52 protein-coding genes and 1 pseudogene (1 of these 53 running past the window's edge) are annotated in these 57671 nt (G+C 61.8%); 25 read left to right on the top strand and 28 right to left on the bottom strand.

Going from position 1 to position 57671, the window contains the following annotated elements:
* The 7 genes from M5B99_RS22150 to cysM all read right to left on the bottom strand — a co-directional run.
* Positions 1-4896: part of a hemagglutinin repeat-containing protein coding region (locus M5B99_RS22150; RefSeq protein ID WP_248805994.1), annotated on the bottom strand (this coding region is incomplete at its 3' end). The annotated region extends 9637 nt beyond the left edge of the window; the window shows 4896 of its 14533 annotated nt.
* A 36-nt stretch (positions 4897-4932) separates the two neighbouring features.
* Positions 4933-6648: a ShlB/FhaC/HecB family hemolysin secretion/activation protein gene (locus M5B99_RS22145; RefSeq protein WP_248805996.1), complete on the bottom strand. Its 1716-nt coding sequence runs from the start codon at positions 6646-6648 to the stop codon at positions 4933-4935.
* Between the two features lie 240 nt (positions 6649-6888).
* Entirely contained in the window at positions 6889-7434 is a 546-nt protein-coding gene (locus M5B99_RS22140) for a DUF2058 domain-containing protein (protein WP_248805993.1), read from the bottom strand.
* Positions 7435-7459: 25 nt separating this feature from the next.
* The gene (mazG, locus tag M5B99_RS22135) at positions 7460-8293 is read right to left on the bottom strand and encodes a nucleoside triphosphate pyrophosphohydrolase (RefSeq protein ID WP_248805992.1); all 834 of its coding nucleotides are present in this window, start codon (positions 8291-8293) and stop codon (positions 7460-7462) included.
* 105 nt (positions 8294-8398) lie between these two features.
* Positions 8399-10642, bottom strand: coding sequence for a GTP diphosphokinase (gene relA / locus M5B99_RS22130; RefSeq protein ID WP_248805991.1), 2244 nt, complete (start codon positions 10640-10642; stop codon positions 8399-8401).
* Positions 10643-10761: 119 nt separating this feature from the next.
* A complete protein-coding gene (gene rlmD, locus M5B99_RS22125) occupies positions 10762-12114 on the bottom strand; it encodes a 23S rRNA (uracil(1939)-C(5))-methyltransferase RlmD (protein ID WP_248805990.1) in 1353 nt (450 codons plus the stop codon).
* Positions 12114-13016 carry a cysteine synthase CysM gene (gene cysM / locus M5B99_RS22120; protein ID WP_248805989.1) on the bottom strand — a complete coding sequence of 301 codons (903 nt, stop codon included), beginning with the start codon at positions 13014-13016 and terminating at the stop codon, positions 12114-12116. Before cysM ends, rlmD begins: the two co-directional genes overlap by 1 nt.
* Before the next feature lie 321 nt (positions 13017-13337).
* On the opposite strand from cysM, the gene M5B99_RS22115 reads away from it, so the two are divergent.
* From M5B99_RS22115 to M5B99_RS22100, 4 genes are all read left to right on the top strand, one after another.
* Positions 13338-16091, top strand: coding sequence for a response regulator (locus M5B99_RS22115; RefSeq protein ID WP_248805988.1), 2754 nt, complete (start codon positions 13338-13340; stop codon positions 16089-16091).
* A gap of 68 nt (positions 16092-16159) precedes the next feature.
* Complete coding sequence (locus M5B99_RS22110; protein WP_248805987.1) at positions 16160-17149, top strand: 2-hydroxyacid dehydrogenase; 990 nt, start codon at positions 16160-16162, stop codon at positions 17147-17149.
* A 116-nt stretch (positions 17150-17265) separates the two neighbouring features.
* The gene (locus M5B99_RS22105; RefSeq protein WP_248805986.1) at positions 17266-17700 is read left to right on the top strand and encodes a hypothetical protein; all 435 of its coding nucleotides are present in this window, start codon (positions 17266-17268) and stop codon (positions 17698-17700) included.
* The gene (locus M5B99_RS22100) at positions 17700-18104 is read left to right on the top strand and encodes an META domain-containing protein (protein WP_248805985.1); all 405 of its coding nucleotides are present in this window, start codon (positions 17700-17702) and stop codon (positions 18102-18104) included. The genes M5B99_RS22105 and M5B99_RS22100 overlap by 1 nt, the downstream gene beginning before the upstream one ends.
* Before the next feature lie 3 nt (positions 18105-18107).
* Here the strand turns inward: M5B99_RS22100 and M5B99_RS22095 are convergent, their stop codons facing one another.
* On the bottom strand, positions 18108-18569 hold the full coding sequence (locus tag M5B99_RS22095; RefSeq protein WP_248805984.1) for a TlpA family protein disulfide reductase: 462 nt from the start codon (positions 18567-18569) through the stop codon (positions 18108-18110).
* Between the two features lie 115 nt (positions 18570-18684).
* Between M5B99_RS22095 and arsC the strand changes: the two genes are divergently transcribed.
* Genes arsC through M5B99_RS22080 form a run of 3 tightly spaced genes read left to right on the top strand, consistent with a single transcriptional unit; the run spans position 18685 to position 20049 of the window.
* Complete coding sequence (gene arsC / locus M5B99_RS22090) at positions 18685-19038, top strand: arsenate reductase (glutaredoxin) (protein ID WP_248805983.1); 354 nt, start codon at positions 18685-18687, stop codon at positions 19036-19038.
* Entirely contained in the window at positions 19035-19640 is a 606-nt protein-coding gene (gene wrbA / locus M5B99_RS22085) for an NAD(P)H:quinone oxidoreductase (RefSeq protein ID WP_248805982.1), read from the top strand. The genes arsC and wrbA overlap by 4 nt, the downstream gene beginning before the upstream one ends.
* Positions 19633-20049 carry a DUF2069 domain-containing protein gene (locus M5B99_RS22080; RefSeq protein WP_248805981.1) on the top strand — a complete coding sequence of 139 codons (417 nt, stop codon included), beginning with the start codon at positions 19633-19635 and terminating at the stop codon, positions 20047-20049. Before wrbA ends, M5B99_RS22080 begins: the two co-directional genes overlap by 8 nt.
* Before the next feature lie 204 nt (positions 20050-20253).
* Here the strand turns inward: M5B99_RS22080 and M5B99_RS22075 are convergent, their stop codons facing one another.
* Both M5B99_RS22075 and ttcA read right to left on the bottom strand, forming a co-directional pair.
* A complete protein-coding gene (locus M5B99_RS22075; protein WP_248805980.1) occupies positions 20254-20925 on the bottom strand; it encodes a DNA-3-methyladenine glycosylase I in 672 nt (223 codons plus the stop codon).
* The gene (gene ttcA / locus M5B99_RS22070) at positions 20926-21750 is read right to left on the bottom strand and encodes a tRNA 2-thiocytidine(32) synthetase TtcA (protein WP_248805979.1); all 825 of its coding nucleotides are present in this window, start codon (positions 21748-21750) and stop codon (positions 20926-20928) included.
* Between the two features lie 464 nt (positions 21751-22214).
* Between ttcA and M5B99_RS22065 the strand changes: the two genes are divergently transcribed.
* A complete protein-coding gene (locus tag M5B99_RS22065; protein WP_100944199.1) occupies positions 22215-22817 on the top strand; it encodes a Yip1 family protein in 603 nt (200 codons plus the stop codon).
* Positions 22818-22952: 135 nt separating this feature from the next.
* Positions 22953-23447, top strand: coding sequence for a SprT family zinc-dependent metalloprotease (locus tag M5B99_RS22060; RefSeq protein WP_248805978.1), 495 nt, complete (start codon positions 22953-22955; stop codon positions 23445-23447).
* Positions 23448-23610: 163 nt separating this feature from the next.
* On the opposite strand, the gene M5B99_RS22055 is transcribed toward M5B99_RS22060, so the two are convergent.
* Both M5B99_RS22055 and M5B99_RS22050 read right to left on the bottom strand, forming a co-directional pair.
* Entirely contained in the window at positions 23611-24792 is a 1182-nt protein-coding gene (locus M5B99_RS22055; RefSeq protein WP_248805977.1) for a CaiB/BaiF CoA transferase family protein, read from the bottom strand.
* 142 nt (positions 24793-24934) lie between these two features.
* Complete coding sequence (locus M5B99_RS22050; RefSeq protein WP_248805976.1) at positions 24935-26266, bottom strand: dicarboxylate/amino acid:cation symporter; 1332 nt, start codon at positions 26264-26266, stop codon at positions 24935-24937.
* A 334-nt stretch (positions 26267-26600) separates the two neighbouring features.
* On the opposite strand from M5B99_RS22050, the gene M5B99_RS22045 reads away from it, so the two are divergent.
* A complete protein-coding gene (locus M5B99_RS22045) occupies positions 26601-27599 on the top strand; it encodes an AraC family transcriptional regulator (RefSeq protein ID WP_248805975.1) in 999 nt (332 codons plus the stop codon).
* Between the two features lie 15 nt (positions 27600-27614).
* On the opposite strand, the gene M5B99_RS22040 is transcribed toward M5B99_RS22045, so the two are convergent.
* Together M5B99_RS22040 and M5B99_RS22035 are read right to left on the bottom strand one after the other, a co-directional pair.
* Positions 27615-28961: an ATP-binding protein gene (locus M5B99_RS22040; RefSeq protein WP_248805974.1), complete on the bottom strand. Its 1347-nt coding sequence runs from the start codon at positions 28959-28961 to the stop codon at positions 27615-27617.
* Positions 28958-29635, bottom strand: a complete 678-nt coding sequence (locus M5B99_RS22035; protein WP_100944205.1) for a response regulator — start codon at positions 29633-29635, stop codon at positions 28958-28960. The genes M5B99_RS22040 and M5B99_RS22035 overlap by 4 nt, the downstream gene beginning before the upstream one ends.
* Positions 29636-29853: 218 nt before the next feature.
* On the opposite strand from M5B99_RS22035, the gene M5B99_RS22030 reads away from it, so the two are divergent.
* The gene (locus M5B99_RS22030) at positions 29854-30579 is read left to right on the top strand and encodes a 4'-phosphopantetheinyl transferase family protein (RefSeq protein WP_248805973.1); all 726 of its coding nucleotides are present in this window, start codon (positions 29854-29856) and stop codon (positions 30577-30579) included.
* Positions 30580-30588: 9 nt separating this feature from the next.
* Here M5B99_RS22030 and M5B99_RS22025 read toward each other — a convergent pair whose 3' ends face one another.
* Together M5B99_RS22025 and M5B99_RS22020 are read right to left on the bottom strand one after the other, a co-directional pair.
* Positions 30589-32199 (bottom strand): ATP-binding protein, encoded by a 1611-nt coding sequence (locus M5B99_RS22025; RefSeq protein WP_248805972.1) that lies wholly within the window; start codon positions 32197-32199, stop codon positions 30589-30591.
* Positions 32196-32918: a response regulator gene (locus tag M5B99_RS22020; RefSeq protein ID WP_248805971.1), complete on the bottom strand. Its 723-nt coding sequence runs from the start codon at positions 32916-32918 to the stop codon at positions 32196-32198. The genes M5B99_RS22025 and M5B99_RS22020 overlap by 4 nt, the downstream gene beginning before the upstream one ends.
* Before the next feature lie 145 nt (positions 32919-33063).
* Between M5B99_RS22020 and M5B99_RS22015 the strand changes: the two genes are divergently transcribed.
* Together M5B99_RS22015 and M5B99_RS22010 are read left to right on the top strand one after the other, a co-directional pair.
* Positions 33064-33636 carry a hypothetical protein gene (locus M5B99_RS22015; protein WP_248805970.1) on the top strand — a complete coding sequence of 191 codons (573 nt, stop codon included), beginning with the start codon at positions 33064-33066 and terminating at the stop codon, positions 33634-33636.
* Between the two features lie 17 nt (positions 33637-33653).
* Complete coding sequence (locus M5B99_RS22010; RefSeq protein WP_248805969.1) at positions 33654-36554, top strand: ribonucleoside-diphosphate reductase subunit alpha; 2901 nt, start codon at positions 33654-33656, stop codon at positions 36552-36554.
* A 151-nt stretch (positions 36555-36705) separates the two neighbouring features.
* Here the strand turns inward: M5B99_RS22010 and flgE are convergent, their stop codons facing one another.
* The 6 genes from flgE to M5B99_RS21980 form a co-directional block, all read right to left on the bottom strand.
* Complete coding sequence (flgE, locus tag M5B99_RS22005) at positions 36706-38001, bottom strand: flagellar hook protein FlgE (RefSeq protein WP_248805968.1); 1296 nt, start codon at positions 37999-38001, stop codon at positions 36706-36708.
* Between the two features lie 31 nt (positions 38002-38032).
* Entirely contained in the window at positions 38033-38761 is a 729-nt protein-coding gene (gene flgD / locus M5B99_RS22000) for a flagellar hook assembly protein FlgD (protein ID WP_248805967.1), read from the bottom strand.
* Between the two features lie 15 nt (positions 38762-38776).
* Positions 38777-39220, bottom strand: coding sequence for a flagellar basal body rod protein FlgC (gene flgC, locus M5B99_RS21995; protein WP_248805966.1), 444 nt, complete (start codon positions 39218-39220; stop codon positions 38777-38779).
* 3 nt (positions 39221-39223) lie between these two features.
* Entirely contained in the window at positions 39224-39631 is a 408-nt protein-coding gene (flgB, locus tag M5B99_RS21990; RefSeq protein ID WP_248805965.1) for a flagellar basal body rod protein FlgB, read from the bottom strand.
* 238 nt (positions 39632-39869) lie between these two features.
* A complete protein-coding gene (cheR, locus tag M5B99_RS21985) occupies positions 39870-40697 on the bottom strand; it encodes a protein-glutamate O-methyltransferase CheR (protein WP_248805964.1) in 828 nt (275 codons plus the stop codon).
* A 54-nt stretch (positions 40698-40751) separates the two neighbouring features.
* Complete coding sequence (locus M5B99_RS21980) at positions 40752-41678, bottom strand: chemotaxis protein CheV (protein ID WP_248805963.1); 927 nt, start codon at positions 41676-41678, stop codon at positions 40752-40754.
* Between the two features lie 80 nt (positions 41679-41758).
* Here M5B99_RS21980 and flgA point away from each other — a divergent pair, with 80 nt between their 5' ends.
* From flgA to M5B99_RS21960, 4 genes are all read left to right on the top strand, one after another.
* Complete coding sequence (gene flgA / locus M5B99_RS21975) at positions 41759-42520, top strand: flagellar basal body P-ring formation chaperone FlgA (protein ID WP_248805962.1); 762 nt, start codon at positions 41759-41761, stop codon at positions 42518-42520.
* Between the two features lie 152 nt (positions 42521-42672).
* Positions 42673-42993 carry a flagellar biosynthesis anti-sigma factor FlgM gene (flgM, locus tag M5B99_RS21970; protein WP_248805961.1) on the top strand — a complete coding sequence of 107 codons (321 nt, stop codon included), beginning with the start codon at positions 42673-42675 and terminating at the stop codon, positions 42991-42993.
* A gap of 48 nt (positions 42994-43041) precedes the next feature.
* Positions 43042-43509, top strand: coding sequence for a flagella synthesis protein FlgN (locus tag M5B99_RS21965; RefSeq protein ID WP_248805960.1), 468 nt, complete (start codon positions 43042-43044; stop codon positions 43507-43509).
* Between the two features lie 95 nt (positions 43510-43604).
* Positions 43605-44348: a flagellar brake protein gene (locus M5B99_RS21960; RefSeq protein ID WP_248805959.1), complete on the top strand. Its 744-nt coding sequence runs from the start codon at positions 43605-43607 to the stop codon at positions 44346-44348.
* A gap of 64 nt (positions 44349-44412) precedes the next feature.
* On the opposite strand, the gene M5B99_RS21955 is transcribed toward M5B99_RS21960, so the two are convergent.
* The 4 genes from M5B99_RS21955 to M5B99_RS21940 form a co-directional block, all read right to left on the bottom strand.
* Complete coding sequence (locus M5B99_RS21955; protein ID WP_248805958.1) at positions 44413-45741, bottom strand: MFS transporter; 1329 nt, start codon at positions 45739-45741, stop codon at positions 44413-44415.
* A gap of 72 nt (positions 45742-45813) precedes the next feature.
* Positions 45814-47055, bottom strand: a complete 1242-nt coding sequence (locus M5B99_RS21950) for a glutamine synthetase family protein (protein ID WP_248805995.1) — start codon at positions 47053-47055, stop codon at positions 45814-45816.
* Between the two features lie 233 nt (positions 47056-47288).
* Entirely contained in the window at positions 47289-47981 is a 693-nt protein-coding gene (locus M5B99_RS21945) for a sensor histidine kinase (RefSeq protein WP_248805957.1), read from the bottom strand.
* The gene (locus M5B99_RS21940) at positions 47978-49582 is read right to left on the bottom strand and encodes a tetratricopeptide repeat-containing response regulator (protein ID WP_248805956.1); all 1605 of its coding nucleotides are present in this window, start codon (positions 49580-49582) and stop codon (positions 47978-47980) included. Before M5B99_RS21940 ends, M5B99_RS21945 begins: the two co-directional genes overlap by 4 nt.
* A 389-nt stretch (positions 49583-49971) precedes the next feature.
* On the opposite strand from M5B99_RS21940, the gene M5B99_RS21935 reads away from it, so the two are divergent.
* On the top strand, positions 49972-50172 hold the full coding sequence (locus tag M5B99_RS21935) for a hypothetical protein (protein WP_248805955.1): 201 nt from the start codon (positions 49972-49974) through the stop codon (positions 50170-50172).
* The gene (locus M5B99_RS21930; protein WP_248805954.1) at positions 50166-50636 is read left to right on the top strand and encodes a hypothetical protein; all 471 of its coding nucleotides are present in this window, start codon (positions 50166-50168) and stop codon (positions 50634-50636) included. The genes M5B99_RS21935 and M5B99_RS21930 overlap by 7 nt, the downstream gene beginning before the upstream one ends.
* A 9-nt stretch (positions 50637-50645) precedes the next feature.
* Here the strand turns inward: M5B99_RS21930 and M5B99_RS21925 are convergent, their stop codons facing one another.
* Together M5B99_RS21925 and M5B99_RS21920 are read right to left on the bottom strand one after the other, a co-directional pair.
* Complete coding sequence (locus M5B99_RS21925) at positions 50646-51068, bottom strand: DUF6691 family protein (RefSeq protein ID WP_248805953.1); 423 nt, start codon at positions 51066-51068, stop codon at positions 50646-50648.
* Positions 51065-51505 carry a YeeE/YedE family protein gene (locus M5B99_RS21920; protein ID WP_248805952.1) on the bottom strand — a complete coding sequence of 147 codons (441 nt, stop codon included), beginning with the start codon at positions 51503-51505 and terminating at the stop codon, positions 51065-51067. The genes M5B99_RS21925 and M5B99_RS21920 overlap by 4 nt, the downstream gene beginning before the upstream one ends.
* Positions 51506-51705: 200 nt before the next feature.
* On the opposite strand from M5B99_RS21920, the pseudogene M5B99_RS30345 reads away from it, so the two are divergent.
* From M5B99_RS30345 to pstB, 6 genes and pseudogenes are all read left to right on the top strand, one after another.
* Positions 51706-52527: pseudogene (locus M5B99_RS30345) on the top strand (cache domain-containing protein); the annotation flags it as partial.
* A gap of 15 nt (positions 52528-52542) precedes the next feature.
* The gene (locus M5B99_RS30340) at positions 52543-53385 is read left to right on the top strand and encodes a methyl-accepting chemotaxis protein (RefSeq protein WP_412548756.1); all 843 of its coding nucleotides are present in this window, start codon (positions 52543-52545) and stop codon (positions 53383-53385) included.
* Positions 53386-53561: 176 nt separating this feature from the next.
* Positions 53562-54578, top strand: coding sequence for a phosphate ABC transporter substrate-binding protein PstS (gene pstS, locus M5B99_RS21910; RefSeq protein WP_248805950.1), 1017 nt, complete (start codon positions 53562-53564; stop codon positions 54576-54578).
* A gap of 114 nt (positions 54579-54692) precedes the next feature.
* A complete protein-coding gene (pstC, locus tag M5B99_RS21905; RefSeq protein WP_412548755.1) occupies positions 54693-55661 on the top strand; it encodes a phosphate ABC transporter permease subunit PstC in 969 nt (322 codons plus the stop codon).
* Positions 55658-56530: a phosphate ABC transporter permease PstA gene (gene pstA / locus M5B99_RS21900; RefSeq protein WP_248805948.1), complete on the top strand. Its 873-nt coding sequence runs from the start codon at positions 55658-55660 to the stop codon at positions 56528-56530. Before pstC ends, pstA begins: the two co-directional genes overlap by 4 nt.
* Positions 56530-57309, top strand: a complete 780-nt coding sequence (gene pstB / locus M5B99_RS21895) for a phosphate ABC transporter ATP-binding protein PstB (RefSeq protein ID WP_100944227.1) — start codon at positions 56530-56532, stop codon at positions 57307-57309. The genes pstA and pstB overlap by 1 nt, the downstream gene beginning before the upstream one ends.
* The last annotated feature ends 362 nt before the right edge of the window (positions 57310-57671 follow it).

Here is a 57671-nt window from a genome sequence, read left to right as displayed (position 1 = left end):
GACCAGCAGCGGGCCGTTGATCACGCCCTGTTGGTTGTTCAACTGGCCATTGTGCAGGTCCAGGCTCAGGCGGGTCTTGCTGAACAGTTCGCCGCCTTGCTGGTCGAGGCCGGTGACGCTGGCGGTCAGGGTCTTCTCACTGGCGATACGCCCTGAGGCGCCGTTGCTGACCTGGGTGGCGGTGAGCTCCAGGCTGTCGTCACTGGTCAGGTGGCCGCCCTGGCTGTTGTCCAGTTTGCCGGTGGTGACGCGGGTCGCGCCTTTGCCGTTGATCACACCTTGTTGGCTGTTGTCGAGGCTGGCACTGCTGAGCACCAAACCCTGATCCGTGAGCATCGAACCGCCCTGGTTGAGCAGTGCGCCGAGGCTGCTGATCGACAGCCCCGCGCCACTGCCGATCTGGCCGGCGCTGTTGTCCAGGCGGGCGGCGTTGAGGGTCAGTGCGCCCTCGCTGCTGAGCAGCCCGGTATTGTTGAGCAGTGCACCGTCGAGGCGGATATCCAGGCCCTTGAGGCCGGAAAAATTGCCGCCGGTATTGTCCAGACTGCTGCCCGTCAGATGCGCGGAACCCTTGGTGAACAGTCGGCCCTTGGTCTGGTTGATCAGTTGCGCCACGCTGAGCCCGAGGTCGGTCGCGCTCAACAGCTTGCCCCCGTCACTGTTGTTCAGGCTCTGGCCGGTAACATTGACGCTGCCGGCGGTGCTGGACAGTTCGCCGGTCCGGTTGTCGACCTGCTCGACATTGACAGTCAGGCCTCCGGTGCTGGCAAGCGTGCCGCCGTTGCGGTTGTCGAGGGTTTTGCCGGTCAGCAGCAAACTGCCTTGGGCGACCAACGCCCCGCCCTGCTGGTTCAGGGTCTCGACGTTGGCGGTGAGATCGCCCTGGCTGGCAATACGGCCCGCGGCGTTGGCAATTTCCTGCGCGGTAAGGGTTACCGGGCCGACTGCGCTGAGCAGGCCGCCACTGTTATCCAGACGGGTGCCGGTGTAGCCGATGGCGGCCTTGCCGATCAGGTTGCCCTTGTCGCGGTTATCCAGTTGGTCGACGAACAGCTTCAAGTCCTTGTCGGCTTGAATCACACCGCCACGGTTATCCGCCGAAGCGCTATGCAAGGTCAGTTGATCCTTGCCCATAAGGCTGCCGCCACGGTTGTCGAGGCTGCCGGTGTTGAGGTCAATGGCCTGGCCGGCGCGCAGCTTGCCCAGCTCGCGGTTGTCGAAGGCACCGGTGAGGGTCGCGCTCAACGTGCCGTCGGCGGCCAGCAGGCTCCCCGCCGCCCGGTTATCCAGGCTGGCGGCGCTCAGGCGCAGGGCCTTGCCGGAACCCAGGTTGCCCGCGTGGTTGTCCAGGGCGCCACTGAGGTCGATGCTCAAGCCGAGGTCGCCGGTCAGTTGGCCGCTGCTGTTGTCCAGGCTGGCAGCCTTGAGGCTCGTCTGCCCGGCACTGGACAGGACGCCGTTGAGGTTGCTGACAGCGCCCAGGACCGTCAGGTCCAGGCCGGCATCGCTGCCGAAGGTGCCGTTGCGGTTGTCGAGGCTGGCGCTCCGCACGTCCAGGCCGTTGGCCGAGACCAATCCCTTGACGTTGTTCAGCACCTGGTCGATGCGCAGGAGCAAGGCCTGCTGGCTGATGACCTTGCCCCGGCTGTTGTCCAGGCTTTGCGCGGCCAGGGTGAAGCCCAGGTCGCTGGAGATTTCACCGCTACGGTTGATAACCGTGGAGAGGTTCTTCAATGACAACAGGCCGCTGGCGTTGATCAGGCCGTTCTGGTTGTTGAGTGCGCCATTGCCCAGGTCCAGGCTCAGGGCGCCGCTGCTGAAGAGTTTGCCGCCCTGCTGGTCGAGGCCGCTGACCCGCGCGGTCAGGGCTTTGGCGCTGGAAAGGCTGCCACCGGCACCGTTGTTGAGTTGGCCGCTGCTGAGGTCGAGGGTATCGCCGCTGGTGAGACTACCGCCCAGGTTGCTCAGGGTGCCCAGGCTATTGAGGGTCATGCCCTGGACACTGGAGAACTGGCCACCATCGTTGTTCAGGCCGGCGGCATTGAGCAGGATCGCGCCGTCGCCCTTGAGGGTGCCCTGGGCATTGAGCAGTTGATCGCTCAGGGTCAGGCCCAGGTTGCCGTGGGCATACAGGTTGCCGCCCTGGCGGTTGTCCAGGCGATTGGCGCCGAGGCTCAGGCTGTCGCCGGCGCTCAGGCTGCCACCACGGTTATCCAGCAACCCGCCGATCGTCAGGCCCAGGCCGCCCTGGCTGACGACACGGCCGTTGAACTGGTTATCGAAGCCCAGGCTCTTGAGGCTCGCCGGGCCGACCGACGACACCAGCCCACCCTGGTTCAGCCATTGCCCGGCAAGGGTCGAGTTCAGGGCCGCGTTGCTGCTCAGCGTGCCCTGGCTGTTGTCGAGGCTGGCGCCGCTCAGGCTCAGGTCCGCCACGCTGGTAATCTGCCCGCCCCGGTTGTTCAATGCAGCGCTGGCGCTGAGGCTCAGGTGCCCCTGGCTGGACAGAGTGCCGCCGGCGCTGTTGTCCAGGCTGCCGAGCGTCAGGTCCAGCGCGGACTGGCCGCTGGCACGCCCGCCGTTGTTCAGCAGGCTGGCGCTCTGGATCGCCAGGCTGTTGCCGGAAAGCACGCCCTGGGCGTTGTTCAATGTCTGGTTGAGCAACAGGCTCAGCGCCGCATCGCTCAAGACCTTGCCGCCGGCACTGTTGTCCAGGCTGTTGGCGGCCAGGCTGAAGCCCTGGTGGCTGGAGATCTCGCCGTTCTGGTTGAGGACCGTGGCCAGGTTCTTGAGCAGCAGCGCACCCGGGGTGTTGATCAGCGCGTTCTGGTTGTTGAGCAGGCCCTGGTTGAGGTCGAGGGTCAGGCCGGTGGTGCCGCTCAACTGGCCCTGGTTGTGCTGGTCCAGGCCGCTGACGCTGGCGATCAGGGTGGTGGCGCTGCTGATGCGCCCGCCTTGGCTGTTGTCCACCAGGCCGCTGCTCAGGCTCAGGACGTTGCCACTGCTCAGTTGGCCGGATTGGTGATTGTCCAGGCCGCTGGTGTTGACGGTCAAAGCCATGGCACTGGTGATACGGCCGCTTGCGCTGTTGTTCACCTGGCCGCTGCTCAGGCTCAGCACATTGCCGCTGCTCAGCAGGCCGGATTGCTGATTGTCCAGGCTGGCGCTGTTGATCACGGCCATTCCATTGCTCTGGATCTGGCCGGACTGATGGTTGTCCAACGCGCCGCGGGTTGTCAGGCCCAGGCTGCCCTGGCTGAGGATCGAGCCTTGCAGGCTGTTGTCCAGTGACGCCGCGTTGACCTGCAGGTTCTGTTGCGCGGCAAGTCGCCCGCCCTGGTTGTTGAAGGCGCCGCTGGCATTGATATTCAGACTGCTGCCGGCCGTGATCAGACCGGCGACATTATCCAGGCTGGCGACGGTCAGGCTGACGCCCGAGAGGCTGGAGACTTCGGCATTGCCGTTGCTCAAGACGCCGAGGTTGGCGCTCAATGTACCGTGGCTGTTGATCAACCCACCCTGGGAATTGAGCAGTTGTCCGGCGCTGACGCCCAACGTCCCCACGCTCAGCACCCGGCCCTTGTTCTGGTTGTCCAGGGTGCCGGCGTTGACGCTGGTTTGCCGTTGCCCGCTCAAGGTGCCGCCCTGGTTGCCCAGGGTTTGCGTGGCAGTGACGTTCAAGTCGCGACTGGCAATCACGCTCTGCCCGCTGTTGACGATGTTCTGCGCCGTGATGCTGACATCGCCGGCACTGTTGCGGCTGTTGTCGGCATTGACCCCGGCTTCGATGATGCCGGTGTTGCTCAGTTGGCCGCCGCTGCCCAGGCTGATGCCGTCCCTGGCCGCCAGGTTGTTGCGGTTGGCCAGGTCACCCGTGGTCTGCACATTCAAGCTGCTGCCGGCGTAGATCGGACCTTGCGCATCAAGGCTGGCAGCCTTCACATTGACGGCCCCGCTGGCGGTGGCCTGGGCCAGGTTCAGTTGGCCGTTGGCATCGAGTTGGATATCACCGCCACTGGCGGCCAGATTACCGGCCAGCTTGACCCCGACCCCGGCTTCGGTTCCGACCAGCTTGATGGTGCCGGCGTACATGCCACCCAGCGCCGAAGAATCGATGGCCACCTGGGGCTTGCTGCTGCCGTCGTCGGCACGCGCCGTGGCACTGAGCGTGCGGGCGTCGACATCGTTACGCCCGGCGATAACCGTCAGTTGCTTGGCATTGATCTGGGCGTTGAGGGTCGCGGCGCGGGTGATGATTTCGAACTGGTCGATATTGCTGGCGTTGAGCCCCGCGCCGTCGATGGACACGCTGCCCTGGTCAACCTGATAACCCGTGACCTGACCGTTGCCAATCACCGCCTTGCCGGTGGTCAAGGTGACCTGTGGCGTGTTGATAAAGCCGCAACCGTTGCAACTGATGCCATACGGGTTGGCGACGATCACATGGGCCGACTGCCCCGCCACTTCGGTGTAACCGCGCAGCTGGCTCGGGCTGCCGCCATTCACTTCGTTGAGGATGACGTTGGCGGCCGCACCGTTGAAATTCGGATTGCCGACAATGATCCCGCCCAGTTGCGTGGACTGGGTGCGCGCCGTGGCGTTGTTGAGGATGACCCCGTTGGCCCCGACGTTGTAGTCACTGAACTGGTTGTGCGACAGCCCCTGGGCATTCGGCGCGGCAATATTGACGATGGGCACGCCATTGCCCGCCTGGCCGAGCGTGGTGCCCGGCGCACTGACCACGATCCCGTCCGCCTGGGCCAGCAACGGTTGCCAGAACATCGCGTTCGCCAGGATGAACGCCAGCCCGCGCTTGGGCAGCCCCAGGAAGTGCTCACGGTTTTTCAGGGCAGCAGAAGGCTGTCGAGCCAGGAAGGCAAACTGACGAACGTCCATGTCGGAATCTCAATGCAACGAGTGCGGTGAATGGCGTTAAAGGAAGAAATCCATACGGAAATAGATCGGTGCTTCGCGTTCGGTAATCGGCGCCGGTCGCTCCAGGGAATTGGCGAACGTCACGGTGGCGGCGATATGTTTGCCCCGGGCAAACAGCTCGATAGAGTCACTGGTCATGCGCCCGTGCTGCTCGGCGTTGTAACGGTCATGGCGGATCACGCCCTGGTCATAACCCAGGCTGGTGCCGTACTCGGAGAGCACGGGCTGCAACCAGCCCCAGGTGACCGGCCGACTCCAGCGCAGGTCGTTACGCCAGTAACCGCCGCTGTCACCGGACAACGTCTGATCCTTGTAGCCACGAATGGAAGACTGCCCCCCCAGGCTCATACGCTGCGAACTGAACAACACGTCCTGGCTACGCTGGCCAGTCATCAGGCTACTGAAGCTGAACGACTCGTCCCATAGCTTGAACGGTTGCAGGTAGCTGAGTGTGGCGGTGTATTTGCGATAACGGGCGTCGGGTAATCCCCGCGTGAAATTCGCGACATTGTCCTGGGCATCAAAGGCACTGATGCCGTCCTGCATCCCCAGGTCGAGGTTGACGAAGGCGCTGCCGATCCGCCGACCATGGTTGATGCCGAACTGCGCTTCGCTCAGGCGGTTGCTGCTCTGGGCCAGCTTGCTGCCTTCGATAAAGTTATTGGTGCGCAAGGTGCTCAGGCCAGAACTGAGCGAGGTCTTGCTCACGGCGTCGCGGTAGATCACCCGTTCCAGCTTCAACTGATTGTTCTGGCTATCGCCGGTCTGCTGGAAGTTGAAACCATTGGCCTGGGCCTGGGAGCGGTAGTCGCTTTCGCTGTAGGTGTAGCTCAGGTTCCACCAGCCAAATGGCAGGTTGTAGTAGAGCATGGCGTTGCGCGAGTTCTTCGTTTGGTCGCTGACCACATCATGGCCGGCGCGCAAGGACAACTGATCAGCCAACCCCAACGGACTGTCCCAATCGAAGGTCGTCCCGGCCTGTTGCTCGCCAGTGCTTCGCTGCCCGTCGTTGCCGTAGGAAAGTCCCGCACGCCAAGGTTTCTGCGGGGTGTTCTTGACCAGCACCTCGCTGCCACCCACAGCCTTGCCCGGGGCCAGCTCCATCTGCGCCTGGTTCGATGGCAGGCGATTCAGTTGGTCGACCATCTGCTCGATCTCGCGCAGATTGAGCAACTCGCCCTGCCTGCCCGGAAAACTCATCGCCAGTTCGCGATCGGACAGGCCGCTGCCGTCGGCGCCCTTCAGCCCTTCGAGTTTGCCCTCGACCACCAGCACCTTCAGGTTGCCCGTGGACAGGTCCTGCTGTGGCAAGTAGGCACGACTGGTGACCAGGCCCTTTTCGATGTAGCGATCGGTGATGACCTTGAGCAACTCATTGAGCTGCGGCACGCCCAGGCACTGGCCGATGTAAGGCTTGAGCAGGCGTTCGCGCTCGCTCGCGGACAAGGCGTCGGCACCTTGCAGGTCGATGCGTTTGATCGGGAAACAGCGGGTCTCGGCCGGAGCCGTCGGCGTCACGGGAGCCGCCGCTTTACCGGGCAGCTCCTTGAGTTCTTCAAGACGGCGGCGCTGCTCGTCGAGCAGGCGATCCTGACGATCACGCATCAGGTCGGTATCACCCGGGGTGGGAGCGGCATGAGCCGTGCCGAAAACCCCAAGCAAAAAGATAACGGACAGCAGACCACGCCTCGTCCTGAGCGCCAAAACCCACATCATAGATCCCTCTAGATAGCCTTATGCCATCAACGGGGCGCGATCATAAGGTGGCTATTTAATGGCGTCAATAAATTGTACCAAATTATTTCAGTGCCGACACAACCCGTCACGTCGGGCGGCCCGGATCGCCAGCGGGCTCCCTGTTCATGATCAGCTTCCCGTAACGAGCCCATTCAGTAGCGCAGCCCCCATAAACACAAACCCCGCCTTTCGGCGGGGTTTGTTGTGTTCAGCGGGTTACCACATCAGATCGTCAGGGATCTGGTAGGCCGCGTACGGATCATCCTCGTCCGGCACCTGGGTCTCGGCCAGAACGTTGAGCTGGACGATACGCTCAGGCGCCCGCTCCTGGATCTTCAGCGCCGCTTCACGAGGGATCACCTCGTAACCGCCAGCGTGATGGACAATCGCCAGGGAGCCGTTGCTCAGCTTGTTGCGCATCAGCGTGTTGACCGACAAGCGCTTGACCTTCTTGTCGTCGACGAAGTTGTAGTAGTCCTCGGTGGTCAGTTTGGGCAGGCGCGAGGTTTCGATCAATTGCTTGACCTGGGCCGCGCGGGCCTTGGCCTCGACCTTTTCCTGCTGCTGGCGATTCAGTTCCTGGTCGCGCTTGACCTTCTCGGCCTGCGCTTCCTGGGCCAGGCGCGCCTGGGTATCGTCAGCCTCGATCTGGCCCTTGTGGACCAGGCGCTGCTGTTTCTGTTTCTCTTTGCCGACCTGTTTGGCCTGCTTCTGGTTGACCAGTCCTGCTTTGAGCAACTGGTCGCGAAGGGAAAGACTCATGGTGCTTACTCACTTGGGCAACGGCTCAGCCGCAGCTGGGCCTATTCTTTTCCTGACGTTTGGCTTCGCCCCACAAGGCGTCCAACTCTTCGAGGGTGCAATCTTCCATGGGACGGTGGGTGTCGCGCAATGCCTGTTCGATAAAACGGAAACGTCGGTCGAATTTGCCATTGGCGCCACGCAAGGCATTTTCCGGGTCGACCTTGAGGTGCCGGGCCAGGTTGACCACGGCAAACAGCAGGTCGCCGACTTCGTCGGTGATCGCCGCCGGGTCGTTGTCGGCCATGGCTTCGAGCACTTCGTCGAGTTCTTCGCGGATCTTGTCCACCACCGGCAAGGCGTGCGGCCAGTCGAAACCGACACCGGCCGCGCGCTTCTGCAACTTCGCCGCCCGGGACAAGGCCGGCAAGGCGGCCGGGACATCGTCGAGCAGGGACAGCTGTTCCGGGGCGCGGTGGTTTTCGGCGCGCTCCTGGGCCTTGATTTCGTCCCAGCGCAACTTGACCTGTTCCTCGCTCAAGCGCGGCAGGTCCACGGGTGCGTAGAGGTCGCCGGTGGGAAAGACGTGGGGGTGACGACGGATCAGCTTGCGGGTGATGCTGTCGACCACGCCGTCGAATTCGAAGCGCCCATCTTCCCGGGCCAGCTGGCTGTAATAGACCACCTGGAACAGCAGGTCGCCCAGTTCACCCTGCAAGTGCTCGAAGTCGCTGCGCTCGATGGCGTCGGCGACTTCGTAGGCTTCCTCCAGCGTGTAGGGAACAATCGTCGCGTAGGTCTGCTTGATGTCCCAGGGGCAGCCGTATTGCGGGTCGCGCAGACGGGCCATGAGGTGGAGCAGGTCTTGAAGGCTGTACATCGATGATGATCTCGTTGTGGGAGCGGAGCTTGCCCGCGAAGAGGCCCCTGAGGCCACTAAAAAGCTTCGCGGGCAAGCTCCGCTCCCACAGGTTTGATAGCGATCTTATGGGGTACGGTTACGCCGGGTTTCAATGATGTTCGGCAACTGGGAAATCCGCCCCAGCAAGCGCCCCAATGCATCCAACCCCGGGATCTCGATGGTCAGGGACATCAACGCGGTGTTGTCCTCCTTGTTCGAGCGGGTGTTGACCGCCAGCACGTTGATCCGCTCGTTGAGCAGCACCTGGGACACGTCACGCAGCAAGCCGGAACGGTCGTAGGCCCGGATGATGATATCCACCGGATAGGTCAGCACCGGCACCGGGCCCCAGCTGACCTGGATGATCCGCTCCGGCTCGCGCCCGGCCAGTTGCAGCACCGCGGCACAGTCCTGGCGGTGAATGCTCACGCCACGCCCCTGGGTGATGTAACCGACGATGGCGTCCCCCGGCAACGGCTGGCAGCAGCCGGCCATCTGGGTCATCAGGTTGCCGACGCCCTGGATCTGGATATCACCACGCTTGCCCGGCTTGTAACCCGTGGCCTTGCGCGGAATCAGTTCCAGCTGTTCATTGCCACGCTCCGGCTCCACCAGTTGCTGCGCGGCATTGACCAATTGCGCCAGGCGCAAATCGCCCGCGCCGAGGGCGGCGTACATGTCCTCGGCGGTTTTCATGTTGGCCTTGTCGGCCAGCTTGTCGAAATCCACCTGCGGCAGGCCCAGGCGCGCCAACTCGCGCTCGAGCAGGGTCTTGCCGGCCGCGACGTTCTGGTCGCGGGCCTGCAACTTGAACCAGTGGACGATCTTCGCCCGCGCCCGCGACGTGGTGATGTAGCCCAGGTTCGGGTTCAGCCAGTCGCGGCTCGGCGTGCCGTGCTTGCTGGTGATGATTTCCACCTGCTCGCCGGTCTGCAGGCTGTAGTTGAGCGGCACGATTCGCCCGTTGATCTTCGCGCCTCGGCAGTTGTGGCCGATCTCGGTGTGCACCCGATAAGCGAAGTCCAGCGGCGTCGCGCCCTTGGGCAGGTCGATGGCATGGCCGTCGGGGGTGAAGATATAGACCCGGTCCGGTTCGATATCGACCCGCAACTGCTCGGCCAGGCCGCCGATATCCCCCAGCTCTTCATGCCACTCGAGCACCTGGCGCAGCCAGGAGATTTTCTCTTCGTAATGATTGGAACCGGATTTGACGTCGGTGCCTTTGTACTTCCAGTGCGCGCAGACCCCCAGCTCGGCCTCTTCATGCATGGCGTGGGTGCGGATCTGCACTTCCAGGACCTTGCCTTCCGGACCGATCACCGCCGTGTGCAGCGAGCGGTAGCCGTTCTCTTTCGGGTTGGCGATGTAGTCGTCGAACTCTTTCGGAATATGCCGCCACAGGGTGTGGACGATGCCGAGCGCGGTGTAGCAGTCGCGCATTTCCGGCACCAGCACGCGGACCGCGCGCACGTCATAGATCTGGCTGAATTCCAGGCCCTTGCGCTGCATTTTGCGCCAGATCGAATAGATGTGCTTGGCCCGGCCGCTGATATCAGCCTTGACCCCGGTGGCGAGCAATTCGTTTTCCAGCTGGTTCATCACCTCGCTGATAAAACGCTCACGGTCCAGCCGCCGCTCGTGCAGCAACTTGGCGATCTGCTTGTACTGGTCGGGCTCCAGGTAACGGAACGACAGGTCTTCCAGTTCCCACTTGATATGCCCGATGCCCAGGCGGTGTGCCAGGGGCGCGTAGATATCGAAGACTTCACGGGCGACGCGGTTGCGCTTCTCGTCGTCGGCGGTCTTCACCGCGCGGATCGCGCAGGTGCGCTCGGCCAGTTTGATCAAGGCCACGCGGACGTCGTCGACCATGGCCACGAGCATCTTGCGCAGGTTTTCCACCTGCGTCTGACTGCCCAGCACCTGGGACTGCCGCGGACTGAGACTGGCGCTGATAGCGGCCATGCGCAGCACGCCGTCGATCAGCTTGGCCACCACCGGGCCGAATTTCTGGCTGACCGCGGTCAGGGGAATCTGCCCCTCGCGCACGCAGCGATACAGCACCGCCGCTACCAGCGAGTCCTGGTCCAGTTTGAGGTCGGCGAGGATCTCGGCGATCTCCAGGCCGGTACTGAAACTGGAACCGCCTTCGGGCCAGAGATTCTGCGCCGCGTTGGTCTGTTGTTCGGCAAGCCGTGCGTATTCGCAGGCTTGTTTCAAGGCCTCACGGTCCAGCGCCATATCGACGCTCACCGTATGATCGAGCCATGCCTCGAGATTGATACTGCCGTCGGTGTTGATCGGCTGGTGTGCTCTCACCTGTACCATCTTGCTTACCTTCCCTACGACGCAGATTCAATGCGTCAAAATCGCTGACCTGTTGTGGCCCCCGCAGCCTGGCCGGGCTGACAGAATGCGGCGGCGATCAGTCGGACCAGACGAGCATCCTAGCTCGCTTCAAATAACGCCATGGCCTCGACATGCGCGGTCTGCGGAAACATATCGAGGATCCCGGCACGTTTTAACCGGTAGCCCTGCTTGATCAATTCAACCGTGTCGCGCGCCAGCGTCGCCGGATTGCAGGACACGTACACCAACCGTTCGGCCCCCAGGGCGGCGAGCTTGCTCACCACCTCGAACGCACCGTCACGGGGTGGGTCCAAGAGTACCGCAGAAAAGCCGTCTTTGGCCCAACCGGCATCACACAAAGGCTGGGATAAATCGGCCTGAAAAAAATGCGCATTATGCAGATTATTGCTCAAGGCATTGGCGGCGGCCCGTTCGACCATGGTCGCCACGCCTTCCACTGCCACCACTTCGCGCACCTGGCGGGCCAGGGGCAAGGCAAAGTTACCGAGCCCGCAGAACAGGTCCAGGACACGCTCATCGGCCCTCGGCTTCAACCAGTCCAGCGCCTGGGCGACCATGGCCTCGTTGACCCCGGCGTTGACCTGGATGAAATCCCCCGGCCGATACGCCAGCTCCAGATCCCAGGTCTCCAGGCGATAGCCCAGGGACAACGACGGGTCCAGCGGTTGCGGACCGTCTTCGCCATGCAACCAGAGCTGTGCCTCATGACCGGCACAGAAATCCCGCAGTACTTGCAGGTCCTGCGCCGACAACGGCGCCATATGCCGCAACAACAGCGCCAGCGCCGAACCGCTGAACAATTCCACATGGCCGAGGGCCTGGGGTTTGCTCAAGCGCCGCAGCATGGCCGGCAATTCGCGCATCAGCGGTTGCAAGGCCTGTACCAGCACCGGGCAGTCGTCGATGGCAACGATATCCTGGCTGGAGGCTGCCCGAAAACCGACTTCAAGGGTCTTGCCCTTGGCGTCCCAGCGCACGGCCACACGGGCCCGCCGCCGATAGCCGAATTCCGCACCGGTCAGGGGCGCCGCCCACTCCAGCGGCTCGACACCCGCGACACGCGACAGTTGTTCGGCGAGCATGCTCTGTTTCAGGGCAAGCTGATCGTCGTGGGGCATATGCTGCACGCTGCAACCGCCGCAACGCCCGGCATGGGCGCAGGGCGCGGGACGGCGCTGCTCGCTGGCGAGGAACACCCGTTCGGTGCGTGCCTCGACCACCTTGCCGTGGGCACCCAGGACCCGCGCTTCGACTTCTTCACCGGCCAGGGCTCCGGCGACAAACCAGGTACGGCCTTCAATAAAGGCAATGCCACGCCCGTCATTGGACAGCCGCTCGATGCTCAAGCGCTGTTTCTTGCCCGTCGGCACTTGCGGGGCCCGGCTACCGCCAGTGGGCTGGAAGCGCAAGCCTCTTTCATGCTTGGCCATCAGTTGGGCGCGTCGTAGATGCCGGTCGACAGGTAGCGGTCGCCTCGGTCACAGATGATCGCGACCATCACCGCGTTCTCGACTTCGCGGGACAGGCGCAACATCGCCGCCACCGCGCCGCCGGAAGAGACGCCACAGAAAATGCCTTCCTCACGAGCCAGGCGACGCATGACGTCCTCGGCCTCTTCCTGGGCCATGTCGACGATACGGTCGACCCGCTCGGCCTGGAAAATCTTCGGCAGGTATTCGTGGGGCCAGCGACGGATGCCCGGGATCGAGGCGCCTTCCATCGGTTGCAGGCCGACGATCTGCACATCAGGGTTCTGCTCTTTCAGGTAGCGCGACACGCCCATGATGGTCCCGGTGGTGCCCATGGAGCTGACGAAATGGCTGATGGTGCCCTGGGTCTGACGCCAGATTTCCGGACCGGTGCTGGTGTAGTGCGCCTCGGGGTTGTCGCCGTTGGCAAACTGGTCGAGCACCTTGCCACGGCCTTCGGCCTGCATGCGCTCGGCCAGGTCACGGGCGCCCTCCATGCCCTCCTCGCGGGTCACCAGGATCAGCTCGGCGCCATAGGCGGTCATCGCCGCCTTGCGTTCGGCGGTGGAGTTGTCCGGCATGATCAGGATCATCTTGTAGCCCTTGATCGCCGCGGCCATGGCCAGGGCGATCCCGGTGTTGCCCGAGGTGGCTTCGATCAGGGTATCGCCGGCCTGGATCTGCCCGCGCAATTCGGCGCGGGTGATCATCGACAGTGCCGGACGATCCTTCACCGACCCGGCGGGGTTGTTCCCTTCGAGCTTGAGCAACAGGGTATTGCTGGTGACGCCGGGCAGGCGCTGCAAGCGAACCAGGGGCGTGTTGCCGACGCAATCGGCGATGGTAGGGTACTGCAAGGTCATGGCGTATTCGCAATCCAGACTGCGGGGGCTGACATCATACCGGCAAACGTCGGCGCTCCATATCACGCAAAGTACGGTGCTTATGGCTTATGGGTATAAGCCATAAGCAGTGTGTCACCTTCGATGACTAGAATACTCGCTGAGCCATCGGCTACAGGGGGGCTCCCTTAGCGGGACCGCCAGTGAAATCCCGGAGAACTTTGCGAGATTTACCCCAGCGCAAATGGCTACACTGCGCAAGTGGAGCGGGCGCAGGATGCGCGCGCCGATAATCGAAGATGGGCGTATCTGCCGGACGCTGTATCTGACGGAGACTGTTGCGTGCTTAAAAACCTGGGTATCAAAGGCCGCGTACTGCTGCTCACCCTGCTGCCGACCACACTGATGGCGTTGGTGCTGGGTGGCTATTTCACCTGGCTGCAACAGTCGGACCTGCAGACCCAACTGCTGCAACGCGGCGAGATGATCGCCGAACAGCTCGCGCCACTGGTCGCACCGGCCCTGGGCCGCAACGATGTCGAGCTGCTGGAGCGCATCGCCACCCAGTCCCTGGAACAGACCGACGTGCGCGCCGTGTCCTTTCTCGGCGCCAACCGCGAGCAACTGGCCCATGCCGGCCCGAGCATGCTCAACCAGCCGCCCATCGGTAACAGCAGCCACCTGTTGCAACGTACCGGCAACGACGCCACGCGCTATCTGCTGCCGGTCTTCGGCCGCCACCGCAATATTTCCGGCGAAGTGATCCCGGAAGAAGCCGACCGCCTGCTGGGCTGGGTCGAGCTGGAGCTGTCCCATAACAATATGCTGCTGCGCGGCTATCGCAGCCTGTTCGCCAGCCTGCTGCTGATTGCCACCGGGCTGCTCGGCACCGCCTTGCTGGCCCTGCGCATGAGCCGCACGATCAACGCGCCGCTGGGCAAGATCAAGCAAGCCGTCGCCCAGCTCAAGGAAGGCAACCTGGAAACCCGTCTGCCGCCGCTCGGCAGCCAGGAGCTGGATCAACTGGCCTCGGGCATCAACCGCATGGCCGAGACCCTGCAGAACGCCCAGGAAGAATTGCAGCACAGCATCGACCAGGCCACCGAAGACGTGCGGCAGAACCTGGAAACCATCGAGATCCAGAACATCGAACTGGACCTGGCGCGCAAGGAGGCCCTGGAGGCCAGCCGGATCAAGTCCGAGTTTCTTGCCAACATGAGCCACGAGATCCGCACCCCGCTCAACGGTATCCTCGGTTTCACCCACCTGTTGCAGAAAAGCGAACTGACCCCGCGCCAGCTCGACTACCTGGGTACCATCGAGAAATCCGCCGACAGCCTGTTGGGGATCATCAACGAAATTCTCGATTTCTCGAAGATCGAGGCCGGCAAGCTGGTGCTCGACAGCATTCCGTTCAACCTGCGCGATTTGCTCCAGGACACCCTGACCATCCTCGCCCCGGCGGCCCACGCCAAACAGCTGGAACTGGTCAGCCTGGTCTATCGCGACACCCCGCTGTCGCTGATCGGCGACCCGCTGCGGCTCAAGCAGATCCTCACCAACCTGGTGAGCAACGCGATCAAGTTCACCCGCGAAGGCACCATCGTCGCCCGGGCCATGCTCGAGGAAGAACACGAAGACAGCGTGCAATTGCGCATCAGCGTGCAGGACACGGGCATCGGCTTGTCGAACCAGGATGTCCGGGCGTTGTTCCAGGCGTTCAGCCAGGCCGACAACTCACTGTCGCGGCAACCCGGCGGCACCGGCCTGGGCCTGGTGATCTCCAAGCGCCTGATCGAACAGATGGGCGGCGAGATCGGTGTCGACAGCACCCCGGGCGAGGGCTCCGAATTCTGGATCAGCCTGAGCCTGCCCAAGACCCGCGACGATATCGAGGACCTGCCGGCCGCGCCGTTGCTCGGACGCCGCGTGGCGGTCCTGGAAAACCACGAGCTGTCACGCCAGGCCCTGCAACACCAGTTGGAAGATTGCGGCCTGGAGGTGACCCCGTTCAACAGCCTGCAAAACCTCGCCAATGGGGTGACCGGGGCGCACCAGACCGACCAGGCCATCGACCTCGCGGTCCTCGGGGTCACCGCCCAGGAAATGCCGCCGGAACGGCTGAGCCAGCATATCTGGGACCTCGAACACCTCGGCTGCAAAGTGCTGGTACTGTGCCCGACCACCGAACAGACGCTGTTCCAGCTCTGCGTGCCCAACCCCCACGGCCAGCTCCAGGCCAAGCCGGCCTGTACGCGCAAATTGCGTCGGGCCCTGGCGGAACTGATCACCCCACGCCCGACACGCCTGGAGCCTGTCGAGCCCCTGGGCAGCCGGGCACCGCGAGTGCTTTGCGTCGACGACAACCCGGCCAACCTGCTGCTGGTGCAGACCCTGCTCGAAGACATGGGCGCCTGGGTGCTGGCGGTGGACAGCGGCTACGCGGCCATCGACGCCGTGCAACGCGAAGCCTTCGACCTGGTGCTGATGGATGTGCAGATGCCGGGGATGGATGGCCGGCAAAGCACCGAGGCGATTCGCCAGTGGGAGCATGAGCGGCAAAGCACGCCGCTGCCCATCGTCGCCCTCACCGCCCACGCCATGGCCAACGAAAAACGCGCCCTGCTGCAAAGCGGCATGGACGACTACCTGACCAAGCCCATCAGCGAGCGGCAACTGGCCCAGGTGGTGCTCAAATGGACCGGCCTGGCCCTGCGCAACCAGGGGCCGGAGCGGCACGGCGAACAGAACCGCGGCGGCAGTGAACTGCTGGTGCTCGACCCCGACGAAGGCCTGCGCCTGGCCGCCGGCAAGCCCGATCTGGCCGCTGACATGCTGGCGATGCTGCTGGCCTCGCTGGAGGCCGACCGCGAAGCGATTCGCCAGGCGCGCAACGCCAACGATCACAACGCCCTGATCGAACGGGTGCACCGCCTGCACGGTGCCACCCGCTACTGTGGCGTACCGCAATTGCGCGCGGCCTGCCAGCGTAGCGAAACCCTGCTCAAGCAAGATGCCCCCAATGCCCGCCAGGCCCTGGACGAGCTGGACATCGCCATTGCCCGCCTGGCCGTCGAGGCCCGTGTCAGTGCCTGATCCACGGCAAGCGCTCTAATGGACGCCGGCGCTAGAGTGTCGGCTATCCCTGCGAAAGGAATCCCCCGATGCGCGTCATTTTCTTCAGCAGCCAGACCTATGACCGGGACAGTTTCCTCGCCCTCCCGGGTGTCAACGACCTCGAACTGCATTTCCAGCCGGCGCGGCTGAGCCTGGATACAGCGCCCCTGGCCCATCGGCATGAAGTGGTCTGCGCCTTTATCAATGACGACCTGAGCGCGCCGGTACTGGAAGCACTGGCCGCCGCCGGCACCCGACTGATCGCCCTGCGCTCGGCGGGCTACAACCATGTCGACCTCGGCGCCGCCGCGCGCCTGGGGCTGTGCGTGGTCCGTGTCCCGGCCTACTCGCCCCATGCGGTGGCCGAACATGCCGTCGCCCTGGTCCTGGCCCTCAATCGGCGCCTGCACCGGGCCTACAACCGCACCCGCGAGGGCGACTTCAGCCTGCATGGCCTGACCGGCTTCGACCTGGTGGGCAAAACCGTCGGCGTGGTCGGCACCGGGCAGATCGGCGCGACATTCGCCCGGATCATGGCCGGTTTCGGCTGCCAACTGCTGGCCTACGACCCCTTTCCCAACCCCGAACTGCTGGCCCTCGGCGCCCGCTACCTGAGCCTGCCGGAACTGCTGGCGCAGTCGCGGATCATCAGCCTGCACTGCCCGCTGACCGCCAGCACCCATCACCTGGTCAACCGTGACAGCCTCGCCCACCTGCAACCGGGGGCGATGCTGATCAACACCGGGCGCGGCGGCCTGGTGGACACCCCGGCGCTGATCGACGCCCTCAAGGACGGCCAATTGGGCTATCTGGGCCTGGATGTCTACGAGGAAGAGGCCCAGGTGTTCTTCGAGGACCGTTCCGACCTGCCACTGCAGGACGATGTGCTGGCGCGCCTGCTGACCTTTCCCAATGTGATCGTCACCGCCCACCAGGCCTTTCTGACCCACGAGGCACTGGCGGCGATTGCCGCGACCACCCTGGACAATATCCGCGCCTGGGGTGCCGGTACTGCGCAAAACCAGGTCAACGGCTAAAGCAGCGCTGGCCGGGTCACGTCCTGATCGACAGCCCTCACCGGATCGAAGGTCGCACGCCGCCGCCATTTGCGCGGCGTCTGCGTGCTAGCATACCGGCCATATTTGGAGGACCCATGGTCGAACACGATTTCCGCTACAGCCTGATGAACCCGCAACATACCCTGACCGAATGCCGCGCCCTGGTGCCGGGACGTTATCAGGTCACCGGCAACGGTGGCTCGATCCGCGCCGACGATGTCCTGCTGGTGACACTCAAGGGCAGCAAGGACTTGTCCATGCGCCTGACCGTGGATACCGTTCGCCATCTGATCAATCCGCCGGGCCAGTGGGTCGCGGTCGCCAAGGGGCCGGTCTTCGGCGAACTGGCGATCCACCAGTGGCAGGTCAACTGCGACCGTTGCGCCAAGGAACTGAACTTCGAATTCGCGGTGGACGCCAAGCTCGGTAACTCCGCGCAGAAACCAGCCGCCACGGCGCGTATCACCGAGTTGGGCTGGACGACACAGGGCGAGAAACATGTGTGCCCGAAATGCCAGGAGGCAAAGTAATGAAACGTGCGGTGATGCTGGGAATACTGGGGGCAGGCCTGTACGGCTGCGCCGGCGAACAGGTGCAATTGCAGCAGGATCACAGCTACGCGCTGGAGTGGATCGGCGAACGGCCGCTGATCGACAACAGCCATCTGACCATCACCCTCGGTGACGATGGCCGGGCCTATGGCAACGGCGGCTGCAACCACTGGTTCGCGCCCTACACCCTGGACGGCGCGAACCTGAGCTTCGGCAAGGTCGGCAGCACCCGCAAGCTCTGTGCACCGGCCTTGATGGAGCAGGAAAAACGCTTCCTCCAGGCGCTGGAGAATGTCCAGCGCTGGGATATCTCGCCCATCGAGCAGGTGCGTTTCTGGCCGCAGGAAGGCAAGCCGCTGCGGCTGTGGTCGGAAGAGGGCTGAGGTTCAGCCACGTAAGGCTTTGAGCTTGGCCAAGACGCCAGCCGCGGTCTGCTCACCCATCAACTGCTCGCGAACCTTGCCCTTGTCGTCGATGATGTAGGTCACCGGCAAGGCTTCGCTGCGCGGCAGGTCGAAGAAGTCCGCCGGGTCCTGGGCCAGCACCGTGAAACGGATGCCCAGGGTTTCGCCGGCCTTGCGCAGGTCATCGCCCTGCAAACCGTCGAAATTCACCCCGAACACTTCCACCGGCTGCCCCTTGAGCTGCTCGGAGAGCTTGTTCAGCTCCGGAATCTCGGTACGGCACGGACCACACCACTCGGCCCAGTAGTTGACTACCTTCCACTGCTTGTCCAGGCGCTCGGACGCGACCTTCTGGCCGTTCTGGTCGACGCCGTAATCGTTGCCGCAACCGCTCAGCAGCAACGCCCCCATCATCGCCAATGCGGCGGCCAATCGCCTTGCCATGTGCACAATCCCCCATCAATTGAGTCATCGACTGCGACCCTTTACCTCTCAAGGTTCAGGAGCACCCGTCAGAGAGGTAGAATACCCGCCACCTTACGCAAGATGCGACCCGCACATGACCGATCTGACGCTTTATCACAACCCGCGCTGCTCGAAATCCCGCGGTGCGCTGGAACTGCTCCAGGCCCGTGGCCTCACGCCCACCGTCGTACACTATCTGGAAACCCCGCTGAACGCCGCGCAACTCAAGGCGTTGCTGGGCAAGCTCGGCATCGGTGCGCGGCAATTGCTGCGCACCGGCGAGGAGGAGTACAAGCAGTTGAACCTGGCCGACAGCCAGCTCAGCGAAGAACAGCTGATCGCCGCCATCGCCGGACACCCCAGGCTGATGGAGCGGCCGATCCTGGTGGCCGGTGACAAGGCGGTCATCGGCCGGCCGGCGGAAAATGTGCTGGAGATCCTGCCGTGAGTTCGCCTTACGTTCTGGTGTTGTTCTACAGCCGTAACGGCTCCACCCGCGAAATGGCCCGGCAGATTGCCCGTGGCGTCGAGCAGGCCGGACTGGAAGCGCGCCTGCGCACCGTACCGGCGATTTCCAGCCAGTGCGAAGCCGTGGCGCCAGAGATTCCCGAGGAAGGCGCGCTGTATGCCAGCCTCGACGACCTGAAGCACTGCGCGGCCCTGGCCATGGGCAGCCCGACCCGCTTCGGCAATATGGCGGCGCCGCTGAAGTACTTTATCGACGGCACCAGCAACCTGTGGCTGACCGGTGCCCTGGTGGGCAAGCCGGCCGGGGTCTTCACCTCGACGTCGAGTCTGCATGGGGGCCAGGAAAGCACCTTGTTGTCGATGCTGCTGCCGCTGTTGCACCATGGCATGCTGGTCACCGGCCTGCCCTATAGCGAGTCGGCGCTGCTGGACACCCGCGGTGGCGGTACGCCCTATGGCGCCAGTCACCATACCGGGGTCGACGGCAAACGCGCATTGGACGAACATGAAATCGCCCTGTGCCGGGCACTCGGCCTACGCCTGGCGAAGACCGCCCTGAACCTGGAGAACGGCCGTGGCTAGGAAGCCCAAGGTGTTGCCGTCCCAGGCCTGGCTGGAACCGCGCGTGCGCTGGAGCCGCGGCCTGGCGCTGGCCTGTTTTCTCGCAATGATGGTCTTTCTGAGTGTCTATTACCTGGTGTTCGCCGACCTGCACGGTGCGCGGCCCTGGGTGATCCTGTCGATCGAACTGGTGCCGCTGCTGCTCCTGCTGCCGGGGATGTTGCTGGGCAGCGCGCGCGGACACTCGTTCACCTGCTATGTGGTGAACCTGTACTTCATCAAGGGGGCGTTGGCGGCGTTCGATCCCAATCGGCAACTGTTCGGTGTGCTGGAGATGACCGCGAGCGTGGCGGTGTTCTGCAGCGCAATGGTCTATGTGCGCTGGCGTCATCAGTTGAATCGGCGGTTGGCCGGGGAAGGCCAAGCGTAGCAGTGACTGCACCAAGTGAGGACCTGTGGCGAGTGAGTACCGGTGGCGAGCGGGCTTGCCCGCGTTCGGCTGCGAAGCAGCCGTAAAATCAGACACCTCGCTCCACCTGATACACCGCAACCAGCGGTTCTAGGGCCGCTTCGCGCCCCAGCGCGGGCAAGCCCGCTCGCCACCGGTACTCGCTCGCCATGCAAGTCCAGCGTCTCAATGATTGGTGGTATAGGCCAACATCATCGACAGCTGGCACATCGGCCGGCCGCTTTCGGCATGCCACTGGTTGAAGGCGTCCTGCACGATCGCCAGGTCACGCAGGCTGGTGGGCACCTTGTCGACGATCTTCTGCGCATTCAGCGCCGCCACCACATCATAGGTCGGAACGAAAGTGTCCTTGCCGACCATTCGCAGGAAACGCGGCGCCGACAGCCCGCCCAATTGATGGCCATGCTTGGCCAGGTACTTCCACAATCCGGTGATTTCAGTGACCGGCCAATCTGCGATCAACGCACCGAAGCTGCCCTTCTCCCTGGCCACGTCCAGCACCATCTGCGCATTGCGCGGCACGCTCTTGAGCTTGCCCAGGTGACGAATGATCCGCGCATCCTGCATCAGGCGCTCCAGATGCTCGGCGCCCATCAACACCACTTTTTCCGGATCGAAGCCAAAAAATACCTGCTCGAACACCGGCCACTTGGCATCCACCAGGCTGTGCTTGAGGCCGGCGCGAAAGACCCGCAAGGCGATCATCGACAGATAACGGTCGTCCGCCAGTTCACGCAATTGCCGTGGACTGGCCGGTACCGGTAATTCAGCCTCCAGCGCGGCGGCCGAACCAAAGCGGTTCAGGCAGTACTCATGCAACCACTTGTAGTCACGCATTCAGAGGTTCACTACGTTGACGAAGCGCGATGCGGCGGTCTCATCGATTCGAAGGTGGGTAAAGTCGAACAGGTTGCGGTCGGCCAGTTGCGACGGCACAACGTTCTGCAAGCCACGGAAGATGCTTTCGGTACGCCCGGGGTTCTTGCGTTCCCACTCCTGGAGCATGTCCTTGACCACCTGGCGTTGCAGGTTTTCCTGGGAGCCACAGAGGTTGCAGGGAATGATCGGGAATTGCTTGAGGTCCGAGTAGGCCTGGATGTCCTTCTCGCTGCAATAGGCCAGCGGCCGGATCACCACGTTGCGCCCGTCGTCGGCCCGCAGCTTGGGCGGCATGGCCTTGAGCGAGCCGTTGTAGAACATATTGAGGAAAAAGGTTTCGACGATATCGTCGCGGTGATGCCCGAGGGCCATCTTGGTCGCGCCGATCTCGTCGGCGAAGGTGTACAGCGTGCCGCGACGCAGGCGCGAGCACAGGGAACAGGTGGTCTTGCCTTCGGGTATCAGTTCCTTGACCACCGAGTAGGTGTCCTTCTCGACGATGTGATACTCCACGCCCAGTTCCTTAAGGTAGGCGGGCAGCACATGCTCGGGGAAACCGGGCTGCTTCTGGTCCATGTTCACGGCGACGATGTCGAACTTGATCGGTGCCACTTTCTGCAAGTGCATCAGAACGTCGAGCATGGTGTAGCTGTCCTTGCCGCCGGACAGGCAGACCATGACCTTGTCACCCTCTTCAATCATGTTGAAGTCGGCGATCGCCTCACCCGCTTGCCGGCGCAGGCGTTTCTGCAGTTTGTTCTGATTGACCGAAAGAGTGCCCATAGCTCTTGCCTTAACCCTTGAAATCCGCGCGAGGTGTGTCGAAAAGCCGATTATTTTACGCATAAACCCACGGTAGGCGAAGACTCCGTGGCGGGAGGATTGCTTGTGTGGGAGCTGCTTGTGTGGGAGCGGTGCTTGCCCGCGAAGAGGCCCTTGAGAACGCTAAAAGCTTCGCGGGCAAGCACCGCTCCCACAGGTTCCATATGCCTCCACAGGTTCCATATGCCCCCATAGGTTCCATATGCTCCACAGGTTCCACAGGTTCCACAGGTTCACAAGTCCAGAAAACAAATACGACAATGCGATTACAGCCCCACCCGACAGTTCGATTTGCTCTAAAGCGAACCTCTCCCACTCCCTATACTGCGACATAAGGTCGCATACAAATCCAGACCTGACTTCGGCCACTTGGCCCGCAGGCGCTCCACCGGGGGGCGATGGCAATAACAAAAGGAGTGACTGGCATGATCCATCACGTAGTCGGACTGTTCACCCACCCCGATCAGGAGTGGCGACAAATCCGTGGCGACGCCGAGGAAAGCATCGGCCACATGTACCTCACCCACACTCTGATCCTGGCTGCCATCCCGGCCATTTCGGCCTTCATCGGCACCACTCGGATCGGCTGGGTCATCGGCAACCGCGCGCCGGTGATGCTGACCCAGGACAGCGCCATCTGGATGACCCTGATGTCCTATATCGCCATGCTCGGCGGCGTGGCGGTGATGGGCGCGTTCATCCATTGGATGGCCCGCACCTATGACGCCAACCCGAGCCTGGCCCGTTGCGTGGCCTTCGCCACCTACACCGCCACACCACTGTTCATCGGCGGCCTTGCGGCGCTCTACCCGCATATGTGGCTGGGGATGATCGTCGGCACGGCAGCCATCTGCTACACCGTCTATCTGCTGTACGTCGGCCTGCCGACCTTCATGAACATCCCTTCGGACGAAGGGTTCCTGTTCTCCAGCTCTGTCCTGGCCGTCGGCCTGGTGGTGCTGGTGGCGATCATGGCTTTTACCGTGATTGTCTGGGGCCTGGGCGTCGGCCCGGTGTACACCAACTGAATAAAACAAAGCCATAACTGCCAACACAGGCCGCCGCAAGGCGGCCTTTTAATGCCTCATGACCATTCGGCGCCTGGCGGATTCGGAAATCCCCGGGTTTACGGCATACTCGACGTCTCTGGAGATCCGTACAGCATGCCCGAGCAACTCAAGACCCGCGTCGAAGACTGTTTCCAACAAGCCGAATCCTTTTTCAAACGACCTTTCAAGCGTCCGCTGGTCAGCCTCAAGTTACGCGGCCAGAAAGCCGGCGTGGCGCACTTGCATGAAAACCTGCTGCGCTTCAACCCGCAGCTGTACCGGGAAAACAGCGAAGACTTCCTCAAGCAGACCGTGGCCCACGAGGTGGCGCACCTGATTGCCCACCAGTTGTTCGGCGGACACATCCAGCCCCATGGCGAGGAGTGGCAGTTGATCATGCGCGGGGTCTACGAATTGCCGCCCAATCGCTGCCACACCTATGAAGTCCAGCGCCGCCGGGTGACGCGCTATATCTACCGCTGCCCGTGCGCCGACAGCGACTTTGCGTTTTCCGGCCAGCGTCATCGGCTGGTGAGCGAGGGGCGGCGTTATCTGTGCCGGCGCTGCCGAAGTACGTTGGTGTTCAGCGGCGAAATGCGAGTGGAGTAAGCTTTCCAAGTGATGGTGGCCTTGCGGGCCCTTTCGCGGCAGTGCGGCGATCCGACAAACTCCGCTCCCACAAGGCTCCTGGGTGAATCCGGACGTTGTGTACGACCGGGAACCTGTGGGAGCGGAGCTTGCCCGCGAAAGCCATGGGACAGACGCCAGTGCATCAGACTATGACCCCCGCCTCTCGCAACACCGCTATCCGCTCTTCGCTATACCCCAGTTCGCGTAAAACCTCATCACCATGTTCGCCCAACCGTGCGCCAATATGCCTGGGCGCCGGCAAGCCCTGGGAAAACTTCAACGGACAGGCCATCTGCGCCTGCGTACTACCATTCCCTCGAGGCACCTGCACCACCACCTCCCGGGCTCGCAACTGTGGATGCTCAACCGCCTCGCCCAGGCTTAGCACCGGCTCGACGCAGGCATCCCACCCGGCAAACAACGCGCACAGCTCGTCGAAATCACGCTTTTCAAACTCGATTTGCAACGCCTGCTTCAACGCCTGTTGCGCCTCAGGCTCGGACGAAAACCCTTGGGCCGTCAGCTCCGCCCGCCCCAAGGCCTCGCACAACTGCCGCAGAAACGCCGGTTCCAGGCTGCCCACGGCAAACCAGCGCCCATCCCGGCTCCGGTAATAGTCGTAGAAACTGCCGCCATTGAGCATCTGTCCCTCGGCCACGGGCGCTACCCCGCAAGCGAGGAAACCGGCCCCGGCCATGGCGTTCAGGCTGAAGGCACCGTCGGTCATGCTGACATCGACATACTGCCCCAACCCCGTCTGCTGCCGGGCGATTACCGCCGCCAGCAGGCCGACCACGCCATACAGCGAACCGCCCGCCACATCCGCCACCTGCATCGCCAGGGGCAGCGGCCCGCCCTCCCGACGCCCGGTGTAGCTGGCCAGCCCCGACAACGCCAGGTAGTTGATGTCATGGCCGGCACGATCGCGGTAGGGGCCGGTCTGGCCGTAGCCGGTGATCGACACGTAGATCAAGCGCGGGTTGATCGCCTTCAGGGCTTCATAGCCCAGGCCCAGCCGGTCCATCACCCCGGGGCGAAACTGCTCCAGGAGGATGTCATGCTCGCGCACCAGCTCATGGATCAGCACCACAGCCGCGGTCTGCTTCAAGTCCAGGGCCAGGCTGCGCTTGTTGCGGTTGAGCCAGGCATGACTGGCGGAAACGTCGCCGTCGTGGGGCGGCCATACCCGCAACAGGTCCGGGCGCACGGGTGACTCGATACGCAACACCTCGGCGCCCATGTCCGCCAGCAACAGCGAGGCGAACGGTCCCGGCAGCAATGTCGAGAAATCCAGTACCTTGAGTGACGCCAGCGGACCGTGCATGGGCTTTCCTTCTTCCAGATCGACAGGCTCCAGGGTAGGCAGCCCACCCTCCGGCGGCAAGCCCCAACGTTCAGCGCTCCGGACATAACTGCCCAGGCATAAAAAAACCCATCCGAAGATGGGTTTTCATGGCCGCTAAAGCTTACTTGACGCTTGGCGCCGAGCCTTCAGCCACGCCCAGGTCGTCCTGTGCGCGTTCGTCTTCAATACCACGAGCGCCGGAAGCCAGTTCGGTGTGCAGTTTGTCTTCGTCCAGCTCCTTGACCCACTTGGCCACCACCAGGGTCGCCACGGCGTTGCCCACCAGGTTGGTCAGGGCACGGGCTTCGGACATGAAGCGGTCGATACCGAGGATCAGTGCCAGACCGGCCACCGGCAGGTGACCTACAGCCGACAAGGTCGCCGCCAGGACGATGAAGCCACTACCGGTCACGCCTGCGGCACCTTTGGAGGACAGCAGCAGCACCAGCAACAGGGTGATCTGGTGGGTGATGTCCATGTGGGTGTCGGTCGCCTGGGCGATGAACACGGCCGCCATGGTCAGGTAGATCGAGGTACCGTCGAGGTTGAAGGAGTAACCGGTCGGGATCACCAGACCGACGACCGATTTCTTCGCGCCCAGGCGTTCCATCTTGATCAGCATGCGTGGCAGGGCCGATTCCGAAGAGGAAGTACCCAGTACGATCAGCATCTCTTCACGGATGTAGCGGACCAGTTTCAACACGCTGAAGCCGTGGGCACGGCAGATGGCGCCCAGCACCACCACCACGAACAGGATGCAGGTGATGTAGAAGCAGATCATCAACTGACCGAGTTGCACCAGGGAGCTCACACCGTAGGCACCGATGGTGAACGCCATGGCACCCAGCGCGCCCAGTGGCGCCAGTTTCATGATCATGTTGATGATGTTGAACATCACGTGGGCGAAACGATCGATGAAGTCCAGCAGTGGCTTGCCGTAGGCACCCAGGCGATGCAAGGCGAAACCGAAGATCACCGAGAACATCAGCACTTGCAGGATATCGCCGTTGGCGAAGGCACCGACGATGGTGTTCGGGATCACGTTCAGGATAAAGCTGACGACGCTCTGGTCTGCGCCAGCAGTGACGTAGGCCGCGACTTTCGAAGCGTCCAGGGTCGCCACGTCGATGTGCATGCCGGCGCCCGGCTGGATGACGTTGACCACTACCAGGCCGATCAGCAAGGCGATGGTCGATACCACTTCGAAGTACATCAGCGCATAACCGCCGGTCTTGCCGACCGCTTTCATGCTCTGCATGCCGGCGATGCCGCTGACGACGGTGCAGAAGATGATCGGGGCGATGACCATTTTGATCAGCTTGATGAAGCCGTCACCCAGTGGCTTGAGGGCCACGGCGGTATGTGGGTAGAAATGGCCAAGCAGGATGCCGATAGCGATGGCTACGACCACCTGAAAATACAGGGATTTGTACAGGGGCTGACGAGTCGTCATTGCAAAGTTCCTCAAGAGATCACACGCCCGTTATCCATCAGCGGCCATGGGACCTGAAGCACGAACCCTCCTGCACCGGAGGGATTTTTGTTTTTTATCGAACTGCGTGGGGCAGACCACTTAACCCTTCGCAAGGCCCGTGCCACTTTTGCGAAATAGCGGCTAAGCCTTTAGCCATCATGGCTGACGGGGTTTATCGCGCTATCCCCTTACAGCATAGATGGCGGTTTTCCGCCCATCCACCCCAAAGCACCCGAGGATTTGGCGGATATCCGCCTTGTTCCTGCGCCATTTCCATGACTAACATCGATCACCCAATGGACGGAACCACCCCATGCGTGAACGCAGCATCGCCAGCCACTTCGCCCGCGCCGCCCTGGAAGGCGCGCGTCGGCAAGGTCACGACTGTGCACCGCTGCTGCAACGCCTGGGCATCGCCGCGCAGTGGCTCGACGAACCGCGGGCACGCCTGGCGCCAGAGCAGTTCACCCAGCTGTTGCAAGGACTCTGGCTGGAACTGGACGACGAATACCTGGGGTTCGGCCAGGTCCGCTGCCGGCGCGGTACCTTCGCCATGATGATGCATGCGCTGATTCATTGTCCGACCCTGGAAAAGGCCCTGAGCCGTGGCCTGCGGTTCTACAGCCTGTTCCCCGACGCGCCCCGCCTGCAGCTCAGCCGCGAAGGCGACTGCGCGCGCCTGAGCCTGGACACCTCGAACCTGTGGGACCCGGATCACTTTCTCAGCGAATGCCTGCTGGTGGTCTGGCACCGCCTGGGCAGTTGGCTGATCGGCCAACGCATTCGCCTGCTCGAGGCCAGTTTCGGCTACCCGAGGCCCGACCACGCCAGTGAATACGACCTGTTGTTTCCTTGCCCCCTGAGCTTCGACGCCGCCACCAGCAGCCTGCTGTTCAGCAGCCGTCACCTGGGCATGCCGTTGCAGCAGGACGAGCGCACCCTCAAACAGTTCCTCGGCCGCGCCCCCGCCGACCTGCTGGCCCGCCCCGACGATGGCGACAGCCTGAGCAGCCAGTTGCGGCGCCTGCTCAGCCGGGATGCCAGTCGCTGGCCGGACCTGGAAGCCGTCGCCCAGCACTTGCACATCAGCCCGCAGACCCTGCGGCGGCACCTGCGCGAGGAAGGCACGAGTTTTCAGGAACTCAAGGATCAACTGCGGCGGGACATCGCCATCTACCATCTGGGCCGTAGCGAACGGTCATTGCAACAGATCGCCGAACAGCTTGGTTTTTCCGAGCCCTCGGCCTTTCACCGGGCGTTCAAGAAGTGGACCGGCCTGACCCCCGGAGCCTATCGCGCCCAGGAACTGTAGAGATGGGCCCGGCGGTTATTGCGGCGGGAAATGAATGCGGAACGAGGCGCCCCCCAGGGTCGAATCCCCCAGGGTCATCTCAGCGTCATAGCTCTGGATAATGTCCTGAACCACCGCCAAGCCGATGCCCTGCCCCGGATGCTGACGGTCCAGGCGCTCGCCGCGCTGCAGCACCCGCGCACGCTGGTCGGGCGGTACTCCTGGCCCATCGTCCTCGACATACACTTCGATCCCCTGCAACCCCCGGCGCAGGCTGACCCGCACCTGGCCCAGGCACAAGCGGTAGGCGTTTTCCAGCAGGTTGCCCAACAGTTCCAGCAACGCGCCCTGCTCGATCGGTACATGGCTGAACTGCGGCACATCGATCTCGACCACGACCTGCTTGTCGCGATAGACCTTGTCCAGGGTGCTGCACAGGCTGTCGAGCACCGGGCGCAGTTCGACCTGATGCCGGACCAGTCCGCTCTTGCGTAAACTGGCGCGCTGCAACTGGTAGCTGATCTGCTGGTTCATCCGTTCGATCTGGCTCTGCAGGACCCGGGCCTGATCGCGATCCTGGGGCCGCTGCGCCATGCCCTCGCTGACCCCTTGCAGGACCGCCAGGGGTGTTTTCAGGCTGTGGGCCAGATCGTCGAGGGAGTCGCGATAGCGGCTGCGCTGCTCACGCTCGCTGCGCAACAGGCGGTTGAGGGAGCCCGTCAGGCGTAGCAATTCCCGTGGATGTTCCTCGCTGAGGCTTTCCAACTCACCGTTCTCGATCTGGTCCAGTTCCTGGCTCAACCGCCGTAGCGCGCGCAGGCCCCAGGTCAGGCCGAGCCAGAGCAGGGCCAGCAGCACGGACAAAGCCGCGCCGAAGCCCAGGTAGAGCTTTTCCCGCAGGCCGGCCAGGGTCATGTTGTATTCGCGCATCGGTTGCAGGGCGACAAAACTGTAGGCGGCGCTCTTGCCGCCGAGCAACTTGACCTCGACGTCGTAGACGAAGAATTCGTTACCGTTGTCCTCGCGGATTTTCGCGAATTCGTTGCCGCGCCCGTCATACCGCGGGCGGTAATTGATGTGTTCTTCCTGGGTCGCCCGCGAGCGCCAGACCAGGCGCCCCTCGCGGTCGAAGATATAACCCAGCAGGCGGCTGTCGGGTAGATTGAATCTCTCGTCGGGCAGCAGTTCGGGCATCTGCAGCTTCTGTTTTTCGATGCGCGCCGCGGAAATCAGCGTGGTCACGTCCGAAGCCAGGCGTTGCTCGATGGAGTCCTGCAATGCCAGGCTGAACGCCCCCTGCATCGCCGGCAACAAGGCCAGCATGAACAATATCGCCAGGATGGTGGCGGCCAGCATCAGCCGCACCCGTAGCGAACGAATCACCGGCAGCGCTCGTTGAACAGGTAGCCCAGGCCTCGCACGGTATCGATCGGCTTGAACCCGACCGGCCCTTCCAGCTTGCGCCGCAAGCGCCCGACCAGCACTTCGATCACATTCGGATCACGCTCGTCATCGTCCGGGTACAGCTGTTCCATCAGGCGGTCCTTGGCCACCACCTGCTGGTGGTGACGCATCAGGTATTCGAGAATCCGGTATTCGTAGGCGGTCAGGGCCAGGGGCTGGTCGTCGAGGGAGGCCTGTTTGCGATTGAGGTCCAGCAGCAGGGGCCCGGCGGTAATGGTCGACTGGGTGAAACCGCTGGAACGCCGCAGCAAGGCATTCATCCGCGCTTCCAGTTCCTCGAACTGGAAGGGTTTGACCAGATAGTCATCGGCACCGGCGGCCAGGCCTTCGACCTTGTCCTGCCAGTTGCCGCGCGCGGTGAGGATCAGGATCGGGAAAACCTTGCCGCGCGAGCGCAGTTGACGGATCAGGTCCAGACCGCCCATGCCCGGCAGGCCGAGATCGATCACCGCCAGGTCATGATGGAACTGCTCGGTCTGGTACAGTGCCTCTTCGGCATTGCCCACCGCCTCGACCACATGGCCACTGTCGCTCAAGCGGGTCTGCAAGTGATGGCGCAACAACGCCTCGTCTTCTACCACCAGCAATTTCATAGTGTTCTCCCAACGCTACCGGCATCGCTTCGCCCGTAACGGTAACTCAGTTCTGCCAAAGTGTTTCATGAAAGACACGGCCGACCAGCCGGCAGCAGATTCACGCATCATCATTGATACAGAGTAAACAAGCAGCCCTGAACTCCCCCTGAACACATTTGGATGGACAAGGGAATCGGATCTGGAAAGCGCCGCCGCAACCCGGCAAAATGCCCGATATGAACGACCTCCCCGCCCTGCCCGTTTGCTGCACGCCCCTCGACGCCCACTGGCCGTTGCCCGAGGCGCTGGCACACTGCGTCTTGCTCAGCACCCGGTTCAGCCCGTCGCAGCTCGCAGTAGACGACTTCCAACGTAGCCGCATCGACCCGCCGGCGAGCATTCAACGCTCGGTGGCCAAGCGCCAGGCCGAGTTTCTCGCCGGGCGCCTCTGCGCCCGCGCCGCCCTGCGGCAACTGGACGGTACCGACTGCGTTCCGGCCATCGGTGAAGACCGTGCGCCGATCTGGCCGGCGCATATTACCGGTTCCATCACCCACGGCACCGGCCGGGCCGCCGCCATCGTCGCACCCAAACGCCACTGGCAAGGCCTGGGCATGGACCTGGAAGACCTGCTGAGCGCCGAGCGGGCCGAGCGGCTGGCTGGTGAAATCCTCATCCCGGCGGAGATGCAGCGCCTGGCCACGGGCCCAGCCGAACAGCTCGCCCTGCTGGTGACCCTGACCTTCTCGGTCAAGGAAAGCCTGTTCAAGGCGCTCTACCCGCTGGTGCGCAAACGCTTTTACTTCGAACACGCCGAGGTGCTGGAGTGGGATATCAGTGGGCAGGTACGCCTGCGCCTGCTGACCGACCTGTCCAGTGAGTGGTGCCATGGCACGCAACTGCAGGCGCAGTTCGGTCTGCATGACGGGCAATTGCTGAGCCTGGTCGCCGTCCCGGCGTGAACCGCCGTGTCAGGCCTTGTCCTGATAACGCGGCCAGCTCAGGCTGAAACACGCGCCATCGAGCAACTGGCTCTTGCCGATCAGCGCCCGCCCCCCGTGCCAGTGAATGATCCGCCGCACGATGGACAACCCCAGGCCGTGCCCGCCCGACGCCCGGGTCCGGCTGTCATCCAGGCGCATGAACGGCGTGAAGATCCGCTCCCAGGCACTTTCCGGCACCCCGGGGCCGTCGTCCTCGACATCCACCCGGCAACGCAACGGCCCGACCTGGTAGCTGATGCAGACCTGCGACTGCGCGTGGCGCATCGCATTGCTGACCAGGTTCTGCAGGGCCCGATGCAAGTAACGCGGTTCGGCCTCGACCCAGACCTCGTCCCCCGAGGCTTGCGCAAAGCACTGCCCGCGCGTCACCCGCACCTCCACCCGCAACGGCGCCAGTTCGCCGATCACCTGGTCAACCAGAGCACTGAGGTCGATCCGCTGGAAATTCAGCGCCGGAGTGCCCTGCTCCAGGCGAGCGTAGGTGAGCATCTCGTCCACCAGCCGGTCGAGGTCCTGGATATCACCGTCCATGCCCTCCATATATTTGTGCCGCGCCTCGGGCGTCTGCGCATCGCCAATCATTTCCAGGCCGAACCGCAGGCGTGCCACCGGGGTACGCAGCTCATGGGACACCGCCCGCACCAGCTCGCGCTGGATCATCAGCGAGCGCTGCAGGTGTTCGGCCATGCCATTGAACGCCGCGGCCAAGCGTCCGATGGAATCCGCGCCACCGGCCGGCACGCGGGTTTCCAGGTTGCCCTGGGCCAGCCGCGTGGCCGCCGACTCCAGCCCACGCAGGCGCCGCTCCAGCTGTCGCACCAGCAGGTAGACGATCAGGCCGATCAGGCTCAAGCCGAGCACGGCAATCAATACCAGCCATTGCGCGGGATAGGGATTCATCTGATACAGCGGGCCGATTTCCAGGACCCAGGGCGTACCGGACAACCCGGCAAACACCCGGATCGAATCGCCGCCCTTGCCCAGGGCCATGACCGTGTCGCCTTCGCTGATCCGCCGACGCTGGTCCGCATCCATATCGGCCTGGTCCAGGGTGACCAGCTTCATGTCGAAGCCAAAGCCCTTGTCACGCTTGAGCGCCGCCAGGCGTGCCGGCTGCTCGGCATCCGGGTAGCGCACCAGCTCGTCGGCCAACAGGTAGATGGTCGCCCGGGCCAGTTGCTCACTGATTTGCTGGACCTCCCCGGTCAAGACCAACGGCTCCGGGTCACTGACCAATCGATAGATCTTCGCCGCATAAGGCCCGGTCTGTTCCACCAGGGCCTGGCCGCGCAGAACCCGGGTACGCTGGCCGAGATCCAGGTGCGCATCGGCCAGCGGCTGCAAGGCCAGCGGAATCCCCAGCAGACGCTCCCACACCGCCAGGGCCCGGCGGCGCTCGATCTCGTTCATCGGCCGCAGGTTGTCGGCCATCAGCGAGAATGTGCCATGGGCCAGGCGCTCGCGATATTGCTCGCCGCGCACCTGGTTGAGCAGGTGCAGGGCCAGCACCCCGAGCAACGCCACCAGCACCAGCGCGGCGCACATGCCGCCATAGATGCGCAGGAAGATCGAGTTCACGACGGCAGGTCTGCGCACGCTTCGGGGACGAACAGATAACCTTTGCTGCGAATGGTCTTGATCAGCCGCGGGTGTTCGGGGTCGTCGCCGATTTTCGGGCGAATACGCGAAATACGCACATCAATGGAGCGGTCCTGGCCGTCATAACCGATACCGCGCAAGGCGGTGAAGATTTCCTCGCGAGAAAGGATCCGCCCGGCATTCGCCACCAGCAGCCAGAGCAGATCGAACTCGGCACTGGTCAGTTCGATCCCAACACCGCTCAGCCAGGCCTCGCGCAAGGCATTGTCGATCAGCAGCGGGCCGAACTGCAGGCGCCGGACCTTTTCCTCGGCCGTGCCCTGCAGCGGCTCGCCGCGCCGCAGCAACGCACGGATCCGCGCCAGCAACAGGCGCGGGCGCACCGGCTTGCAGACATAGTCGTCGGCCCCGAGGTCCAGTCCCTGGATCTGGTCGAGGTCGTCGGTGCGCGCGGTCAGCATCAGGATCACCCCGTCATAGCGCTCGCGCACCTTGCGGCAGATGCTCAGGCCATCCTCGCCGGGCAGCATCAGATCAAGAATCACCAGGTCGGGCTGCTCGGCGATGATCCGCGCGGCGGCCCGGGCACCATTACCCTCGATGGCGACCCGCAGGCCATTGCTCTGCAGGTACTCACGGGTCAACTCGGCCAGCCGCTGGTCATCCTCGACTATCAATACCTGCCAGGCTTGCTCCACGGGGCGACCTCTGCGTGTCAATGTTCAGCATTGAAAGAATCCACCCGTCTTTTTGTCATGATTTTGGGGGATATAGAAAGGGTAAGGCCGGCCGATTGTAGCAACGACACGGTCATCGCACACACGTCTGGATTGGCGCTCGGTCATGGGCTTTTTTTGTGATAGGGTTCGCGCCCGCAAAAATCCGCGGACAAGGTTGGCGGCGGTAAAAAACAATGACCGGTGGCGCAATCCCGGCCTGCCGCGGCCTACACGAGTTTTCAAGCTTTCATACACAAATTACGCACAGATTTATCCACAGGCAGCACGTTGCAATCAGCCCCCAAAACGCATTATCTTGTATCTCGGCAGCAAAAAAACCCAACATGTAGGGTTTTCGCCCAAAATCCCCAACCACATTTCGCGTCAGGAACTCAAGCTCTTTTCTTGCCTGCGCGGGGTTGAACTAAACACCGATTTGAAAGCCCAAACCGCATACGCGGATGGCAGCCGTTCTTCCTTCTTGCGCGGGAAAACGGTACGGGTGTTGCAGGACAAAGCTGTCACCCATCAGGAATACTGCTTCGGGGCAACGACCCGCAGCGTTGAAAACTTCGGCATGGAAGCGGCGCCCGAAAGCCCTCTTCCTCTGTCCCGAAGTGGTTATGCCCGACATCGTTCGGTTGTAGTGCTTCAGGACAGAACGGTGGGCACCTTCATGGTGCCCAAACAAACATAGAGAACGTGGAGACACCCATGCAAACCGACACAACTCGCGAGAACCCGCAAGGCACCGTGCCGCAGGCCGCCGATTCGAATCTGGATCTGTCCGCCACCGCGCCGGGCCAACTGCGCGTGATCAAGCGTAACGGCACTGTCGTTCCTTACACCGATGACAAGATCACCGTCGCCATCACCAAAGCGTTCCTCGCAGTTGAAGGCGGCACCGCCGCCGCCTCGTCGCGTATCCACGACACCGTTGCCCGCCTGACCGAACAGGTCACCGCGACCTTCAAGCGCCGCATGCCTTCGGGCGGCACTATCCACATCGAGGAAATCCAGGACCAGGTCGAACTGGCCCTGATGCGTGCCGGCGAGCAGAAAGTCGCCCGTGACTATGTGATCTACCGTGATTCGCGGGCCAAGGAACGCGCCATCCGCGCCCCTTCCGATGAGCCGGTCAACGCTCACCCGTCGATCCGCATCACCCGTGCCGATGGCAGCGTCGCGCCGCTGGACATGGGCCGTCTGAATACCATCGTCAGCGAAGCCTGCGAAGGCCTGGAAGAAGTCGACGGCGACCTGATCCAACGCGAAACCCTGAAGAACCTCTACGACGGCGTGGCCCTGAAAGACGTCAACACCGCTCTGGTGATGACTGCCCGGACCCTGGTGGAGCGCGAGCCGAACTACTCCTTCGTGACCGCCCGCCTGCTGATGGACACCCTGCGTGCCGAAGGCCTGAGCTTCCTCGAAGTGGCCGACAGCGCCACCCACCACGAAATGGCCGAGCTGTACGCCAAGGCCCTGCCGTCCTACATCGCCAAGGGTATCGAATACGAATTGCTGAACCCGGTCCTGGCCGAGTTCGACCTGGAAAAGCTCGGCAAGGCGATCAACCACGAGCGCGACCAGCAGTTTACCTACCTGGGCCTGCAGACCCTGTACGACCGTTACTTCATCCACAAGGACGGCGTCCGCTTCGAACTGCCACAGATTTTCTTCATGCGCGTGGCCATGGGCCTGGCGATCGAAGAGAAGCAACGCGAAGAGCGCGCCATCGAGTTCTACAACCTGTTGTCGTCCTTCGACTACATGGCTTCGACCCCGACCCTGTTCAACGCCGGCACCCTGCGCCCACAACTGTCGAGCTGCTACCTGACCACCGTGCCGGACGACCTGTCGGGCATCTACCACGCGATCCACGACAACGCCATGCTGTCGAAATTCGCCGGCGGCCTGGGCAACGACTGGACCCCGGTGCGTGCATTGGGTTCGTACATCAAGGGCACCAACGGCAAATCCCAGGGCGTCGTGCCGTTCCTCAAAGTGGTCAACGACACCGCCGTGGCGGTCAACCAGGGCGGCAAGCGCAAGGGCGCGGTCTGTGCCTACCTGGAAACCTGGCACATGGACATTGAAGAGTTCATCGAGCTGCGCAAGAACACCGGTGATGATCGGCGTCGTACCCACGACATGAACACCGCCAACTGGATCCCTGACCTGTTCATGAAGCGCGTCTTCGATGACGGCAAGTGGACCCTGTTCTCGCCATCGGAAGTGCCGGACCTGCACGACCTGACCGGCAAGGCCTTCGAAGAGCGCTACGAGTACTACGAAGCCCTGACCGAGTACAACAAGATCAAGTTGTTCAAGGTCGTCCAGGCCAAGGACCTGTGGCGCAAGATGCTCTCCATGCTGTTCGAAACCGGGCACCCATGGCTGACCTTCAAGGACCCGTGCAACCTGCGCAGCCCGCAGCAGCACGTGGGCGTGGTGCACAGCTCGAACCTGTGCACCGAGATCACCTTGAACACCAACAAGGACGAGATCGCCGTCTGCAACCTGGGCTCGATCAACCTGCCGAACCACATCGTCAACGGCCAGCTGGACAAGGCCAAGCTGCAACGCACCGTGAACACCGCCGTGCGCATGCTCGACAACGTGATCGACATCAACTATTACTCGGTGCCGCAAGCGAAGAACTCCAACTTCAAGCACCGTCCGGTCGGCCTGGGCATCATGGGCTTCCAGGACGCGCTGTACCTGCAGCACATCCCATACGGTTCGGATGCCGCCGTCGACTTCGCCGACAAGTCCATGGAAGCGGTCAGCTACTTCGCGATCCAGGCCTCCTGTGACCTGGCCGACGAGCGTGGCGCCTACGAGACATTCCAGGGCTCGTTGTGGTCCAAGGGCATCCTGCCGCTGGATTCGCAACAGATCCTGATCGAGTCGCGCGGCCAGAAGTACATCGATGTCGACCTGACCGAAAGCCTGGACTGGGCACCGGTTCGCGCCCGTGTACAGAAAGGTATTCGTAACTCCAACATCATGGCTATCGCACCGACCGCGACCATCGCCAACATCACTGGCGTCTCGCAGTCGATCGAACCGACCTACCAGAACCTGTATGTGAAATCGAACCTGTCGGGCGAATTCACCGTGATCAACCCATACCTGGTTCGCGACCTGAAGGCTCGCGGCCTGTGGGACTCGGTCATGATCAACGACCTGAAGTACTACGACGGTTCCGTGCAGCAGATCGAACGCATCCCGCAAGAGCTCAAAGAGCTGTATGCGACGGCCTTCGAAGTGGAAACCAAGTGGATCGTCGATGCCGCCAGCCGTCGCCAGAAGTGGATCGACCAGGCGCAGTCGCTGAACCTGTACATCGCCGGCGCTTCGGGCAAGAAGCTTGACGTGACCTATCGCATGGCCTGGTACCGTGGTCTGAAGACCACCTACTACCTCCGTGCCCTGGCCGCGACCAGCACCGAGAAGTCGACCATCAACACCGGCAAGCTGAACGCTGTTTCCAGCGGCGGCAACCACGGCGACGATTCGGTCCTGGCAGCGCCTACCGCGCCAGCCGGTCCGGCGCCAGTGCCAAAGGCCTGTGCGATCGACGAGCCGGATTGCGAAGCTTGCCAATAAGCCGAGCCCGCCCCGCGCCTTATCGCGCGGGTTGAGAAACCCCTGTCAGGCCCGGCCTGACAGGGGTTTTCTTTTGCCGGGCAAAATATCACAGGCACAAAAAAGCCCCATTCAAGGGGCTTTCTTGCCAAGCGTTTTCAGCTAAGCCGCATCACGCCATCTGGATGATGGTCTGCATGATGGAGCTCTGGGTGGAGATGGTCTTGGCGTTCGCCTGGTAGTAGCTCTGGCCCTTGATCAGGTCCACCAGCTCGCTGGTGAGGTTCACGTTCGAGGCTTCCAGGGAACCGGAAAGGATCGAACCGTTGGTGCCGACCGTACCGCCGTCAAAGGCCGGCTGGCCGGACGAGAAGGTCTGTTTCCAGCTGGTGCCACCGACCGCCTGCAGACCTTGCTCATTGGTGAAGGTGGCGAGGGCCACCTGGCCGATCGCCTTGTGCTGCTGGTTACTGAAGTTGGCGGAGATCACACCACTGGCATCGATGGTGACATCGGTGATCTGGCCGGTGGCATAACCGTCGTTGGTGATGTTGTTACGAGCGGTATCAGCGTTGAACTGGGTCGTTTTCGAAAAGTCGACGGCAATGCCGGCGGCATTGGCTGATGCACCGTTCGGCGTGAAGACACCTGCGGTCACCGTCCCGGGCACCCAACCTGTAACGTTGATACTGGTCTGGCCGGCAACACCGCCAATGCTCGCCAACTTGCCCGAGGAGTCAAAGGTCACGGCTACCGGGACAGGGTCAGTGGCCCCGCCGACTGTTGCCGCTGTCCCATTAGGGTTGCGTCCATCAATCAGCGAATAGACATTCCAGGTATTGGAACCAGTCTTGACCGCATACTGGTCCAGAGAGTGGGAGTTACCCTGGGTGTCATAGATAGTGGTGCTGAACGGCTTGGTGTAGGTCGAAGTGGTCGCGGGGTCGAACGGCACGCTGATCACCGCCGACTTGGAGTCGAGGTTGATCGTCGAGCCGATCTTGGTAGTGGTCTGCGGCGACAGATTGGAGGTGTCGATCCGCAGATTGGTCAGCACACCCGGAATGATGTTGCCGTTGGCATCGGCGGCAAAACCTTGCAGTTTCGCGGTGCCGTCAGTGTTGGTGACGAAGCCGTCCTTGTCGGTCTTGAAGGTACCGGCACGGGTGTAGCTCAGCGAACCGCTGCTGCTCAGAACGAAGAAGCCGTTGCCCTGTACGCCCATGTCCAGCACGTTGCCGGTGCTGTCCATGCCGCCATTGCCGAAGTTCTGCGAGACGTTGGCCAGGTTCACACCGTTACCGATGGTCTTGGCGCCGGTGCCCAGCTTGGTCGCCGAGTACACGTCGGCGAATTCCGCGCGGGACGACTTGAAACCGGTAGTGTTGACGTTGGCAATGTTGTTGCCGGTGACGTCAAGTTGCTTGCTGGCCGCAGAGAGACCGCTCAAACCGATATTGAAAGACATGGTTCACTCCTTACTTCGTGTTGGTCGGCTCTTACAGGCCAATGGTCTGGACTTTGGACAGAGCAATACTGCCCAAGCCCGCCAGGTTGAGCATCATTTCGCCGCCGTTCTGACCCAGGGTCACGCTGCTGACAGTCGCCGGCAGGTTGGTCGTGAGCGCCGTGGCCGTGCCGCTGATCGGCGCGGTGGCATTGAAGGTGTAGGTGCCGCTGGCCAGCAAAGTGCCGGAGTCGTCCTTGCCGTCCCAGGCAAAGGAGGCATTGCCGGCGGCCTGGGAACCCATGTCGATGGTCCGGACCACCTTGCCAGTGGAGTCGCTGATCTTCAGGGTCACATCGCTGACAGAACTCGGAACCGTTGCCGTACCCGTGAAGGTCTTGCTGGTATCGACCACGGCCTGGGTGGTCGGCACGATGACCGAACGCCCGACCATAGACGAGGCCTGCAGCGCCTGGGACGAGGTGAAGGAACTGGCAATATTGTTCACGCTGGTGTTGAGCGTCTGGATACCTTCCAGGCTGCTGAACTGGGCCAACTGCGCGACAAAGGCACTGTTGTCCTGGGGGTTGAGCGGGTCCTGGTTTTTCAGCTGGGTCACCAGCAATTGCAGGAACGCGTCCTTGCCCAGAGTCTGGCCGCCGGCGGCGCTGCTGATGGCATTGCCCAGTGCATCAGTACTACCGGTAGTCGTCTTCTGGGAGTTGGCAATGATCGTATCAAGTGTCGAATTGCCGCTCGACGAAGTACTGGAAACCGTCATAGGAATCGTCCCTTATCACTGACCGAGGGTCAGTACCTTCTGCATCATGGTTTTGGCGGTGGTCATAATGTCCGCATTGGTCTGGAACGAACGGCTGGCGGAAATCATGTCGGCCATTTCCTGAACCACATTGACGTTGGGGTAGTAGACATACCCATTGGCGTCCGCCGCCGGATGATTCGGCTCATAACGGGCTTCAAGGTTGCTGGGATCCTCGACCACGCCCATGACCTGCACACCAGCACCCGCCCCGTCCTGGCTCTGGAACAGCGAGTTGTCAGTCTGGCCCTGGGTGTTCTGGAACATGGTGGCGAACACCGGATGCCGGGCGCGATAGGTCTGGTCCATGCTCGATGAGACGGTGTCGGCGTTGGCGATGTTACTGGCGACGGTGTTCAGACGAGTGGTCTGGGCACTCATACCGGTACCGGCAATGTTGAAAACGTTGGCTAGGGACATGACTTATTCTCCACGCAGGGCTGAAACCAGCCCTTTGAATCGTGCATTCAGCAGAGTGAAGCTGGCCTGGAAGTCGACCGAGTTCTGCGCGTAGTTCGATTGCTCGATCTGCGCATCCACGGTGTTCTGGTCGAGCGACGGCTGCATCGGCGTGCGGTACTGCAGCGCGGCATCGCCGTTGCTCAAGCCTTCGGCTTCGATATGGCGACTGTTGGTGGTGTTCAGCGCGAAACTACCATTCTTGGCCTTGTCGCTCTGCTGGGCGAGCACCGAGGAAAAATCCAGGTCCCGCGCCTTGTAGTTCGGGGTATCGGCGTTGACGATATTGTTCGCCAGGACTTCGGCACGCTGGGCGCGGAAGGCCAGGGCTTGCTCATGGATGCCGAGCGCTTTATCGAAGTTGATACTCATGTCGGGAAACCTTTAGCAGCTTGACCTGATTTTCTGGAACAGGCTTTTCGTTGCAAGAGACAAAGCAATGCCCATGCCAATCTTTCGATGCAGGTAAATCAAGGACTTGCGGGCAGGCAGCGAGCGGCAATGCCAGAAAAGCGGCAAAGCATTTCCGCCGAGTGCCGGTAAAGCGGCAAAAGCGCCGTAAAAAAAACGGGAACCCGCTGGGGTTCCCGTTTGGTGTATGACTTGCCGCTTACTTGGCCTGGTAGATGATCCCCGGGCTGCATTGCACCATCTGGTAATGGTCAGGCAGGCCGTTCAGGGCTTCCGAGGCCCCGAGGTACAGGTAGCCACCTGGCTTCAGGGTGCCGTGGATCCGCAGCAGGATGTCTTTCTTCACTTCGGCGGAGAAGTAGATCAATACGTTGCGACAGAACACGATGTCGAACTTGCCCAGGCTCGCATAGCTGTCCAACAGGTTGAACGAGCGAAACTCCACCCGACTGCGGATCGGCGCCTTGACCGCCCAGCGTCCCGGCCCCTTGGGGTCGAAGAAGCGTTGCAGGCGCTCGGGCGACAGGCCGCGGCCAATCGCCAGGCTGTCATACTCGCCGCTTTTGCAGTTGGTGAGCATCAACCCGGACAGGTCGGTGGCGACAATTTGCGCACCGCCCTTCAACTGGCCCATGTTGGTCCGCTCGAATTCATCGATCGACATCGAGATCGAATAGGGCTCCTGCCCCGACGAACACGCCGCCGACCAGATCCGCAGACGCTGGCCGGGGCTGGCCTTGATCATTTCCGGCAACACCTTGTTCTTCAGGACCTCGAAGGGGTAGGTGTCGCGAAACCACAAGGTCTCGTTGGTGGTCATGGCATCCACCACCTGCTCGCGCAAACCGCTGCGGGGCTGGGTCTGGATCCGCTGGACCAGTTCGCCAAGGGATTTGAGCCCCTGCTGTTCCATCAGTTTATTGAGACGGCTGGAAACCAGATACTGCTTGTTTTCACCGAGCAGAATGCCACAGGCCTTTTCCAGGAAGACCCGGAACTGTTCGAAATCCAAATTACCCGTAGACAAATGATGCCGCCTCTACAATCGTTCGTACCGCCAGGAACGGAGGTCCCTGATCGCTTATTCTGCCGCCTTGATCCGCTCGACCACCCGTGCTGCCAGGTCGTCGGGACGGAACTTGGCCAGGAAGTCATCGGCACCGACCTTCTTGACCATTGCCTGATTAAAGACCCCTGACAAGGAAGTATGCAGGATGATGTGAAGTTTTTGCATGCGCGGATCGTTGCGGATCTCGGCCGTAAGGGTATAGCCATCCATTTCGGGCATTTCGATGTCGGAAATCATCATCAGGAATTCTTCTTCCGGCTTCTTGCCCTCGTCGACCAGTTTGCGCAGGTAATCCAGCGCCTGCCGGCCGTCGTTCAACGCCACCACTTCCACCCCCACGGTCTGCAGGCAACGCGTGACCTGCTTGCGTGCCACCGACGAGTCATCCACCGTCAGCACCCGCATCGACACCGCCTTGGCCTGGGTCTCGACATCGACCACGCCATGGGAGATGGATTCGGAGGTCGGCGAAACTTCGGCGAGGATTTTCTCGACGTCGATGATTTCCACCAACTGGTTGTCGATCCGGGTCACCGCGGTCAGGTAGTGATCGCGTCCGGTGCCCTTGGGCGGCGGATGGATCTCTTCCCAGTTCATGTTGACGATGCGCTCCACCGACTTCACCAGAAAACCCTGAGTCTTGGTGTTGTACTCGGTAATGATCACAAACGGATTGCTTTGATCCTTGAGACCGCCCGACCCGGTAGCCATCGCCAGATCAAGGATGGGAATGGTTGCCCCACGGATATTCGCCACGCCACAGACTACCGGGCTGGATTTGGGCATCAGGGTCAGCTTGGGGCATTGCAACACCTCCCGCACCTTGAATACGTTAATCCCGTACAACTGCTGACCATCCAGACGAAACAACAACAACTCGAGGCGGTTCTGCCCGACCAGTTGCGTACGCTGGTTCACCGAATCCATTACACCCGCCATGCCAGCCACCTCTCACACAAGCTTCATGATCCGACGCCTATTCAGCATTAAACGGCACGAGCCTTGCTTTTTATACTGTTATGAAAGCACAAACGACATTTTTTCGACGCCTGACATCACAGTACCGCAGATTGCTCTGGGTCTTGGCGGTTTTATGCAGTCTGAACCCCGGTGGCCCTGCCTTTGCCGACTCGGCGACCTTGCCTGATCAGCTTATCGGCGTGACCCAAGGCTTTCTTGAGTTCACGGTAGAAGACTACCTGACTACCAGTCAAACCGAAGGACGCTACGAAATCCAGGTCAACCAGCTCGATCCGCGTTTACGCCTGGCGGCCTGCGACAAGGAATTGACAGCCAGCCTGGAAAGCCCGGCCACCCCCATTGGTCGGGTTACGGTCAAGGTCCGTTGCGAAGGCAGTTCGCCCTGGACCGTGTTCGTGCCCGCCCAGGTCAAGCTGTTCCGCAATGTGGTGGTCACCACGCGCCCGCTGAAACGCGCCGGTATCATCGAACCCGGCGATGTCACCCTGCGTGAACGCGATATCAGCCTGATCAACCAGGGCTTCCTGACGACCACGGACGAGGCCATCGGGCAGAAACTTGTCCGACCAATGGTCATGGATCAGGTCATCACCCTGGTCCATCTGGAGCAGGCCGAGGTAGTTCGCAAGGGCGATCAGGTGGTCATCAGTGCGACGAGCGGCGGCCTGGTGGTCAAGATGCCAGGTGAAGCCTTGTCCAACGGCGGCCTGAACGAACAGATCCGAATCAAGAACCTGAACTCTCAACGGGTGATCAAGGCACGGGTGACCGGGCCGGGACAAGTGGAAGTCGCGTTGTAGAGAACTGGCGCTAAGCAGCAGCTTTTCCTAAACTGTGCGGCAGACAGGAACACCGCCAACACGTGCCGGCTCATTCTCATCCGAGCCTAAAGTTTTTCCGGGTATGGCCGAAAACAAGGCAAGCGTCCAAATACCCAGAGGTTTTTTTCATCATGGTCATCGATTTCAGTCGTTTGAATAACGCCCCGTCACTGACAGGCAGTACGCGCACCAGCGCCAACAAGGAAGCCGACGGCTCCGGCAAATCCGCGGCCGTGAGCACTCCGGCCGCCTCGGTCAGCCAGAGCGGGGAATCGGTACACCTCAGTAATGAGGCTCAGCAGTTGCAACAAGTCACTGACAAGCTGCGCGACCAACCTGTCGTCAACAGTGCCCGCGTGGCCGAGTTGAAGCAGGCGGTTGCCGATGGCAGCTATAAAGTCGACAGCAACCGCGTCGCCAGCAAACTGCTCAACTTCGAAGCCCAGCGCTAGGCTTCGGCCTGCGTCAGGCTTTTGGACGCTTAAAAACCAAGGCCAGCCATGCACGACAACACTCTGCTGCAACTGATCACCGACGATTTTGCCCCTGCTCAAGACCTGCTTGAGTTGCTGCGCGCCGAATCCCTGGCGCTCCATGGCCGCAATATGTTCGAGTTGGAAGAGATTCTGGCCCGCAAGCAAGCGCTGATCGTTCTGCTGGAACAGCATGGTCGCAAGCGCAGCCAGTTGCTCGCCAGCATCAATTTGCCCAGCAACCGTGCCGGACTGGAGCAACTCGCCGCGCAGTCGAGCATTGGCGAGCAATTGCTGAGTCAGAGCGATGTACTGACCCAATTACTGGCCGATTGCCAGGCCGCCAACGAGCTCAATGGTCGCAATATCCAGGTTCAGCAAGCGACAACCGCAAACCAGTTGAAGATCCTGACCGGCGGTGAAACCCCCGCCCTCTATGACGCACGCGGTTCAACGGCAATGTCCATGAAACCGCGTCCGCTCAGCCAGGCTTGAAACGGGCCTTGCGCGTGCTCTATCAAGGCGCGCAACATGCTGGCAAAATGCTAGCCTTTGCGTGCAGTTGTATTTTGTCTGGAGATTGATGAACCGTGTCCAATGCCTCAAGCGCGGAAGATGCTCCGCAGCCACCCAAGGTGCTTAGCACGCCTCTGGAAATTTCCGCCAACCTGCGGATGCTGCAGGAAAGTCACGACCCGCTGATCATCACCTTTCATGAGCGCAGCCAGCGCTTCCAAAGCTTTGTGATCGATGTCGACCGCGAAGCCGGCACCCTGGCCCTGGACGAAATGATGCCTCGCGACGGCGAGCGCTTCCTGTCCGCCGGTGAGCCCTTCCGCGTCGAAGGTTTCCATGAAGGCGTGCGCATCGCCTGGGAACAGCCGCACCCCATGATCATCGACGAAACCAACGGTTGCTACCGTGGCTCGATGCCCAATGAAGTGGTCTATCACCAACGTCGCAATGCCTTCCGTGCCGCTTTGAAGCTGACCGCGCTGGTCAATGTCGAACTGGGCGGCGAGAAGCTCAAGGCGCCAGTGACCGGCAAGCTGCTGGACATTTCCGCCACCGGTTGCAAGCTGCGCTTCGACGGCGATATTTCCGACCGCCTGCAACTGGGCCAGGTCTACGAGCGCTTCATTGCCGCCCTGCCCTTCGGCCCCATGACCGCCCCCGTGGAACTGCGTCACCTGCACTTCGAGGAAAGGTTCAACACCACCTTCGCCGGCGTGCGCTTCCACAACATGAGCGGTCTGGTCCAACGCCAGGTCGAGCGTTTCGTCTATCAGTTGCAGCGCGAGGCGCGACGCTTCGATAAAGACGACGACTTCTGAACAGCAGCCGCCATAAAAAACGGGCCACCCTCATCAGGTGGCCCGTTTTTTTATCAACGCCATTTCAGTTGCTAGATTTGTGCGCCGGCTCCGGGTCCGATTCGTCCACCTCGGCCTCAGGCTCCGTGGGCACGACACTGTCACACATCTGGTCCAGCACGATCTGCTCATCGACCCGCGGGTCAAGCGCCACGCCCAGCGGCGACATGGCTTCCGGCATGACCACGTGCTGCAGTGGTGCATCCTCGACCTGATGCAGGTTGGTCACCGCCTTCGGCCGGATCCGCCACACCAGCATCAAAGCAAAGAAGCTGAAAAACGCGTAGAGCATCTGGCTGCCGAACAGCTTCATCAGCACACCGGCCACCAAGGGCCCGATACTCGCGCCAATGCCATAGGTCATCAGCAGCATGGCCGTCAGCGAGACCCGGCGATCACCTTCGATATGGTCGTTGGAAAACGCCACCGCCAGCGGATACAGGCAGAACTGCAGCAGGGAGACCACGAAGCCCGCGGCAAACAGCACCTCCAGCGGCGCATGGGACATGATCGCCAGCGGCAATGAGGCCAACGCCAGCAAGAAGGCAATGCTGCGAATCAACAGCGCCCGGTCATAGCGATCCGACACCCAGCCCAGCGGCCACTGCACCAGGAAGCCGGCAAAAATGCAGCAGCCCATGAACAGCCCCACCTGCTCGGTGGAAAGCCCCTGCTGGGATGCATACAAGGGAGCCAGACCATAAAAGGAGCCGACGATAATCCCGGCGCCGAGCACCGTGGTCAGCGACTGCGGCACCCGCTTCATGAAGAAGCGTGGTTCCAGCGGCGCCGGATGCAGCGGTGCCGGGTGAATCCGCCGGGTCATCGCCACGGGCACCAGGCACAGGGCAAAGCACATCGCTACCGCCATCAGCAGTTCCAGGCCCAGGGCCGGGTGCAGGACCAGGATCATCTGCCCGAGGATCAGCCCCAGGTAGGAGGCGATCATGTAGCCACTGAAGACCACGCCGCGCTGCTTGGCTTCCGCCTGCTCGTTGAGCCAGCTCTCGATGACCATGTACTGGCACATCATCCCCAGGCCCACGATCATCCGCAGGAACAGCCAGGCCGGCAGCCAGTCGATCAAGCCATGGCCGAGCACCGCCGCACCGACAATACCGGCACAGGTGGCATAGGCGCGGATATGGCCGACCCGGGCAATCAGCCGGTGGCCGATCTTGCCGCCCAGCACCAGGCCGAAGTAGTTGGCGGCCATCAAGGCGCCCACCCACAGGCTGTCGACATGCTCGGCGGCCAGGCGCAGGGCCAGGTAAGTACTCAGAAGGCCGGAGCCGATCAACATCATCAGCGAGGCGAAATACAGCGCTCGAAAGGGTTTCCAGATTTGGCGCATCGGCGTTCCGAGCGGCTCCTTGAATAGGGTATCGGGCTATCCGACAAGATAGCCCGAACGGGACGGCTACAGCTATGCCTGAGAGGCCAGAACACGACGCTCCCAGGGGGTGATTTCATCCAGGAAACTGGTCAGCTCCATGCTCTTGGAAGCGATGTAGCCTTCGATGAACACGTTGCCGAACAACTCCCTGGCCAACTGACTACGTTTCAGACGTTCGAGCGCGGCATGCAAGGTACATGGCAACGACAAAGAATCCGGAACTTCGAATTCGCCCTGGATCGCCGGCGTCGGCTCAAGCTCGTGCTCGATCCCGTAGAGGCCCGCCGCCAGGCTCGCGGCAATCGCCAGATAGGGGTTGGCATCGGCCCCCGGCAGGCGGTTCTCCACGCGCCGCGCCACCGGCGCGCTGGCCGGAATGCGCAAACCCGCCGAGCGATTGTCATGGGACCAGCAGGCATTGTTCGGCGAAGCAAAGGGATGGCAGAGCCGCTGGTAGGAATTCACGTTGGGTGCGAACAGCGCCGTGAAGTCCGCCAGGCAGGCTTGCTGGCCGCCGATGAAATGCCGGAAGGTCGCCGTCGGCTCGCCATTGGCATCGCTGAACACATTACGCCCGCCATCCGCCTGCACCACGCTCTGGTGAATATGCATCGAACTACCGGGGGTATGCGCCAATGGCTTGGCCATGCAGACCACGGTCAGACCGTGCTTGAGGGCGACTTCCTTGAGCAGGTGCTTGAACAGGAAGGTCTGGTCGGCCAGCAGCAGCGGATCGCCATGCAGCAGGTTGATCTCGAACTGACTGACGCCCATTTCGTGCATGAAAGTATCCCGGGGCAGTCCCAGGGCGGCCATGCATTCGTAGACTTCGCTGAAAAAGGGTCGCAGGCCGTTGTTGGAACTGACACTGAACGCCGAATGGCCGTCCTCACGACGACCGTCCAGACCCACCGGCGGCAGGAACGCCTGGGTCGGGTCGGGGTTCGGGGCGAAGACGAAGAACTCCAGCTCAGTCGCAACCACCGGTGCCAGGCCACGGGCCGCATAACGCGCGATCACCGCCTTGAGCTGGCCACGGGTCGACAGGCTGGAGCTTTCACCGCTCAGTTCGTCCGCATCGCAGATGGCCAGGGCACGCGGTTGCCGGCTCCATGGCAAGCGGTGAATCTGCCGGGGGTCGGCGTTGAGCGCCAGATCGCCGTCGTCGCTGCCGTAGAAACGTGCCGGCGGATAACCGCCCATGATGCATTGCAGCAAGACCCCACGGGCCATCTGCAAGCGCCGCCCTTCGAGAAAGCCCTCGGCGGTCATCACCTTGCCGCGGGGTATACCATTGAGGTCCGGGGTGACACATTCAATCTCATCAATGCCGGTCAGTCGCTGGGCGAGTGAACTCAGGCCATCGGTCGTCATGACTCAATCCTTGTTATTGTACGGGCCGCTAACGGCGTCCTGTACAAAATACGCATCACCTGTTCAGGATTTCAAGCACGAAATACAGAAAAGCCTGACAGTGCAATCAGGTTGTGCCCTGGCGATCGCGCTCAAGGCAGATAAAGACTGAACAACGCCCCGCCCAAGGTCCCGCCGTTGGCGATCTCGATCCGCCCCCGCACGCCGTTGCGCTCGTGCAGTCCAGCAATCCGCGCGGCGAAGTACAGCCCCAGCCCGGTACTGCCGGTCGCCGGATTGATACCCTGGACATAATCGGCCTGGCGCTCGACCATCTGCTCCGGGTAACCGGGGCCGTCGTCATTGATGCTCAGCACCAGTTGCTCGCCCTCCTCGCGGACACTGACCAGCAGCGCATGGCAGGCATAACCGATGGCATTGGTAATGATATTGCCGACCACCGAGCTGATCAGTTCCCGGTCGAAGAAGCCCAACGGACTGAAATCGTCGACCTCGCAACTGGCGACGATCCCACGGCTGCTCAGCAGTTCCTGGCGCCCGGCCAACTGTGCGCCGATAAAATCATCCATTTCATGGTAGTCCGGACGCAGCGGCAGCTGATTGACCCCCAGCTTGTACAGCCCGAGCAATTGCACCAGCATGGTATTGAGATGCGCGAATTCATACTCGATCACACTGTGCTCGGGAGTTTCGCGCTGGGCATCGGGTAAGCGTGCCAGCCACTGGCCATGGGCCTGCGTCAGCATCGCCAGGGAGTTCTTCATGTCATGCACGGTGGAGGCGATCACCGTGGAAAAATCCAGCCCCTCGTGAGTCTCACTCATTCACCAAACGCCCGGGTGCGCAATTTCTGATACCTCTCATGACGGGGATCGCTGTCCGGCATCTTGCCGACCATTTTCAGACAGCCGCGACACTCCTCGAGCACGGCGGCATCGCCGCTCTTCTGAGCGATGACGAGCAACGCCTGGGCCGCATTCAAGGCAATACTGATGTTCTTCGGTTGCAACGCCAAGGCACGGCGGAACAGATCCACGGCTTCATCCAGGTTGCCGCCCTTGTAGCTGCGCACCCCCTGTACGTTGAGATCGATGGCCGCCTTGCCGCTGCCGAGGATCTCCGGGTCGTCGGTCAACTTGGCGATGCCTTTCATCACCGTCGGATCGTCGCCGTAGATCTCCACGCAGCTCTTGAGCATCGACGCCCCGGCATCGGCCTGACCCAGTTGCTGCAGTTGCTTGGCCACCAGCAGTGCGGCCTCGGCGCTCATGAAGTTCTCCATGCCGTCCAGGCGCGACATCGCCTGCTCGGTGAGCTTGTCGGCGGTTTCGGCATCATTGAGCAGCAGGCTGGTGGCCTTCATCAAGCGCGCGCGCACCTGCAAGCCCTGATCGTTGGCGTTTTCCTTGGCGACCGCGCTCAGGGTCTGGTTGATCTCCAGCCGGGTGCGGGTGTCCAGTCCACGCTCGCTGCCCTTGCTGATCAGCGCATGGGCCAGGCCGAGATTGCTTTCCGGGTCCTTGAAGCGCGATTGTTCACCTTGGGACACGGCCTGGCGATAGGCCCGGGAAGCACTTTCAAAATCTTCGTTGGCCAGGGCCAGCTTGCCCAGCAACGACTGCCGGCGCACCGCCAGCGGCGACAAGCGTACCGCCTCTTCCAGCACGCTCTGGGCACGGCGGGTATCGCCTTCCTGCACCAGCACCTCGGCCAGGCCGTCATAGAGCGCCGGCATCATCGGAAAGGCCTTGAGCGCGGTTTCATAGAGCGCCTTGGCCTGGGCGGTCTGGTTGCGCTTGAACAGCAACTGCCCCATTCGCGCATAAGCCCAGGGCAATGGGCGATCGGCGAGGATGCCGGTGAGAAAACGCTCCAGGGGTTCGAACTGATTCAGGTTCCACATCGCGTCGGCGCGGTAACGCAGGCACAACGGCGCGAAACGACTGTCCTGCTGGGTCAGGCGGGTACAGGCGGCCAGTACTTCGGCCGGCTTGTCACGGTCCAGCGCCTGCATGATCGGCTTGAGCAGGTTCTTGCGCTGCACCAGTTTTTCCAGGCGCTGGGCCAGGCTGGCGCGGTTGAACGGCTTGGTCAGGTAGGCATCGGGCTCATGTTCAAGGGCCGAGAGCACCATGGCCTGGCTGCTTTCGGCGGTGACCATGACAAACACGCTTTCATGGCTGATCAGCTTGTCGGTCATCAGGTCTTCGAGCACCTGCTGGCCGTTCTTCTTCCCGTCGCCCAGATGGTAGTCATGCAGCACGAAATCGTAACGTTTCTGGGCGCACATGCGCAGCGCCTGTTCCCCGGTGTCGGCGGTGTCCACTTCCTTGACTCCCAGTTCCCGCAGCATGGACCGGACTGAACTACGGAAATCGGAGAAATCATCGACAATAAGAAAGTTTTTTTGGTGATACGCCAGCATCGAGATTCCTGTCATGGGAGATAGAAGATGAGCCCGTGGGCAATCACCAGAGCGGGTTCAGCTTCCCTGCCACCTTCGCGCGCAGATAATAACTAACGGCATTTTGCCATCAAGCAACTTTACAGCATCGTACAAAATTGCAGGCAAAACCCGACCTTTTGCCAAGCGTAGCGGCAAAAGCCATAGAGGCTTGATCGACAGTTTGAGACACATACCCGGCCCGCGATAGCGGACTTTCGGGTTATCCCAAACAGGGTATCGTCAGACACCGTGAAAACCTGAGAGTCCGGGAGGCCGTGCCAGCATCGAATGCCGCGCCGCGCTGCCCTATACTGTCGGCGGCTTCATCAAGTACCCATGGAAGCGACAGGTCATATAAGGGAATAATCTTGAACCCCAGGCAGTGCGCGCAGTCCTTTGCCAACCGCTACGGCTCGGCCGTGAGAGGCAGGAAGGAGCCCCTGGAGTTTGCCCAGGCGCTGGTGAAGATCGGCTTCAACACCGGCAGCGCCGTCACAGGTGGCCATAACGGTTTCGCCCACTATCTGGCCGATATCACCACCACGGTCAAAGGACGGTTGGCGTGCTGATCAGAACCCTTTGCGCAAGGTGGCTGGCACTCGGCCTGGCCAGCGTCACCCTCTCGGCTTGTGCCGCCTCGACGCTGCCTCCTGCACAGATCAAGCCCCAGGGCCTGAGTCTTGAGCAAGCCCAGCAAGTACTGGTGGTCGCGCTCAAGCCACAGCACTACAAATTGGACAAACCCGGGGTCTTTATCGACGGCGACCTGGCCGACGACAACGGCAAACCACCGCATCCCGGCTATTTCGATTTCAGCCTGGGCTACAACGACCCCAAGGCGGGTGCCACCGAGTACTGGGGGCTGTTCTCGGTCAGCGTGCTCACCGGCGACGTATGGGAAATCAACAGTTGCAAACGCCTGGCCGGGCCCGCGCTCAAGCAACTGCAGGCGCAGATCATGAGCAGGACCGGCAAGACCCTGAGTGATGAAGCAGGGCAACGCCAAGGGTTGGGCTGCGAGGACGACAAGTAGACCGCCGACTCACCGCAGCGCCTGGCGTTTTTCCAACAGGGCAAACAGCTGGATCCCGGCCAGCATGGCCAGCACGAACACGATGACCTGCCAATGGCCGGTCAGCAGAATCGCCACCGCCGGTCCCGGGCAAATGCCGGCGATCCCCCAGCCCACGCCGAACAGCAGACTGCCGCCAATCAAGCGGGCATCCAGTTCGCGCTTGAGCGGTAGCTGCATCGGCGCGCCCAACAGCGACTGCCGGTGTTTGCCGGCCCAGCGAAATGGCCAGGCTGCCACGGCCACCGCCCCCGCCATGACCAGCCCCAGGGAAGGATCCCAGGCGCCCGCCAGGTCGAGAAAGCCCAAGACCTTGGCCGGATTGGCCATACCCGCCAGCAACAGGCCGATGCCGAATATCAGGCCACCCAAAAAAGCTGTCAGCCTGGTCATAGCGAGACTCCCAACACATGGCGAAGGACATAGACCGTGACAAAGCCCGCGGCCATGAAGCACAGCGTGGCGACAATCGAGCGTGGCGACAGCCGTGAAATACCACACACGCCGTGCCCGCTGGTGCAACCTGAGCCGTAACGGGTTCCCAATCCCACCAGCAGGCCCGCCAGCACCAGGCCCGGCGCGCCGGTCTCGAAGCGGATCGGCGGCAGTGCATGGAACGCGCCCCACAACAACGGTGCCAGCAGCAGGCCTAGCAGAAACAACGCCTTCTCACCGCGCCCTTCGCCGCCGCGCTGAAGCAGGCTGCCGAGCAGGCCGCTGATGCCGGCAATACGGCCGTTGGCGAGGATGAACAGAGCCGCCGCGAGCCCGATCAGCGCGCCTCCGGCTAGTGCCGACCACGGTGTAAAGTCAAGCCAGTCGATAGTCATATCGCACCGTCCGCTGAATAAAGAGAGTATGCATGGTCGTGAGTACAGTCGACCTGCGTCAATGTTTCGGCCCCCATGGGCGGATATGGTCACAACAGTAGCGACGCCCCTTGAAAAATCCGACTCACGGAGCTGAACAATCATGCCAGTGAGTCGATATAAAAAACATAACAAGCTTGCTCCTCGACCCGGGATTTCCTATGAAGTGGAAAATACGCAACAAGGTTCTGCTGCTGTCCGTGATTCCTGCCCTCTTGCTGGCTTTGATTATTCAACTGCTGGCCTTTTCCGAACAGCAGGCCATGGGCGAGCGAAGCATCGAGGAGACGCGCCAGACCCTGATAAAAACCCGCAAGGACGAGTTGGTACACTACCTTGATCTCGCCTACAGCACCATCAAGCCGCTCTATGAAGGGGCCGACGCCATGAGCCCCGCCACTCAGGAGGAAGCCAAGCGTCGACTGCGCGACCTCCACTATGGGCAAGACGGCTACTTCTTTGGCTACAACGACAAGGGCGACAGGATTTTTCTGGCCGCAGGCAAAGACGATGGGAAAAATTTCTGGGACCTGAAAGACAGCCACGGCACCTACCTGATCCGAGAGCTGATCGGTGCCGCCAAACGCGGCGGTGATTTCGTCACGTACTACTTCCCCAAGCCTGGCAATGACGACACTGCCTATCCCAAGCTGTCCTACGCCATTTACCTGGACAAATGGAACTGGATCGTCGGTGCCGGGTTTTATGTCGACGGCCTGGACGCCCTGATCGCCGCGCAGACACAACATCAGCAACAGGCCATGGATGCCCTGCGCTGGAAGCAGTGGGGCATCATGGGGGTGCTGCTGATCGTGCTCAGCCTCGTTGCCGCCTATGTCGCCCGCAGCATCGTCAGGCCACTCGGCCTGCTGACCCGTAGCCTGCAAGACCTGGCCAGCGAAGACGGCGACCTCACCCGCCAGTTGCCTATCGATGGCAATGAAGAAACCGCCGAGCTGGCCGGTGCCTTCAATCAGTTCGCCGGGAAAATCCGCCATATGGTGCTGGACCTGGCCCGCTGCGCCCAGCAATTGCATGAACGTAACGAACAGCTCAAGCAGAGCGCCCAGCATGCCGCCGATGCGCTGATGCGCCAGACCCGCGACGCCGAACAGGTCACCCACGCCATGGAGCAGATGGCCCTGGCCACCCATAACGTGGCGGAGTCGGCGCAAAGTGCCGCTCAGGCGACCCGCGATACCGATGAACAGGCCCAGGCCATGCACACCAACGTCAACGACACCGTCGATGCCATCGGCGGCCTGGCGCGGGATATCGAAAAAGCCGCCCAGGATATCCAGACCCTGGGCAGCGATGTGGAATCCATCGGTTCTATCCTCGATGTGATCCGTGGCATTGCCGAGCAAACCAACCTGCTGGCTCTCAACGCCGCCATCGAGGCCGCCCGCGCGGGAGAACAGGGGCGCGGGTTCGCCGTGGTCGCCGACGAGGTCCGCTCGCTGGCCCAGCGCACCCAGCAGAGTACCCAGGAAATCCAGGCCAAGATCACTCAACTGCAACAGGGCGCCCGGGCGGCGGTCAGCACCATGCAGAGCAGCCTCGATGGCAGCGAGCTGGCAGTGACCAAGGTCAACGGTACCGGCCAGATCCTGGCCCAAGTCAGCAATGCGGTGTCCGAGATCAACGGTATGAACAACCAGATCGCGACCGCTGCGGAAGAACAGTCGAGCATCGGCGCCGAGGTGAACCAGAGCCTGGTGCAAATCAGCCAGCACATCAACGACACCCAGGCCATCACCACGCGCAACAACGAAATGTGCGTCGAACTGGATCAGTTGTCACGGGAATTGGGGTTGCTGGTCAAACGTTTCAGGGTCTGATGGTTGGACCAGGGCGCTGTGTATTCTGCGGCGCCCAAGGAAACCGAGACCAATAAATGTCAAAATATTACAAAAAATCACACAACCGTCATCAGACAGAAATATTTCAGGAATTTAATCGTGATGTCTCTATATAGGTGGGTCACTCCACTTAACCCCTTTCATTGAGGTGTTTGATGTTGCTGACTAAAAAAGGCCTGTCTGTCCTGCTGGCTTCTCTCTGCCTGAGCGGTGTCGCTCACGCGACCGATGTGACTGGCGCCGGCTCCAGCTTTGTTTACCCGGTTCTGTCCAAGTGGTCGCAGGACTACAGCAAAGACTCCAGCAATCGCATCAATTATCAGTCGATCGGCTCGGGTGGCGGTATTGCCCAGATCAAGGCGGCCACCGTGGATTTTGGCGCCTCCGATGCCCCGCTGTCGGCGGATGACCTCAAGGCCGGCGGCCTGGGTCAGTTTCCTAGCGTGATTGGCGGCATCGTGCCAGTGATGAACATCGATGGTGTCGCGGCGGGCCAATTGAAGCTCGACGGCGAGACCCTGGCGAAAATCTTCCTCGGTGAAATTACCGAGTGGACCGATCCGGCCATCGTCGCTCTGAACCCGGGCGTGAAACTGCCTGGCGGTAAAATCACCGTGGTTCACCGCTCTGACGGTTCGGGTACCTCGTACAACTTCACCAACTACCTGGCTAAAGTGAGCGATAGCTGGAAATCCAAAATCGGTTTCGGCACCACCGTGCCTTGGCCGGTCGGTGTCGGCGGCAAAGGCAACGAAGGTGTCTCCGCCTACGTGAAGCAGATCAAGAACTCTATCGGCTATGTCGAGTACGCTTACGCCCTGCAGAACAAAATGACTCACGCGCAGCTGAAAAACGCCGCCGGGAAATTCATTCAACCTAACGCCAAAGCGTTTGCGGCCGCTGCCGACACTGCCGACTGGGCCAGCGCCAAAGACTTCAACCTGATCATGACCAACGCGCCTGGCGACGGTGCATGGCCGATCACGGCGACCACCTGGATCATCATGTACAAGCAGCCGAAGAATGCCGAGCAAAGCAAGGCCGCCTTCAGCTTCTTCAAATGGTCCCTGGAGAAAGGCCAGCAACAGGCGTCGGCACTGGACTATGTGGCTTTGCCTGACTCCCTCGTCCAGCGGATCGAAGGCTACTGGAAGTCTGACTTCGCCCACTGATCCAGCCGGCAATAGGCAATAGCTAAAACACCCCTTCCTCAGGCAGGTTTTGCCGAGCGAAGGGGTTTGTTTGTGAGCAGACTTCTGATGAACGATATAGTCCAACCCCCGGCCATGACCATTTACGCTGGCGAAGTGATGAGTGATGCGCGTGCGACTCGCGATCATCGTCACGATCTCTGGTTCAAGCGCTCGATGATGGGCGCGGCGATGCTGGTGCTGTTGCTCCTGGCGAGCATCGCGGCATCAACACTCTGGGGCGGCAGTCTTGCGCTCAAGACCTTCGGTTTCGGTTTTCTGACCAGCACCGAGTGGGATGCGGTCAATAACCACTTCGGGGCGCTGGTGCCGATTTACGGCACCCTGGTGACGTCCTTCCTGGCATTGCTGATTGCGGTACCTGTCAGCTTCGGCATTGCAATTTTCCTGACTGAAGTCGCACCACCCTGGTTGCGCATGCCCGTCGCCTCGGCGGTTGAATTGCTCGCGGGGATTCCTTCGATTATCTACGGCATGTGGGGCCTGTTCGTATTCGGCCCGTTCATGGCCGAACACCTGTCCCCCTGGATCAATGACTACTTGGGTTCGTTGCCTTTGGTCGGTTCGCTGTTCCAGGGTCCGCCCTTGGGCATCGGCATGCTGACCGCCGGCATCGTCCTGGCGATCATGATCATGCCCTTCATCACCTCGGTGATGCAGGAAGTGTTTCGTAGCGTTCCCACCCCGCTCAAGGAGTCTGCCTACGCGTTGGGCGGGACTACCTGGGAAGTGGTCTGGGACATCGTCCTGCCTTACACCCGCTCCGCGGTGGTCGGCGGCATTTTTCTCGGATTGGGTCGTGCCTTGGGCGAGACCATGGCGGTAACCTTCGTGCTGGGTAACGCCCAACAGTTCTCGGCTTCCTTGCTGATGCCCAGCAGCTCCATCGCTTCGGTCATTGCCAACGAGTTCAGCGAAGCCTATACCGATCTGCATCGTTCAGCGCTGATCGCGCTGGGCTTCTTGCTGTTCATCGTCACCTTTATCGTATTGGCGTTGGCGCGACTCCTGCTGATGCGGCTTTCACGCAAGGAGGGTGTATGACCGGTAATGAACGTCTCTACCGAATCCGCGCCTTCAAGAATCAGTTGGCGATGGTGCTCAGTTGTGGCGCCACGGTCTTCGGCCTGATCTGGTTGGTCTGGATCCTGCTGACCACGATCATCAACGGCTTTCAGGCGCTCAATCTTCGCCTCTTTACCCAGATGACACCGCCGCCTGGCGTCGAAGGCGGCTTGGCCAATGCCTTCTATGGCAGCGCCCTGATGTCGGCGATCGCCCTGCTGATCGGCACGCCGATTGGCTTGATGGCCGGCATCTGGCTGGCGGAGTTCGCACGCCATTCGCGCCTGGGCAACGTCGTCCGCTTCATCAACGATATCCTGCTGTCGGCACCGTCGATTGTGCTGGGTCTGTTCGTCTACACTGCGGTGATCCTGCCGTTGAACCTGCTGACCAATCACCAGTCCGGCTTCTCTGCGATCGCCGGGGCCCTGGCCTTGGCACTCCTGGTGATTCCGGTGGTGGTCAGGACCACCGATGAGATGCTGCAACTACAGCCCACCACCCTGCGCGAAGCCGCGCTGGCATTGGGTGTCCCGCAGTGGAAATTGACGCTGCAAATCGTCCTGCGCGCGGCGAAAGCCGGTGTGCTGACCGGTATCTTGCTGGCACTGGCCAGGATCACTGGCGAAACCGCGCCACTGCTGTTCACCGCGTTCGGCAACCAGTTCTGGAGCAGCAATCTGCTCAAGCCGATTGCCAGCGTCCCCGTAGTCATCTTCCAGTACGCCATGAGCCCTTTCGAGGACTGGCATTCCCTGGCCTGGGCGGGTGCGTTGGTACTGACCTTGTTCGTACTGATCCTCAGCCTTCTGTCCCGTTTGATCCTTTTGCGCAATAGGTTGACTTGATGAATAGCCGTGACCTTGGCAACGAAAAAACCAAAATTCGCGTTCGTGGCCTGGAGTTTTTTTACAACAACCAGCGCTCCCTGAAGTCCATTGACATGGATATTCCCGAGAAACGCATCACTGCGATCATCGGTCCTTCAGGTTGCGGTAAGTCGACACTGCTGCGGGTATTCAACCGGATCTACTCCATGTATCCGAAGCAGGAGGCGCGCGGCGAGGTGCTGCTCAATGGCGAGAACATTCTCGCCCCTGGCTACTCGATGAACCGCCTGCGCAGCCATGTCGGCATGGTCTTCCAGAAGCCCGTACCCTTTCCGATGTCGATCTACGACAACGTGGCCTATGCAGTGCGTCACCATGAGCAGCTGTCCCGCCATGAAATGGATGAACGCGTCGAGCAGGCCCTGAGTGGCGCGGCGTTGTGGGATGAGGTCAAGGATAAGCTCAAGCAAAGCGCACAAGGCTTGTCTGGCGGCCAGCAGCAGCGCCTGTGCATCGCGCGGACCATCGCCCTGCGCCCACAAGTCTTGCTCCTGGACGAACCGACCTCCGCCCTTGACCCGATCTCCACCGGGCGTATCGAACAGTTGATCACTGAACTGAAAGAGCAGTACACCATCATCATCGTGACCCATAACATGCAGCAGGCGGCGCGGGTGTCGGACTACACCGCATTCATGTTCATGGGTGAGTTGATCGAGCATGCGATGAGCGACACCATCTTCACCAATCCCAAGAAGAAGCAGACGGAAGACTACGTGACTGGCCGCTTTGGCTGATCCATCCGCTCATAAAAAAACCACCTGCAGAGGTGGTTTTTTTATGTCCGGGGTTTGAGTCCTGTAGCACCTGAACTGAGGCCATCGCCGGCTAGCCAGCGCCTACCAAGGCCGGGGACGGCGCTATCTCTGCGCTGGAAACCTGTCCCGCTGTGGGAACCGGCTTGCTGGCGATAGGGCCGTGAGCCTTGCGGTGACTGTGCGGCCGCGATCGCCGGCAAGCCAGCGCCTACAAAGGCCAGGTACGGCGCCATCTCTGCGCTGGAATACCTTGCCCCCCCCTGTGAGAGCCGGCTTGCTGGCGATGGCGGCTGAGCAGCCACTCTAGATTCTGGATCGGGCACCGGACATTTGCGCAGCGC

Origin of the sequence: Pseudomonas sp. MWU13-2100 (assembly GCF_023242365.1) — a bacterium.
GTDB lineage: Bacteria > Pseudomonadota > Gammaproteobacteria > Pseudomonadales > Pseudomonadaceae > Aquipseudomonas.
This window is presented reverse-complemented; position numbering and strand designations above follow the sequence as displayed.

Excerpts from the sequence above, each read along its gene's own strand:
- M5B99_RS22145 (WP_248805996.1), bottom strand. The coding sequence starts at position 6,648 with ATGTGGGTTTTGGCGCTCAGGACGAGGCGTGGTCTGCTGTCCGTTATC.
- M5B99_RS22140 (WP_248805993.1), bottom strand. The coding sequence starts at position 7,434 with ATGAGTCTTTCCCTTCGCGACCAGTTGCTCAAAGCAGGACTGGTCAAC.
- mazG (WP_248805992.1), bottom strand. The coding sequence starts at position 8,293 with ATGTACAGCCTTCAAGACCTGCTCCACCTCATGGCCCGTCTGCGCGAC.
- relA (WP_248805991.1), bottom strand. The coding sequence starts at position 10,642 with ATGGTACAGGTGAGAGCACACCAGCCGATCAACACCGACGGCAGTATC.
- rlmD (WP_248805990.1), bottom strand. The coding sequence starts at position 12,114 with ATGGCCAAGCATGAAAGAGGCTTGCGCTTCCAGCCCACTGGCGGTAGC.
- cysM (WP_248805989.1), bottom strand. The coding sequence starts at position 13,016 with ATGACCTTGCAGTACCCTACCATCGCCGATTGCGTCGGCAACACGCCC.
- M5B99_RS22110 (WP_248805987.1), top strand. The coding sequence starts at position 16,160 with ATGCGCGTCATTTTCTTCAGCAGCCAGACCTATGACCGGGACAGTTTC.
- M5B99_RS22105 (WP_248805986.1), top strand. The coding sequence starts at position 17,266 with ATGGTCGAACACGATTTCCGCTACAGCCTGATGAACCCGCAACATACC.
- M5B99_RS22100 (WP_248805985.1), top strand. The coding sequence starts at position 17,700 with ATGAAACGTGCGGTGATGCTGGGAATACTGGGGGCAGGCCTGTACGGC.
- M5B99_RS22095 (WP_248805984.1), bottom strand. The coding sequence starts at position 18,569 with ATGGCAAGGCGATTGGCCGCCGCATTGGCGATGATGGGGGCGTTGCTG.
- arsC (WP_248805983.1), top strand. The coding sequence starts at position 18,685 with ATGACCGATCTGACGCTTTATCACAACCCGCGCTGCTCGAAATCCCGC.
- M5B99_RS22075 (WP_248805980.1), bottom strand. The coding sequence starts at position 20,925 with ATGCGTGACTACAAGTGGTTGCATGAGTACTGCCTGAACCGCTTTGGT.
- ttcA (WP_248805979.1), bottom strand. The coding sequence starts at position 21,750 with ATGGGCACTCTTTCGGTCAATCAGAACAAACTGCAGAAACGCCTGCGC.
- M5B99_RS22065 (WP_100944199.1), top strand. The coding sequence starts at position 22,215 with ATGATCCATCACGTAGTCGGACTGTTCACCCACCCCGATCAGGAGTGG.
- M5B99_RS22060 (WP_248805978.1), top strand. The coding sequence starts at position 22,953 with ATGCCCGAGCAACTCAAGACCCGCGTCGAAGACTGTTTCCAACAAGCC.
- M5B99_RS22055 (WP_248805977.1), bottom strand. The coding sequence starts at position 24,792 with ATGCACGGTCCGCTGGCGTCACTCAAGGTACTGGATTTCTCGACATTG.
- M5B99_RS22050 (WP_248805976.1), bottom strand. The coding sequence starts at position 26,266 with ATGACGACTCGTCAGCCCCTGTACAAATCCCTGTATTTTCAGGTGGTC.
- M5B99_RS22045 (WP_248805975.1), top strand. The coding sequence starts at position 26,601 with ATGCGTGAACGCAGCATCGCCAGCCACTTCGCCCGCGCCGCCCTGGAA.
- M5B99_RS22035 (WP_100944205.1), bottom strand. The coding sequence starts at position 29,635 with ATGAAATTGCTGGTGGTAGAAGACGAGGCGTTGTTGCGCCATCACTTG.
- M5B99_RS22030 (WP_248805973.1), top strand. The coding sequence starts at position 29,854 with ATGAACGACCTCCCCGCCCTGCCCGTTTGCTGCACGCCCCTCGACGCC.
- M5B99_RS22015 (WP_248805970.1), top strand. The coding sequence starts at position 33,064 with ATGGGCTTTTTTTGTGATAGGGTTCGCGCCCGCAAAAATCCGCGGACA.
- M5B99_RS22010 (WP_248805969.1), top strand. The coding sequence starts at position 33,654 with ATGCAAACCGACACAACTCGCGAGAACCCGCAAGGCACCGTGCCGCAG.
- flgE (WP_248805968.1), bottom strand. The coding sequence starts at position 38,001 with ATGTCTTTCAATATCGGTTTGAGCGGTCTCTCTGCGGCCAGCAAGCAA.
- flgD (WP_248805967.1), bottom strand. The coding sequence starts at position 38,761 with ATGACGGTTTCCAGTACTTCGTCGAGCGGCAATTCGACACTTGATACG.
- flgC (WP_248805966.1), bottom strand. The coding sequence starts at position 39,220 with ATGTCCCTAGCCAACGTTTTCAACATTGCCGGTACCGGTATGAGTGCC.
- flgB (WP_248805965.1), bottom strand. The coding sequence starts at position 39,631 with ATGAGTATCAACTTCGATAAAGCGCTCGGCATCCATGAGCAAGCCCTG.
- M5B99_RS21980 (WP_248805963.1), bottom strand. The coding sequence starts at position 41,678 with ATGGCGGGTGTAATGGATTCGGTGAACCAGCGTACGCAACTGGTCGGG.
- flgA (WP_248805962.1), top strand. The coding sequence starts at position 41,759 with ATGAAAGCACAAACGACATTTTTTCGACGCCTGACATCACAGTACCGC.
- flgM (WP_248805961.1), top strand. The coding sequence starts at position 42,673 with ATGGTCATCGATTTCAGTCGTTTGAATAACGCCCCGTCACTGACAGGC.
- M5B99_RS21965 (WP_248805960.1), top strand. The coding sequence starts at position 43,042 with ATGCACGACAACACTCTGCTGCAACTGATCACCGACGATTTTGCCCCT.
- M5B99_RS21955 (WP_248805958.1), bottom strand. The coding sequence starts at position 45,741 with ATGCGCCAAATCTGGAAACCCTTTCGAGCGCTGTATTTCGCCTCGCTG.
- M5B99_RS21950 (WP_248805995.1), bottom strand. The coding sequence starts at position 47,055 with ATGACCGCCGAGGGCTTTCTCGAAGGGCGGCGCTTGCAGATGGCCCGT.
- M5B99_RS21945 (WP_248805957.1), bottom strand. The coding sequence starts at position 47,981 with ATGAGTGAGACTCACGAGGGGCTGGATTTTTCCACGGTGATCGCCTCC.
- M5B99_RS21940 (WP_248805956.1), bottom strand. The coding sequence starts at position 49,582 with ATGCTGGCGTATCACCAAAAAAACTTTCTTATTGTCGATGATTTCTCC.
- M5B99_RS21925 (WP_248805953.1), bottom strand. The coding sequence starts at position 51,068 with ATGACCAGGCTGACAGCTTTTTTGGGTGGCCTGATATTCGGCATCGGC.
- M5B99_RS21920 (WP_248805952.1), bottom strand. The coding sequence starts at position 51,505 with ATGACTATCGACTGGCTTGACTTTACACCGTGGTCGGCACTAGCCGGA.
- M5B99_RS30340 (WP_412548756.1), top strand. The coding sequence starts at position 52,543 with ATGGTGCTGGACCTGGCCCGCTGCGCCCAGCAATTGCATGAACGTAAC.
- pstS (WP_248805950.1), top strand. The coding sequence starts at position 53,562 with ATGTTGCTGACTAAAAAAGGCCTGTCTGTCCTGCTGGCTTCTCTCTGC.
- pstC (WP_412548755.1), top strand. The coding sequence starts at position 54,693 with ATGACCATTTACGCTGGCGAAGTGATGAGTGATGCGCGTGCGACTCGC.
- pstA (WP_248805948.1), top strand. The coding sequence starts at position 55,658 with ATGACCGGTAATGAACGTCTCTACCGAATCCGCGCCTTCAAGAATCAG.
- pstB (WP_100944227.1), top strand. The coding sequence starts at position 56,530 with ATGAATAGCCGTGACCTTGGCAACGAAAAAACCAAAATTCGCGTTCGT.